At 47.4% G+C, this 56,688-nt stretch carries 56 protein-coding genes, 1 tRNA gene and 2 pseudogenes (2 of these 59 cut by a window edge); 33 read left to right on the top strand and 26 right to left on the bottom strand.

Annotation, left to right across the window (positions count from 1 at the left end; genetic code table 11):
- Positions 1–517, bottom strand: the 5' portion of a protein-coding gene (ssuE, locus tag ACOTYB_RS04895) for an NADPH-dependent FMN reductase (protein ID WP_003858180.1). 59 nt of this gene lie to the left of the window's left edge; only the first 517 of its 576 coding nucleotides appear in the window; it begins with the start codon at positions 515–517; the stop codon falls past the left edge of the window.
- A 249-nt stretch (positions 518–766) separates the two neighbouring features.
- Here ssuE and pyrD point away from each other — a divergent pair, with 249 nt between their 5' ends.
- Together pyrD and zapC are read left to right on the top strand one after the other, a co-directional pair.
- Entirely contained in the window at positions 767–1,777 is a 1,011-nt protein-coding gene (gene pyrD / locus ACOTYB_RS04890; RefSeq protein WP_015570907.1) for a quinone-dependent dihydroorotate dehydrogenase, read from the top strand.
- Positions 1,778–1,943: 166 nt separating this feature from the next.
- A complete protein-coding gene (gene zapC / locus ACOTYB_RS04885) occupies positions 1,944–2,486 on the top strand; it encodes a cell division protein ZapC (RefSeq protein WP_003858176.1) in 543 nt (180 codons plus the stop codon).
- Here the strand turns inward: zapC and ACOTYB_RS04880 are convergent.
- Positions 2,483–3,592, bottom strand: a complete 1,110-nt coding sequence (locus tag ACOTYB_RS04880) for a YcbX family protein (RefSeq protein WP_003858174.1) — start codon at positions 3,590–3,592, stop codon at positions 2,483–2,485. The genes zapC and ACOTYB_RS04880 overlap by 4 nt on opposite strands.
- Before the next feature lie 98 nt (positions 3,593–3,690).
- Between ACOTYB_RS04880 and rlmKL the strand changes: the two genes are divergently transcribed.
- From rlmKL to rmf, 6 genes are all read left to right on the top strand, one after another.
- Positions 3,691–5,799, top strand: a complete 2,109-nt coding sequence (gene rlmKL / locus ACOTYB_RS04875; protein WP_003858171.1) for a bifunctional 23S rRNA (guanine(2069)-N(7))-methyltransferase RlmK/23S rRNA (guanine(2445)-N(2))-methyltransferase RlmL — start codon at positions 3,691–3,693, stop codon at positions 5,797–5,799.
- A gap of 12 nt (positions 5,800–5,811) precedes the next feature.
- Complete coding sequence (locus ACOTYB_RS04870) at positions 5,812–7,719, top strand: ABC transporter ATP-binding protein (RefSeq protein ID WP_104468809.1); 1,908 nt, start codon at positions 5,812–5,814, stop codon at positions 7,717–7,719.
- Between the two features lie 13 nt (positions 7,720–7,732).
- Entirely contained in the window at positions 7,733–8,986 is a 1,254-nt protein-coding gene (pqiA, locus tag ACOTYB_RS04865; RefSeq protein WP_063855464.1) for a membrane integrity-associated transporter subunit PqiA, read from the top strand.
- 4 nt (positions 8,987–8,990) lie between these two features.
- On the top strand, positions 8,991–10,631 hold the full coding sequence (gene pqiB, locus ACOTYB_RS04860) for an intermembrane transport protein PqiB (RefSeq protein WP_045331471.1): 1,641 nt from the start codon (positions 8,991–8,993) through the stop codon (positions 10,629–10,631).
- On the top strand, positions 10,628–11,194 hold the full coding sequence (gene pqiC / locus ACOTYB_RS04855) for a membrane integrity-associated transporter subunit PqiC (protein WP_017384809.1): 567 nt from the start codon (positions 10,628–10,630) through the stop codon (positions 11,192–11,194). Before pqiB ends, pqiC begins: the two co-directional genes overlap by 4 nt.
- Before the next feature lie 254 nt (positions 11,195–11,448).
- The gene (gene rmf, locus ACOTYB_RS04850; protein ID WP_003858162.1) at positions 11,449–11,616 is read left to right on the top strand and encodes a ribosome modulation factor; all 168 of its coding nucleotides are present in this window, start codon (positions 11,449–11,451) and stop codon (positions 11,614–11,616) included.
- Between the two features lie 71 nt (positions 11,617–11,687).
- On the opposite strand, the gene fabA is transcribed toward rmf, so the two are convergent.
- A complete protein-coding gene (gene fabA, locus ACOTYB_RS04845) occupies positions 11,688–12,206 on the bottom strand; it encodes a bifunctional 3-hydroxydecanoyl-ACP dehydratase/trans-2-decenoyl-ACP isomerase (RefSeq protein WP_000227926.1) in 519 nt (172 codons plus the stop codon).
- A gap of 68 nt (positions 12,207–12,274) precedes the next feature.
- Complete coding sequence (locus ACOTYB_RS04840; protein WP_409248793.1) at positions 12,275–14,035, bottom strand: AAA family ATPase; 1,761 nt, start codon at positions 14,033–14,035, stop codon at positions 12,275–12,277.
- Positions 14,036–14,221: 186 nt separating this feature from the next.
- Here ACOTYB_RS04840 and matP point away from each other — a divergent pair, with 186 nt between their 5' ends.
- Entirely contained in the window at positions 14,222–14,674 is a 453-nt protein-coding gene (gene matP / locus ACOTYB_RS04835; RefSeq protein ID WP_003858158.1) for a macrodomain Ter protein MatP, read from the top strand.
- Positions 14,675–14,739: 65 nt separating this feature from the next.
- On the opposite strand, the gene ompA is transcribed toward matP, so the two are convergent.
- Together ompA and sulA are read right to left on the bottom strand one after the other, a co-directional pair.
- Positions 14,740–15,792, bottom strand: coding sequence for a porin OmpA (gene ompA / locus ACOTYB_RS04830; RefSeq protein WP_003858156.1), 1,053 nt, complete (start codon positions 15,790–15,792; stop codon positions 14,740–14,742).
- A 356-nt stretch (positions 15,793–16,148) separates the two neighbouring features.
- The gene (gene sulA, locus ACOTYB_RS04825) at positions 16,149–16,658 is read right to left on the bottom strand and encodes an SOS-induced cell division inhibitor SulA (RefSeq protein ID WP_003858155.1); all 510 of its coding nucleotides are present in this window, start codon (positions 16,656–16,658) and stop codon (positions 16,149–16,151) included.
- 217 nt (positions 16,659–16,875) lie between these two features.
- Between sulA and ACOTYB_RS04820 the strand changes: the two genes are divergently transcribed.
- The gene (locus tag ACOTYB_RS04820) at positions 16,876–17,502 is read left to right on the top strand and encodes a TfoX/Sxy family DNA transformation protein (protein WP_023315767.1); all 627 of its coding nucleotides are present in this window, start codon (positions 16,876–16,878) and stop codon (positions 17,500–17,502) included.
- Here the strand turns inward: ACOTYB_RS04820 and yccS are convergent.
- Together yccS and ACOTYB_RS04810 are read right to left on the bottom strand one after the other, a co-directional pair.
- The gene (gene yccS / locus ACOTYB_RS04815; RefSeq protein WP_003858151.1) at positions 17,459–19,621 is read right to left on the bottom strand and encodes a YccS family putative transporter; all 2,163 of its coding nucleotides are present in this window, start codon (positions 19,619–19,621) and stop codon (positions 17,459–17,461) included. The genes ACOTYB_RS04820 and yccS overlap by 44 nt on opposite strands.
- Positions 19,622–19,639: 18 nt before the next feature.
- The gene (locus tag ACOTYB_RS04810; protein WP_003858149.1) at positions 19,640–20,086 is read right to left on the bottom strand and encodes a YccF domain-containing protein; all 447 of its coding nucleotides are present in this window, start codon (positions 20,084–20,086) and stop codon (positions 19,640–19,642) included.
- Between the two features lie 122 nt (positions 20,087–20,208).
- Between ACOTYB_RS04810 and helD the strand changes: the two genes are divergently transcribed.
- A complete protein-coding gene (helD, locus tag ACOTYB_RS04805; protein WP_126524718.1) occupies positions 20,209–22,263 on the top strand; it encodes a DNA helicase IV in 2,055 nt (684 codons plus the stop codon).
- Positions 22,264–22,316: 53 nt separating this feature from the next.
- Here helD and mgsA read toward each other — a convergent pair whose 3' ends face one another.
- The gene (gene mgsA / locus ACOTYB_RS04800; RefSeq protein ID WP_003858146.1) at positions 22,317–22,775 is read right to left on the bottom strand and encodes a methylglyoxal synthase; all 459 of its coding nucleotides are present in this window, start codon (positions 22,773–22,775) and stop codon (positions 22,317–22,319) included.
- An 80-nt stretch (positions 22,776–22,855) separates the two neighbouring features.
- A complete protein-coding gene (csgI, locus tag ACOTYB_RS04795; RefSeq protein WP_032608970.1) occupies positions 22,856–23,518 on the bottom strand; it encodes a curli synthesis inhibitor in 663 nt (220 codons plus the stop codon).
- Positions 23,519–23,689: 171 nt separating this feature from the next.
- On the opposite strand from csgI, the gene ACOTYB_RS04790 reads away from it, so the two are divergent.
- Positions 23,690–24,103, top strand: coding sequence for a CoA-binding protein (locus ACOTYB_RS04790; protein WP_003858138.1), 414 nt, complete (start codon positions 23,690–23,692; stop codon positions 24,101–24,103).
- Positions 24,104–24,135: 32 nt separating this feature from the next.
- Here ACOTYB_RS04790 and hspQ read toward each other — a convergent pair whose 3' ends face one another.
- Together hspQ and rlmI are read right to left on the bottom strand one after the other, a co-directional pair.
- Positions 24,136–24,453, bottom strand: coding sequence for a heat shock protein HspQ (hspQ, locus tag ACOTYB_RS04785; protein WP_003858136.1), 318 nt, complete (start codon positions 24,451–24,453; stop codon positions 24,136–24,138).
- Positions 24,454–24,513: 60 nt separating this feature from the next.
- Positions 24,514–25,704 (bottom strand): 23S rRNA (cytosine(1962)-C(5))-methyltransferase RlmI, encoded by a 1,191-nt coding sequence (rlmI, locus tag ACOTYB_RS04780; RefSeq protein WP_126524717.1) that lies wholly within the window; start codon positions 25,702–25,704, stop codon positions 24,514–24,516.
- Between the two features lie 93 nt (positions 25,705–25,797).
- Between rlmI and yccX the strand changes: the two genes are divergently transcribed.
- Entirely contained in the window at positions 25,798–26,079 is a 282-nt protein-coding gene (gene yccX / locus ACOTYB_RS04775; RefSeq protein WP_003858131.1) for an acylphosphatase, read from the top strand.
- On the opposite strand, the gene tusE is transcribed toward yccX, so the two are convergent.
- Positions 26,076–26,405: a sulfurtransferase TusE gene (tusE, locus tag ACOTYB_RS04770; protein ID WP_003858129.1), complete on the bottom strand. Its 330-nt coding sequence runs from the start codon at positions 26,403–26,405 to the stop codon at positions 26,076–26,078. The two genes, yccX and tusE, sit on opposite strands and share 4 nt — an antisense overlap.
- An 88-nt stretch (positions 26,406–26,493) precedes the next feature.
- Positions 26,494–27,153 (bottom strand): FtsH protease modulator YccA, encoded by a 660-nt coding sequence (yccA, locus tag ACOTYB_RS04765; protein WP_003858127.1) that lies wholly within the window; start codon positions 27,151–27,153, stop codon positions 26,494–26,496.
- Positions 27,154–27,423: 270 nt separating this feature from the next.
- Between yccA and ACOTYB_RS04760 the strand changes: the two genes are divergently transcribed.
- From ACOTYB_RS04760 to ACOTYB_RS04715, 10 genes are all read left to right on the top strand, one after another.
- Positions 27,424–29,052 (top strand): ABC transporter substrate-binding protein, encoded by a 1,629-nt coding sequence (locus ACOTYB_RS04760; RefSeq protein ID WP_023324418.1) that lies wholly within the window; start codon positions 27,424–27,426, stop codon positions 29,050–29,052.
- Between the two features lie 144 nt (positions 29,053–29,196).
- Positions 29,197–29,284: transfer RNA gene (locus ACOTYB_RS04755), tRNA-Ser, on the top strand.
- Positions 29,285–29,621: 337 nt separating this feature from the next.
- A complete protein-coding gene (locus ACOTYB_RS04750; RefSeq protein WP_032667114.1) occupies positions 29,622–30,464 on the top strand; it encodes a DUF6387 family protein in 843 nt (280 codons plus the stop codon).
- Between the two features lie 169 nt (positions 30,465–30,633).
- On the top strand, positions 30,634–30,846 hold the full coding sequence (locus tag ACOTYB_RS04745) for a helix-turn-helix transcriptional regulator (RefSeq protein ID WP_016243656.1): 213 nt from the start codon (positions 30,634–30,636) through the stop codon (positions 30,844–30,846).
- A gap of 19 nt (positions 30,847–30,865) precedes the next feature.
- On the top strand, positions 30,866–31,183 hold the full coding sequence (locus ACOTYB_RS04740; RefSeq protein ID WP_032667204.1) for a hypothetical protein: 318 nt from the start codon (positions 30,866–30,868) through the stop codon (positions 31,181–31,183).
- An 85-nt stretch (positions 31,184–31,268) separates the two neighbouring features.
- Positions 31,269–31,565 carry a hypothetical protein gene (locus ACOTYB_RS04735; RefSeq protein ID WP_016243654.1) on the top strand — a complete coding sequence of 99 codons (297 nt, stop codon included), beginning with the start codon at positions 31,269–31,271 and terminating at the stop codon, positions 31,563–31,565.
- Between the two features lie 50 nt (positions 31,566–31,615).
- Entirely contained in the window at positions 31,616–31,852 is a 237-nt protein-coding gene (locus ACOTYB_RS04730) for a hypothetical protein (protein ID WP_421765757.1), read from the top strand.
- A 54-nt stretch (positions 31,853–31,906) separates the two neighbouring features.
- On the top strand, positions 31,907–32,272 hold the full coding sequence (locus ACOTYB_RS04725; RefSeq protein ID WP_409248792.1) for a hypothetical protein: 366 nt from the start codon (positions 31,907–31,909) through the stop codon (positions 32,270–32,272).
- 61 nt (positions 32,273–32,333) lie between these two features.
- Positions 32,334–32,576, top strand: coding sequence for a DNA-binding protein (locus ACOTYB_RS04720; RefSeq protein ID WP_421765756.1), 243 nt, complete (start codon positions 32,334–32,336; stop codon positions 32,574–32,576).
- A gap of 269 nt (positions 32,577–32,845) precedes the next feature.
- The gene (locus ACOTYB_RS04715) at positions 32,846–33,196 is read left to right on the top strand and encodes a DUF6404 family protein (RefSeq protein WP_032667203.1); all 351 of its coding nucleotides are present in this window, start codon (positions 32,846–32,848) and stop codon (positions 33,194–33,196) included.
- A gap of 63 nt (positions 33,197–33,259) precedes the next feature.
- Here ACOTYB_RS04715 and ACOTYB_RS04710 read toward each other — a convergent pair whose 3' ends face one another.
- From ACOTYB_RS04710 to ACOTYB_RS04700, 3 genes are all read right to left on the bottom strand, one after another.
- Positions 33,260–33,664, bottom strand: a complete 405-nt coding sequence (locus tag ACOTYB_RS04710; RefSeq protein ID WP_032667110.1) for an H-NS family nucleoid-associated regulatory protein — start codon at positions 33,662–33,664, stop codon at positions 33,260–33,262.
- Positions 33,665–33,822: 158 nt separating this feature from the next.
- Positions 33,823–34,290 (bottom strand): DUF4756 family protein, encoded by a 468-nt coding sequence (locus tag ACOTYB_RS04705; RefSeq protein WP_032667109.1) that lies wholly within the window; start codon positions 34,288–34,290, stop codon positions 33,823–33,825.
- Between the two features lie 143 nt (positions 34,291–34,433).
- Entirely contained in the window at positions 34,434–35,168 is a 735-nt protein-coding gene (locus tag ACOTYB_RS04700; protein WP_032667108.1) for a DNA-binding protein, read from the bottom strand.
- An 881-nt stretch (positions 35,169–36,049) separates the two neighbouring features.
- Here ACOTYB_RS04700 and ACOTYB_RS04695 point away from each other — a divergent pair.
- The 4 genes from ACOTYB_RS04695 (at position 36,050) to ACOTYB_RS04680 (ending at position 38,307) form a co-directional block, all read left to right on the top strand.
- Positions 36,050–36,391 carry a hypothetical protein gene (locus tag ACOTYB_RS04695; protein ID WP_409248791.1) on the top strand — a complete coding sequence of 114 codons (342 nt, stop codon included), beginning with the start codon at positions 36,050–36,052 and terminating at the stop codon, positions 36,389–36,391.
- A 496-nt stretch (positions 36,392–36,887) separates the two neighbouring features.
- On the top strand, positions 36,888–37,454 hold the full coding sequence (locus ACOTYB_RS04690) for a hypothetical protein (RefSeq protein ID WP_060682413.1): 567 nt from the start codon (positions 36,888–36,890) through the stop codon (positions 37,452–37,454).
- A gap of 15 nt (positions 37,455–37,469) precedes the next feature.
- The gene (locus tag ACOTYB_RS04685) at positions 37,470–38,021 is read left to right on the top strand and encodes a lipoprotein (protein ID WP_103786792.1); all 552 of its coding nucleotides are present in this window, start codon (positions 37,470–37,472) and stop codon (positions 38,019–38,021) included.
- Between the two features lie 10 nt (positions 38,022–38,031).
- Complete coding sequence (locus ACOTYB_RS04680; protein ID WP_109885680.1) at positions 38,032–38,307, top strand: hypothetical protein; 276 nt, start codon at positions 38,032–38,034, stop codon at positions 38,305–38,307.
- Positions 38,308–38,420: 113 nt separating this feature from the next.
- Here ACOTYB_RS04680 and ACOTYB_RS04675 read toward each other — a convergent pair whose 3' ends face one another.
- Entirely contained in the window at positions 38,421–39,482 is a 1,062-nt protein-coding gene (locus tag ACOTYB_RS04675) for a hypothetical protein (RefSeq protein ID WP_109885681.1), read from the bottom strand.
- An 881-nt stretch (positions 39,483–40,363) separates the two neighbouring features.
- Here ACOTYB_RS04675 and ACOTYB_RS04670 point away from each other — a divergent pair.
- Positions 40,364–41,323 (top strand): hypothetical protein, encoded by a 960-nt coding sequence (locus ACOTYB_RS04670; RefSeq protein WP_219988342.1) that lies wholly within the window; start codon positions 40,364–40,366, stop codon positions 41,321–41,323.
- Between the two features lie 41 nt (positions 41,324–41,364).
- On the opposite strand, the gene mobQ is transcribed toward ACOTYB_RS04670, so the two are convergent.
- Complete coding sequence (gene mobQ, locus ACOTYB_RS04665) at positions 41,365–42,777, bottom strand: MobQ family relaxase (protein WP_409248790.1); 1,413 nt, start codon at positions 42,775–42,777, stop codon at positions 41,365–41,367.
- Between the two features lie 681 nt (positions 42,778–43,458).
- Here mobQ and ACOTYB_RS04660 point away from each other — a divergent pair.
- The 3 genes from ACOTYB_RS04660 to ACOTYB_RS04650 all read left to right on the top strand — a co-directional run bounded on the left by ACOTYB_RS04660 (position 43,459) and on the right by ACOTYB_RS04650 (position 44,593).
- Positions 43,459–43,791, top strand: a complete 333-nt coding sequence (locus tag ACOTYB_RS04660) for a DUF3892 domain-containing protein (protein ID WP_223229567.1) — start codon at positions 43,459–43,461, stop codon at positions 43,789–43,791.
- 200 nt (positions 43,792–43,991) lie between these two features.
- The gene (locus ACOTYB_RS04655; protein WP_049842670.1) at positions 43,992–44,243 is read left to right on the top strand and encodes a hypothetical protein; all 252 of its coding nucleotides are present in this window, start codon (positions 43,992–43,994) and stop codon (positions 44,241–44,243) included.
- A complete protein-coding gene (locus ACOTYB_RS04650) occupies positions 44,240–44,593 on the top strand; it encodes a conjugal transfer protein TraD (RefSeq protein ID WP_409248789.1) in 354 nt (117 codons plus the stop codon). The genes ACOTYB_RS04655 and ACOTYB_RS04650 overlap by 4 nt, the downstream gene beginning before the upstream one ends.
- Positions 44,594–44,720: 127 nt before the next feature.
- Here the strand turns inward: ACOTYB_RS04650 and ACOTYB_RS04645 are convergent, their stop codons facing one another.
- Complete coding sequence (locus tag ACOTYB_RS04645) at positions 44,721–45,119, bottom strand: H-NS family nucleoid-associated regulatory protein (protein WP_100280108.1); 399 nt, start codon at positions 45,117–45,119, stop codon at positions 44,721–44,723.
- A 182-nt stretch (positions 45,120–45,301) separates the two neighbouring features.
- Between ACOTYB_RS04645 and pilV the strand changes: the two are divergent.
- Positions 45,302–46,705: pseudogene (pilV, locus tag ACOTYB_RS04640) on the top strand (shufflon system plasmid conjugative transfer pilus tip adhesin PilV).
- 157 nt (positions 46,706–46,862) lie between these two features.
- On the opposite strand, the gene ACOTYB_RS04635 reads toward pilV, so the two are convergent.
- Together ACOTYB_RS04635 and ACOTYB_RS04630 are read right to left on the bottom strand one after the other, a co-directional pair.
- The gene (locus tag ACOTYB_RS04635; protein WP_409248788.1) at positions 46,863–49,823 is read right to left on the bottom strand and encodes a type III restriction-modification system endonuclease; all 2,961 of its coding nucleotides are present in this window, start codon (positions 49,821–49,823) and stop codon (positions 46,863–46,865) included.
- A gap of 9 nt (positions 49,824–49,832) precedes the next feature.
- Positions 49,833–51,809 (bottom strand): site-specific DNA-methyltransferase, encoded by a 1,977-nt coding sequence (locus tag ACOTYB_RS04630; RefSeq protein WP_421765755.1) that lies wholly within the window; start codon positions 51,807–51,809, stop codon positions 49,833–49,835.
- A 194-nt stretch (positions 51,810–52,003) separates the two neighbouring features.
- Between ACOTYB_RS04630 and ACOTYB_RS04625 the strand changes: the two genes are divergently transcribed.
- Positions 52,004–53,392: a SpnT protein gene (locus tag ACOTYB_RS04625; protein WP_409248786.1), complete on the top strand. Its 1,389-nt coding sequence runs from the start codon at positions 52,004–52,006 to the stop codon at positions 53,390–53,392.
- A gap of 46 nt (positions 53,393–53,438) precedes the next feature.
- Here ACOTYB_RS04625 and ACOTYB_RS04620 read toward each other — a convergent pair.
- The 4 genes and pseudogenes from ACOTYB_RS04620 to ACOTYB_RS04605 form a co-directional block, all read right to left on the bottom strand.
- A pseudogene (locus tag ACOTYB_RS04620) lies at positions 53,439–53,733 on the bottom strand (tyrosine-type recombinase/integrase); the annotation flags it as partial.
- 11 nt (positions 53,734–53,744) lie between these two features.
- The gene (locus tag ACOTYB_RS04615; RefSeq protein WP_219295718.1) at positions 53,745–54,968 is read right to left on the bottom strand and encodes a tyrosine-type recombinase/integrase; all 1,224 of its coding nucleotides are present in this window, start codon (positions 54,966–54,968) and stop codon (positions 53,745–53,747) included.
- A 239-nt stretch (positions 54,969–55,207) separates the two neighbouring features.
- Complete coding sequence (locus ACOTYB_RS04610; RefSeq protein ID WP_023315774.1) at positions 55,208–55,969, bottom strand: ABC transporter ATP-binding protein; 762 nt, start codon at positions 55,967–55,969, stop codon at positions 55,208–55,210.
- Positions 55,966–56,688: the 3' portion of a FecCD family ABC transporter permease gene (locus tag ACOTYB_RS04605; protein WP_220153715.1), read on the bottom strand. It continues 309 nt past the right edge of the window; the window shows 723 of its 1,032 coding nt (coding positions 310–1,032); its start codon lies off the right edge, out of view; it ends in the stop codon at positions 55,966–55,968. Before ACOTYB_RS04605 ends, ACOTYB_RS04610 begins: the two co-directional genes overlap by 4 nt.

Here is a 56,688-nt window from a genome sequence, read left to right as displayed (position 1 = left end):
TCAGGGCGTGCCAGAAGGTTTCAAGCGCGCTGTCGAGGCGGGTTTGCAGATTCGGCGTGAAATGCGGTTTATGCTGGTAGTCGATTACCTGTGAGTCGTCAGCGAAGACGCCATGCAGGATCTCCTGTGCTTTCAGCGCGTTCAGAACCGGCTTGAGGGCATAATCCACCGCCAGTAAATGGGCTACCGTACCGCCTGTGGCCAGCGGCAGGACGACCTTACCGTCCAGCGCACGTTCGGGCAGCAGATCGAGGAGCGTTTTCAGTGCGCCGGAAAAAGAAGCTTTATAAATCGGTGTCGCGACGACCAGCCCGTCAGCACTCTTAAGCTGTTCGATCAGGGTTTTCAGCGCCGGGCTGTCGAAACGGGCGTAGAGCAGATCTTCAGGCGCGAAATTGTGCAAATTCCAGTGACACACTTCGACATCCAGAGCATTAAGCTTTTCGCGAGCGTATTCCAGCAGTGCGCTGGAGCGAGAGGGGAAGCGGGGGCTTCCGGCCAGGGTAATGACGCGCATGGTTGCTCCTTATAACTAATTGTTTGCTTTTATCTAACATTCATAACAATTTTCAGGAGTGTGACATTGCGTGGTTATTCCACTAAATGATTTATCCTCAGGATGAATGCAGAAAAATGCATAAGAAGCGAACCGATAAGTAAACGATTGCGTTTTACGTGGCTTTTTTTGCCACAGGTCAATTCCCTTTCCGGGCGGGATCGCACATAATCCCCTCCCGGTTTGCACACCGGGAATCCAGGAGAGTTCATGTACTACCCCTTCGTTCGTAAAGCCCTTTTCCAGCTCGATCCTGAGCGCGCTCATGAATTTACATTTCAGCAGTTACGCCGTATTACAGGAACGCCTCTGGCCGCGCTGGTGCGTCAAAACGTGCCGGAAAAACCAGTTCAGTGCATGGGCCTGACTTTCAAAAATCCACTGGGCCTGGCGGCCGGTCTGGACAAAAATGGCGAATGCATTGATGCACTCGGTGCGATGGGCTTTGGCTCGATCGAAATCGGGACGGTAACGCCGCGTCCGCAGCCGGGAAATGACAAGCCACGTCTGTTTCGCCTGGTTGAAGCCGAAGGGCTGATCAACCGCATGGGCTTTAATAACCTTGGCGTCGATCATCTGGTTGAGAACGTTAAGAAAGCCCATTTTGATGGCGTGCTGGGTATAAATATTGGCAAAAATAAAGACACGCCGGTCGAGCAGGGTAAAGATGACTATCTGATTTGTATGGAAAAAGTCTATGCCTATGCCGGTTATATTGCGGTGAATATTTCCTCGCCTAACACCCCAGGGCTGCGTTCATTACAATATGGCGAAGCGCTCGACGATCTTCTTAGCGCCATTAAAAATAAACAAACGGCGCTACAGGCGATCCACCATAAATATGTTCCGGTCGCGGTTAAGATCGCCCCGGATCTTTCGGCAGAAGAATTGATCCAGGTTGCCGACAGTTTAGTTCGCCATAATATTGATGGTGTGATTGCGACCAATACGACACTCGATCGCTCTCTCGTTCAGGGAATGAAAAACTGTGACGAAGCGGGTGGATTAAGTGGCCGTCCGGTACAATTAAAAAGCACCGAAATTATTCGCGCACTCTCCGCGGAATTAAAAGGCCAGCTGCCGATTATTGGCGTGGGTGGCATTGACTCCGTCATCGCTGCACGTGAGAAGATGGCGGCAGGCGCATCGCTGGTGCAAATTTATTCCGGCTTTATTTTTAAAGGGCCGCCGCTGATTAAAGAAATCGTCACGCATATCTAATCTTTTCTCTTAATCAGACAACCAGGGCTTTATTTCCAGCCCTGGTTGTTTTATATTCCGTCATTGTTGCTTATTTAGACATTATAGTCTTTTATTACTAGTGTTATAAGCGAAGCGGCAAACAGGACATTTTTAGTACAGGACGTTTAGGGGACGGGAGAGAAACATGCGAATTAAACCTGACGATAACTGGCGCTGGTATTTTTGTGAAGAGCATGACCGTATGATGCTCGACTTAGCCAACGGCATGTTGTTTCGCTCTCGTTTTGCGCGCCGAATGTTAACGCCAGACGCGTTTGCTCCCTCAGGCTTTTGCGTTGACGATGCCGCGCTCTATTTCTCTTTTGAAGAAAAATGCCGCGATCTCGATCTCTCCAAAGAACAGCGCGCCGAACTGGTATTAAACGCGCTGGTGGCGATCCGTTTCCTGAAACCGCAAATGCCGAAAAGCTGGCATTTCCTTGCGCACGGCATGAGCTGGACCCCGGCTATCGGCGATGCGGCGAGCGTCAATCTGAGCGATACCGAAGAGGAGGTGAATTTGCTGGTGGTTGAACCCGGTGAAAACGCTGCGCTCTGTTTGCTGGCCCAACCCGGCGTGAACATTGCCGGGCGAGTTATGCAGTTAGGTGATGCCATCAAAGTGATGAACGACAGGCTGAAGCCACAGCTGCGCGTTGATTCCTTCAGCCTCGAACAGGCGGTTTAAGCTTCCAGCTGTACGGATGTTTTCGGGACACAGCTACAGCACAGGATCGTGCCGTCACCGCCAATCGCAGATTTCTTCAGGGCACTCACTTCACCATCGACCAGTTTAATGCGACAGCATCCGCAAATCCCCGCGCGACAGGAATACGGTACGCGGATACCCGCCTGTTCCAGTTGTTCCAGTAGCACCTGCTGATTGTTACCACGGATAACTTTGCCTTCCCAGTGAATATCCACCGCGGAAGCGACGTTGGTTACCACGTCAACCATCTCTTCTTCCTGACCTGCGCCATACACCCTGGCAGGCCCTCGGGTAAGGATCTCGATCTCGTCGCCCACGCGGATCACGCCGCTGGAGCGGGGGATCAGGTTCTGGCCGAAGTCGACATCACCTTTATCCTGCGCGGTGCGAAATGACTGCAAGGTTTTTAGCGGTTCACCGGAAGGATGCTTCTGGCCTTTCTCCGGGCTAATGGTGGTGAGAATACAGCGGCTGCACGGTTTCACCACGTCAAAAATAACGCTGCCGATGCGGATGACTTTCCAGGTATCTTCATCCCAGGCCTCCGCTCCGGTCACCACCAGATTCGGGCGAAACTGCTCCATCTGCACGCTGGCTTTGCAACGTTTTTGTAAATCTCGCAGCGAGGCCTCGCTGGTCAGCAGAAAGGGAAAACCATCCGCGAAGGAGAGGGGAACCGCATCGTGGCGCTTCACGCGACGGGTCAGCGCAGGCCCAACCCAGCGCAGCTGAACGTCACGGGAGAAAAAGCCGCTGAGCCACTGGTTAATGTTATCCGGCGCGATACGCGCGGTAAAATGATTGCCCCACACTTCCGTTGGCGCATCAAGCGGCGCAAAATCAGCAAAGCGGATCACGACGCTTGAACCGTCTGGCGCGGTCAAATGCAGCCCGTCATGAAGCGGGGAAGGCGTAAAGCGAACCATCTGCGGGAACTGACGTGCGGTGATAAACGTACCGTCAGGCTCGGTGACCATAAAAATACGATCGAAGGCGAATCCGCTCATATCGGCCAGCGCGTGAGTCACGCCGATACCGCGCATCGATTTCACCGGATGAATAAAAAGCCTGGATAACGTCGCCACTACACACTCCCGCTAAAGAAAATAAGCCTTCAACTTTATGACATACACGCCATATTAGCTATAATGCGCGACAATTTTCTATGAGTAAAAGTGACGATATGAATTCTCTGTTTGCCAGTACGGCCCGTGGGCTGGAAGAGCTGTTAAAAACTGAACTGGAAGCCCTGGGCGCGAAAGAGTGCCGGGTGGTTCAGGGTGGTGTCCATTTTGAGGGCGACACGCGGCTTATTTACCAGAGCCTGATGTGGAGCCGTCTGGCGTCGCGCATCATGCTGCCGATGAAAGAGTGCAAGGTCTACAGCGATCTTGATCTCTACACCGGCGTACAGATGATCGACTGGACAGAGATCTTCACCCCGGACGCCACCTTTGCGGTGCATTTCAACGGCGTCAACGATGAGATCCGCAACAGCCAGTACGGTGCCCTGCGCGTTAAGGATGCCATTGTGGACTGCTTCACGCGTCGTAATAAAGAACGTCCGAACGTTGACCGTGAAAACCCGGATCTGCGTATCAACGTCTGGCTGAACGGCGATACGGCCAGTATTTCCCTTGATCTGAGCGGCGCAGGCCTGCATCTGCGCGGTTATCGCGATCGCACCGGGATGGCGCCGATCAAAGAAACGCTGGCTGCCGCTATCGTGATGCGCTCCGGATGGCAGCCAGGTACGCCGCTGCTCGATCCGATGTGCGGTTCCGGTACGCTGCTGATTGAAGCCGCGATGCTGGCCACCGACCGTGCGCCAGGGCTGCACCGCGGCCACTGGGGCTTCAAAGGCTGGGCGCAGCACGATGAGGCCATCTGGAAAGAGGTCAAAGACGATGCGCAGACCCGCGCCCGTAAAGGGCTGGCGGAATACACCTCTCACTTTTACGGTTCGGACAGCGATGCACGGGTGATTGAACGTGCGCGCAGCAACGCCCGTCGTGCCGGTATCGGCGAGCTGGTCACCTTCGAGGTGAAAGACGTGGCGAACCTGACCAACCCGTTGCCAAAAGGCCCGTACGGTACGGTGATCAGCAACCCGCCGTATGGTGAGCGTCTGGACAGCGAGCCGGCGCTGATTGCACTGCACAGCCTGCTGGGCCGCAACATGAAAGCGCATTTCGGCGGCTGGAACCTCTCCCTGTTTAGCGCCTCGCCGGAGCTGCTGAGCTGCCTGCAATTGCGTGCCGATCGCCAGTTCAAGGCGAAAAACGGCCCGCTGGACTGCGTGCAGAAAAACTACCATCTGGCAGAGATAGCGGCGGATAGCAAACCGTCAGGCGTGGCGGAAGATTACGCCAACCGCCTGCGCAAAAACCTGAAGAAATTTGAGAAGTGGGCAAAGCAGGAAGGCATCGAATGTTATCGCCTGTACGACGCTGACCTGCCGGAATACAACGTGGCGGTTGACCGCTATGCGGACTGGGTAGTGGTTCAGGAATACGCCCCGCCGAAAACTATCGATGCGCAAAAAGCGCGTCAGCGTATGCTGGATGTGATTGCGGCCACCATCGCCGTACTCGGCATTTCGCCAAACAAGCTGGTGCTGAAAACCCGTGAGCGTCAGAAAGGCAAAAACCAGTATCAGAAGATGGGCGAGAAGGGTGACTTCATCGAAGTGGGCGAATATAACGCGCGCCTGTGGGTTAACCTGACCGACTACCTTGATACCGGTCTGTTCCTCGACCACCGTATCGCCCGCCGCATGCTGGGCCAGATGAGCAAGGGCAAAGACTTCCTGAACCTGTTCTCCTATACCGGTAGCGCCAGCGTTCATGCGGGGCTTGGCGGCGCGCGTAGCACCACCACGGTAGATATGTCACGAACTTATCTGGAGTGGGCAGAGCGCAACCTGCGTCTTAACGGCTTAACCGGTCGTCAGCATCGCCTGTTACAGGCCGACGTGCTGGGCTGGCTGCGCGATACCGACGAGCAGTTTGACCTGATCTTTATCGATCCGCCGACCTTCTCTAACTCCAAGCGTATGGAGGATAGCTTTGACGTTCAACGCGATCACCTGCGCCTGATGACCGACCTGAAGCGCCTGCTGCGTAAAGGCGGCACCATTATGTTCTCGAACAACAAGCGCGGATTCCGCATGGATCACGACGGCCTGGCCGAACTGGGACTGAAAGCACAAGAAATCAGCCAAAAAACGCTGTCTCAGGACTTTGCCCGTAACCGTCAAATCCACAACTGCTGGCTGATTTCCGCGGTCTGAAAGGAAAAATAAATGTCTTTAATTAGTATGCACGGCGCGTGGCTCTCTTTCAGCGACTCACCGCTTCTCGATAATGCAGAGCTGCATATCGAAGATAACGAGCGCGTCTGTCTGGTGGGCCGTAACGGCGCAGGTAAATCGACGCTGATGAAAATCCTCAACCGTGAGCAGGGGCTGGATGATGGCCGTATTGTTTACGAGCAGGATCTGATCGTCTCTCGTCTGCAACAGGATCCGCCGCGTAACGTCACCGGCAGCGTTTACGATTTTGTGGCCGAAGGGATTTCAGAGCAGGCGGAATACCTCAAGCGTTACCACGAGATTTCGCATCTGGTGATGACGGACCCGAGGGACAAGAATCTCAACGAGCTGGCAAAAGTGCAGGAGATGCTCGATCACCACGGTCTGTGGCAGCTGGAAAACCGCATTAATGAAGTGCTGGCCCAGCTTGGCCTGGAAGCGGATATGGAGCTGTCGGCGCTCTCCGGCGGCTGGCTGCGTAAAGCGGCGCTGGGCCGTGCCCTGGTGAGCGGGCCTAAGGTGCTGCTGCTGGACGAACCGACGAACCACCTGGATATCGAAGCGATTGACTGGCTGGAAGGGTTCCTGAAAACCTTTAACGGCACCATTATTTTCATCTCCCACGACCGTTCGTTCATCCGCAACATGGCCACGCGCATTGTCGATCTTGATCGCGGCAAGCTGGTGACTTACCCGGGCGATTACGATACCTATCTGCTGGAGAAAGAAGAGAACCTGCGCGTGGAAGAGCTGCAAAACGCCGAGTTCGACCGCAAGCTGGCCCAGGAAGAGGTCTGGATCCGTCAGGGCATTAAAGCGCGTCGTACCCGTAACGAAGGCCGCGTTCGCGCCCTGAAGGCGATGCGCCGCGAACGTAGCGAACGCCGTGAAGTCATGGGGAGCGCCAAAATGCAGGTGGAAGAGGCGTCACGCTCGGGCAAGATTGTCTTCGAAATGGAGAACGTGAATTATTCGGTTGACGGCAAAGTGCTGGTGAACGATTTCTCCGCTCAGGTTCAGCGCGGCGACAAAATTGCGCTGATCGGCCCGAACGGGTGCGGTAAAACCACGCTGCTGAAACTGATGCTCGGCCAGCTCCAGGCCGACAGCGGTCGTATCCACTGCGGTACCAAACTGGAAGTGGCGTACTTCGACCAGCACCGCGCAGAGCTGGATCCAGACCGTACGGTGATGGATAACCTCGCTGAGGGCAAACAGGAGGTCATGGTTAACGGCAAGCCGCGTCACGTGCTGGGCTACCTTCAGGACTTCCTGTTCCACCCGAAACGCGCCATGACGCCGGTGCGCGCGCTGTCCGGCGGTGAGCGTAACCGTCTTTTGCTGGCGCGTTTGTTCCTGAAACCCAGTAACTTATTGATTCTCGATGAACCGACTAACGATCTGGATGTCGAAACGCTGGAACTGCTGGAAGAGTTGATTGATGGTTATCAGGGAACCGTGATGCTGGTCAGCCACGATCGTCAGTTTGTCGATAACACCGTGACCGAGTGCTGGATCTTCGAAGGCGAAGGACGCATCGGGCAATATGTAGGCGGCTATCATGACGCGCGTGGACAGCAATCACAGTCGCTGGCGCAAAAACAGGCGAAGACCAAAAATGTCGCTGAACCTGTTGTTGCAAAAGCAGAAACTGTCAAAAAGTCTCCTGCTAAAATGAGTTATAACTTGCAGCGCGAGCTGGAGGGGCTGCCGCAGCGTCTGGAAGAGCTGGAAGCTGCACTGGAAGCACTGCAAATCCAGGTCGCTGATGCGTCATTCTTTACGCAGCCTCACGACTATACTCAGAAAGTATTGGCTGAACTCTCCCAGGCTGAACAGGCGCTGGAAGAGGCATTTGAGCGCTGGGAGTACCTTGAGTCTCTGAAAAACGGCGCATAAACAGGGATAATCTATGTGTGACCAGCACCATGCCGATCGGCATATATTATGCTCGCAATGCGATATGCTCGTGGCGTTGCCAGAGCTTGGTCACGGACATAAGGCTGCCTGCCCGCGCTGCGGCGCTACGCTGACGACCGAGTGGGACGCGCCAAGGCAGCGTCCTACGGCTTACGCGCTGGCAGCCCTGTTCATGTTACTGCTCTCCAATCTCTTCCCTTTTATCTCTATGAAAGTGGGTGGGATGGTAAGCCAGGTAAATTTACTGGAAATTCCTGGCGTGATGTTCTCGGAAGATTACGCCAGCCTTGGCACCTTCTTTCTTCTTTTCGTGCAGATCGTCCCGGCTTTTTGCCTGGTCGTCATTCTGCTATTGGTCAATCGCGTCAGGATGCCCACCGCCCTTAAAATCAAACTCGCGCGGATCCTGTTCCAGCTGAAAAGCTGGGGGATGGCGGAAATTTTTCTCGCGGGTATTCTGGTCAGCTTCGTGAAGCTGATGGCCTACGGCGATGTGGGGATTGGCAGCAGCTTTATTCCGTGGTGTCTGTACTGCGTGCTGCAACTGCGCGCGTTCCAGTGCGTGGACCGACGCTGGGCCTGGGACGATATTGCCCCGGCACCGACGCTCTCGCAGACGGTAAAGGTGGGCGTACCGGGTATCCGTCAGGGGCTGCGCTCCTGCTCGTGCTGCACCGCCGTGCTGCCCGCGGATGTCGAGGTGTGTCCGCGCTGTGAAACAAAAGGTCACGTCCGGCGCAAAAATAGCCTGCAATGGACCATGGCGCTGCTGGTGACCTCTGTCATGCTCTATCTGCCCGCCAATATCTTGCCGATCATGATCACCGATTTGCTCGGCGACAGAATGCCCTCGACCATACTGGCCGGGGTGATTTTGCTGTGGAGCGAGGGATCTTACCCTGTAGCAGGGGTCATATTCCTCGCCAGTATTATGGTTCCGACCTTAAAGATGATTGCCATTGCCTGGCTTTGCTGGGATGCAAAAGGGCACGGTAAGCGAGACAGCGAGCGCATGCATCTGATTTATGAGGTCGTGGAATTTGTTGGCCGCTGGTCGATGATTGACGTGTTCGTGATTGCGGTTCTCTCAGCGCTGGTGCGTATGGGTGGGCTGATGAGTATTTATCCCGCTATGGGAGCGCTGATGTTTGCGTTGGTCGTCATTATGACCATGTTTGCGGCCATGACCTTCGACCCTCGTTTATCGTGGGATCGTGAGCCCGATTCAAGCCATGAGGAAGAGTAAGAGCATGGAAAATAAGAGTGGAGAGGCTAAAGTGCAGAAGGTCAGAAACTGGTCGCCGGTGTGGATTTTCCCCATCGTGACCGCGCTGATCGGTGCATGGATCCTGTTTTATCATTACAGCCATCAGGGACCGGAAGTCACGCTAATTACCACCAATGCAGAGGGGATTGAGGGCGGAAAAACCACCATCAAGAGCCGCAGCGTGGATGTGGGTGTCGTGGAAAGCGCGACCCTGACGGATGATTTAACCCATGTTGAAATCAAGGCCCGCCTGAATGCTGGCATGGAAAAACTGCTCCATGAAGATTCTGTTTTTTGGGTAGTGAAACCGCAGGTTGGTAGAGAAGGGATCAGCGGCTTAGGGACGCTATTGTCCGGGGCTTATATTGAACTCCAGCCCGGCAACAAAGGCGCCCAGCCAGCAAACTATCAGCTGCTGGATTCACCGCCGCTTGCGCCACCGGATGCAAAAGGGATCCGCGTGATTCTGGACAGTAAAAAAGCGGGCCAGCTCTCGCCGGGCGATCCGGTGCTGTTCCGTGGGTATCGCGTCGGTTCGGTTGAAACAAGCACCTTCGATCCGCAAAAACGGACCATCAGCTATCAGCTATTTATCAACGCGCCTAATGACCGCCTGGTGACCAGCAACGTTCGCTTCTGGAAAGACAGCGGGATCGCGGTAGATCTCACCTCTGCGGGGATGCGCGTTGAGATGGGTTCACTCACCACGCTGTTTGGTGGGGGCGTCAGTTTTGACGTGCCGGAAGGTATAGATCTGGGACAACCGGTGGCGGAGAAAACCGCCTTCAGACTGTTTGACGATCAAAAAAGCATTCAGGATGCGCTCTATACCGATCACATCGACTACCTGATGTTCTTTAAGGACTCTGTACGCGGCTTGCAGCCAGGGGCGCCAGTTGAGTTCCGCGGTATTCGTCTGGGGACAGTGGGACAAGTGCCTTACTTTGTTCCGGGACTGAAGCAGATGCTTGATGATGATTATCGTATTCCGGTGCTGATCCGCATTGAGCCTGAGCGTTTGATTAACCAGATAGGCGAGGACCAGGATATTGGGGAGCATATCAGCGACCTGCTGAATCGCGGGCTGCGCGGCTCGCTGAAAACCGGCAACCTGGTCACAGGGGCGTTGTATGTCGATATGGACTTCTATCCAAAAGCGCCACCAATGACGGGTATCCGTGAATTTGGTGGCTACAAAATCATTCCTACGGTCAGCAGTGGCCTGGCGCAGATCCAACAGCGCCTGATGGAAACGCTGGATAAGATCAACAATCTGCCGCTGAATCCAATGCTTGAAGCTGCGACGGGATCACTGCATCAGAGCCAGGCAACGATGCTACGTCTGCAAACCACGCTGGATAATATCAACAAGATCACCGCTAACCAGTCCATGCAGCAGCTGCCGCAGGATATGCAGAAAACGTTGCGCGAACTGAATCGTAGTATGCAGGGCTTCCAGCCGGGCTCAGCGGCCTACAACAAGATGGTGGCGGATATGCAACGTCTTGATCAGGTTTTACGCGAGCTACAGCCCGTTCTGAAAACGCTCAATGAAAAGAGCAACGCACTGGTGTTTGAAGCGAAAGACAAAAAGGATCCTGAGCCTAAGAGGGCGAAACAATGAAAAAATGGCTAATCATCGCAGGCGCACTGGTATTAACGGCCTGTAGCTCTGGAAGCGATAACAAAAGCTACTACCAGCTGCCGTTAAGCGCCCAGTCCGGTGCGCAGAGCAGCACCTCGCAGGGCAGCCGTCTGCTGTGGGTTGAACAGGTTGCCGTGCCAGATTACCTGGCGGGCAACGGGGTGGTCTACCAGACCAGCGATGTGCAGTACGTAATCGCCAACAATAACCTGTGGGCCAGCCCGCTGGATCAGCAGCTACGCAATACGCTGGTGGCGAATCTGAGCAGCCAGCTCCCCGGTTGGGTCGTTGCCTCGCAGCCTCTGGGAAGCGATCAGGACACTCTGAATGTTAACGTGACGGGATTCCATGGCCGCTATGATGGTGCCGTTGTTATCAGCGGGGAGTGGCTGCTGAATCACCAGGGTCAGCTGATTAAGCGTCCTTTTCATCTTGAACTCAAGCAGCAGAAAGATGGCTATGACGAAATGGTGAAAGTACTTGCGCAGGGATGGGCACAGGAGTCGGCTGCTATCGCAAGAGAGATTTCCCGCCTGCCATAAGTAAAATTCATCGACGAAAGCCGCACTCAGCTTCTTGCTGATTGCGGCTTTTTTTTCGTTTTGCGTTCAGGTTGTTACTTGTCCCGCGTCACATTTTTTGTACAAACGATCTTCCATGTAGCTCACAAATATGACACCCGTATGAATTTTGAACGTTGACGCTGACGTCGATTCGGGGTATTCGTTAACTGTGCTTGCACATATTGCAACCACTGTTTTCTTTCCACCAGACAAAAGAATGAGGGAAACGAGGCATGAAGAGACAGAAACGAGATCGCCTGGAAAGGGCTCATCAACGTGGTTATCAGGCTGGCATCGCCGGACGTTCAAAAGAAATGTGTCCCTATCAGGCCCTGAATCAAAGGTCCCAATGGCTAGGGGGCTGGCGAGAAGCCATCGGAGACAGGGCAGTACTTGCTTGATACCGTCTCTTTAAAAAGAAACCTCCGCAATGCGGAGGTTTCGCCTTTCTGGATGGGGCTAAAAGCCGTTATCAGAAAGCGGAGGTATCCTGGAACAGACCCACTTTCAGGTCGTTCGCGGTATAGATCAGGCGACCATCTACCAGCACTTCACCGTCCGCCAGGCCCATAATCAGGCGGCGGTTAACGATGCGTTTGAAATGGATACGGTAGGTGACTTTCTTCGCGGTAGGCAGAACCTGACCGGTGAATTTCACTTCGCCTACGCCCAACGCACGGCCTTTGCCTTCACCGCCAAGCCAGCCCAGATAGAAGCCAACCAGCTGCCACATGGCATCGAGGCCCAGGCAGCCAGGCATTACCGGATCGCCAATAAAGTGGCAACCGAAGAACCACAGGTCCGGGTTGATATCGAGTTCTGCTTCTACGTAACCCTTATCAAAGTTGCCGCCGGTTTCGGTCATTTTCACGACACGGTCCATCATCAGCATATTTGGGGCTGGTAACTGCGGGCCTTTCGCGCCAAACAGTTCACCGCGACCAGAGGCAAGAAGGTCTTCTTTAGTATAGGATTCGCGTTTATCTACCATGTTCTCAGTAAGCCTTATTTTAGTGAAGGACGCAGGATAGCTAACACGTGTACGCTGAACAAGTCCGATCAGTTCGCACTAAACCAACTTAACCAGCGTAACGGCCACGGATAACGATGACGAGCATCCTGCTGTGTCGCCTGAGCTATACGTTCCTGAATGGTCTGCATCAGGGTTGTCTGGCCTTCGCCGTCCCAGACCAGGTTTGTCAGTAAGGGTAGTGCATCCTCAACCCCTTCGATGGCCCAGACGGTGAATTGTTCCTGCTCTACCGCATCCAGAATCGCCTGGCTCAGGCTCAAATGGCGAGCGTTAGGTGCCGGAATAATCACGCCCTGTTTGCCGTTTAAACCGCGCTGCTGGCAGATTGCGAAGAAGCCTTCGATTTTCTCATTCAGTCCGCCCACCGGTTGGGCACGGCCAAACTGATCCACGGACCCGGTAATCGCAATATTCTGGTTAATCGGCACGTCTGCAAGCGCGCTGATCACGGCACACAGCTCCGCCATTGAGGCGCTGTCGCCGTCGACTTCACTGTAGGACTGTTCAAAGGTCAACGAGGCAGAGAAGGGGATCTGCTGCTCGAGCTGAAGTTCAGACATCAGGAACGCCTGCATGATCATCATGCCTTTGGCATGAATGTTTCCGCCCAGTTCGGCCTTGCGTTCGATATCGGTAAATTCGCCGTCACCAATGTGTACGACACAGCTGATACGGGAAGGCTCACCAAAGGCGTGCGGGTGTCCGGGGAACTCGATGACGGACAAGGCGTTGATTTGCCCGATACGTTCGCCTTCGGTCTCCACCAGAATCTGTTCCAGCAGAATTTCATCCTGCATACGGTCAGCAAGATAACCTTCACGCCATTCACGCTGGGCCAGCATCTGGCTAAGCTGCTCACCGGTAAACGGACCGTTACCGCTGATAACCCCCACTTCACGCAGCTGTTTACCGATCCAGAGCGGGCAGAGCGGCAGGGTTTCCTGATCGCCAGTGTAGCGTACGGCCTCGCGGATTAAGCCCGGCCACGCATCCTCGGCAGGCGAGGGCAGTGCGAAACGTTCCGCCACGGCCATAACCCACTGACACCACTGCGCCATGTCATCGGCATCGGCGATCTGAATATTATCTTCAAATTCGCTATAGACAGCCTGCTCCGCGAGTTCTGGCTCCATTTCCTGGAAATCAGCCAGAGATTCACGGTCGCCCGTAAGCACGACGGTCAGCGACAGCGGCATAGACGGAATGGATACAGGCAGCGGACGCGAATCGTCGTAGCCTACCCAGTCAAAACGTTGCTGCGTCACCACCGTTTTCAGGCGCATCCACAGCAGAGGCTGAGCAAGCAGGGTGCGAAGGGAAATGAGCAACACGCCGCCATTCGCGCGGTGTACCAGCCCCGGTTGCAGTGACACATCGCCATTGAACTGACGAAGGCAGCCGAACAGCTGTTCTGCTTCCACCCAGTTGGCGGTGATCACCTCGCCTTTTGCAGCGAACTGTCCGTCTGCCTGCGTGGCAGGTTCGTACGTCACCTCACGTCCGGCAATATGATACTGGCCACCAAAAACGGCATTCGTTTTTGGCTGCAACTGGCGCATGGCATCACCGAGAAGCGTCAGATACTCGGCTTCTTCCGGGGCTTTGAGCAGCATGAAAGGAGATGTAGCCCATGGGGATGACATCTGCTCCAGCGCGTAATGCAAACGCGGTTGTGTATCGCTAAGTATGAATTCGTGTTCTTTTGTGAGGTCTGGCTGTGCAAACAGCTCCTGATAGCTCTCGGTATCCGGAACCAGGTCACGCCATGCAAGTTTCGTAATGGTCAAAGTTGATGTTTTTTAGTCAGAAGTAAAACCGTGGAGTATACCGTAAGCGGCGCACTCTGCCCAATCAGGATTCGGGTTTTCGTCATGCGGATCGCCTGCGGCGTTTCACAGGATATGATTTCTTTTCAGCAGATTGCCAAAAAACTGATATTCTGAACAGAGTTACACGGTAACACTGAGATCGCAATGAAATATCAACAACTGGAAAACCTCGAAAGCGGCTGGAAATGGAAGTACCTGGTCAAAAAGCACCGTGAAGGGGAGCTGATCACCTGCTACATCGAAGCCAGCGCGGCGCAAGAAGCTGTGGATATGTTGCTGACCCTCGAAAACGAACCGGTACTGGTCAACGGCTGGATTGAGAAACACATTAATCCGGCCCTGTTAAACCGGATGAAGCAAACTATCCGTGCTCGTCGTAAACGGCATTTCAATGCCGAGCATCAGCACACCCGTAAGAAATCCATCGACCTGGAGTTTATGGTCTGGCAGCGTCTGGCCGGGCTTGCGCAACGGCGCGGGAAAACCCTGTCGGAAACGGTGGTGCAGCTGATTGAAGATGCCGAGCACAAAGAGAAGTATGCCAGCCAGATGTCGACGCTGAAGAACGATCTACAGGCACTGTTAGGTAAAAAATAAGCGTTTTGCTTTTCTTCAGATAATAAAAAACCCCGCATGGCGGGGTTTTTTTATAAGACGATAACTTATGCCGCAGGCTGAGTTACAACGTCTTTGATACCTTTAACTTCGATCTCTACGCGACGATCTGGTGCCAGGCAGTCGATCAGTGCAGCGCGTGGTTTCACGTTGTCACAGGTAGAACCGGTAACTGGGTTAGATTCGCCCATACCACGTGGGGAGATCTTGTTAGCTGGGATACCTTTAGATACCAGGTAATCAACTACAGACTGAGCACGTTTCTCAGACAGACCCTGGTTGTAAGCGTCAGAACCGATACGGTCGGTGAAGCCCAGAACCACTACAGAACCGTCTTTAGGATCCAGGTTGCTCAGCTGGGTGTACAGCTGATCCAGTGCCTGCTGACCTTCTGGTTTCAGGGTAGCTTTGTTGAAGTTGAACAGAACGTCAGACTTCAGAGTGAAGTGCTTGGTCTGTACTTCTGGCGCTGGAGCCGGAGCTGGAGCTACGACTGGCGCATCTTCCTGCTGACCGAAACGGTAAGAAACACCAACGCTCAGCATGCCGTTGTCTGGACGAACGCCAACGGTAGCACCGTCACCGATGTTGTTAACCCACTGGTATTCCAGACGGGTAGCGATGTCACGGGTCATTGCCCACTCAACGCCACCAGCGAATACTGGGGAAACACCCGTGTCGTGGTCGTCACCAGCACGGCTGTTGCTGGAGTCTGCACGCCATACCATGCCGCCCAGACGGGTGTACACGTCCAGATCGTCAGTTACTGGGTAACCCAGTTTAGCGGTCAGCTGTACGCCCTGAGCTTTGAAAGCGCCATTGGTTTCGTTGCCTTTGTAAGGCATACGACCTAACCAGTCGTAACCCATTTCAAAGCCAACATACGGGTTAACCTGATAGCCACCGAACGCACCTGCACCAAGCTGGCTCTCATGAGTTGGGCCATCATTGTTGTTTGCGCTGTCGTACCAACCGGTGTCATGGAACTGAGACCAACCCAGTTTACCACCTGCATACCAGGTATTATCTTTCGGAGCGGCCTGCGCTACGGTAGCGAAGCCAGCCAGTGCCACTGCAATCGCGATAGCTGTCTTTTTCATTTTTTGCGCCTCGTTATCATCCAAAATTTGCCATGAATATCTCCATCGGAGGAATCACGGTTAAATCCTTCACCGGGGGGCGTGGTCAAATATAAACCTACCGATATCTTCGGCTTAGGCCGAGCACCCCTGGCGATGTAAAGTCTACAACGTAGCTGAAAACTTACAAGTGTGAAGTCCGTCAGGCATATGAAAAAAAAAGTTCCGTATACCTAATATTTAACAATTTTTGAACGAATTTTGTGCAGTAAAATTAACGAGAACCGCGTCAGACAAGACTTGCCGCAGTTTTGGCGCGTTGAACTTTTTTTGCATACTGTGGTCGAAAAAAATTCCAGGAAAACTCTTAAAATCACTCAATGGTACACATTCGAGTGAATTTTTAGCGCGGGATGTTGTCCTCTGCGGTAGGAATCTCCACGAACTGGCCGCATGATGAAACCCATCGCGTTACCTTCTTCAGCCGCTTCAGTCAGACGCAAATGTTCTTCTTGCGACAGATCCTCAGGCAACCACCCAATCACGACGCTATAGTTCCCGGTACGTAATGCCCGGACCATCGACTCGACCGTATCGCAAGGGGAGAGTTGATTAATCTGCATCACCTTCGCTAACGGCAGCCCAGCCGACTGAACCCATTCGCGACTTAATTTTTGCTGTGGCGTCAGCCAGAGCTGCCAGCGAGACTGTTGCCCGAGCTGCTGCAAAAGCGGCAGGAGTAAGAGTTGTGTCAACAGCGGCTGGTCTTCACGGTAAACCACTTCACTGATAAGCCCTGTCGATTCACGCCCGATAGAATTCTGCGCAGCATTGCCTGCGGCAGAAGTAGAAGGTGTTAAGTGATTTGCATAGCCTGAAGTGTACATAATCATTCCAGCCCTGTAGTTACTGTATGGATATACAGTAACCCCTGTATGCATAAAGATCAACCTCATTTTCGGAAAGCGACTCGCAAATTTCATCCATTCCTGGTGAACATGAAAAAATCATCTTGCCCAACGGCAATAAGTTGCCTATTTTCCTGCTAACGGATCCGTTAGTAAGAAATATCGTGGTTATTGTATGATTTTTAATGGAATTATCATGAAAAAGATATCTTATGAGCGGATTTATCAATCTCAAGAATACCTCTCTCCGCTGGGCGAAATTCATCATCGCGCCCTGTTTGGCGGTTATACCCTGGCCGTGGATGAAGCGGTGTTCGCGATGGTGTCTGACGGCGAGCTGTACCTTCGCGCCTGTGAGCAAAGTGCAAAATACTGTGTAAAAAACGCTTCCTCTTTTCTGACCCTGATGAAACGAGGACGCCCAGTGCTGCTTAATTACTACCGTGTGGACGAAGGTCTGTGGCAAAACAGGGAAAAACTGCTTCAGCTCTCCTCGTTTGCGCTCGATGCCGCCAGGAAAGAGCGCTACCAGCGCCATCAGCGTAACCGGCTTAAAGATCTGCCGAACCTGACCTTTCAGATTGAGGTCCTGCTTATGGAGGCGGGCATTACCAATGAAGAGACGCTACGACAGTTGGGGGCGAAGACGAGCTGGCTGAAAATGCGCTCGAAGAATAAAGCGCTGAGTATCCGGGTATTGTTCGCGCTTGAAGGCGCGATTGAAGGGTTACATGAAGCGGCACTCCCGGCGGATATTCGCCGGGAGCTTACGGAGTGGTTTAATGCGCTGCCTGAGTCGCAGGGCCATCATTCCGCCAGGTAGCGATCTGCTGTCGCAGCCGACAAATTTCCGGCAGCAAAGCGATAAGCAGGCCAATTTGCTGAAGGACCAGTGGAGCTTTGTTGTCGGTGCCTGGATCAAGGTGTGCGATACGTTGCACCAGTTCATCCAGTGCCTGGTGAACCCGTGGCTCATCCGCAGGTTGATGATGAAGCGCATCATCAACGTAGCAAACGGCGTCGTCCAGCAGCGCCAGGATGTCCGGATTCGTCAGTTTCTCTCGGTGGGCGCCAAGGGTAGAGATATAGCTGGTGAACGTGTGGTTCAGACACAGCAGGCGGAAGGCTGTCTCACGGATTTCTGCCGTAGCGCGCGGCTCAGTTGACATATTCGAGACAACGGAAGCCAGCTCTGCGTCAGTGTTATGCGCATCGCGACGGGCAATCCGATAGGCCAGACGGTTATCGCGACCCTGATGGTATTGCTCAAGAATAGCATCCAGGTAGCGGCAGTTGGCGTTCATTGCTCTGTCGGACACGCGCGGTAAATTTCGGAAACGCCAGTCAGGCCAGATAAAACTCACCGCCGCCCAGGCGATGGCGCAGCCGATTAGCGTGTCAATCACACGGGGGAGGGCCACCTCAAAGCCTTCACCCAGCAGATTGAAGCAGAGCAGCACCAGCAGCGTGATGAACATCGTGGCGTGGGCATACTGCACATTGCGGAAAGCGAAGAACAGTACACCGGTAATCACTATCAGGATCAGTTGCCCTTCTACGGATGGCACAAAGTAGAGCACCGGCAGCCCGATGGCGACCCCGACTAATGTCCCGACAATACGCAGCGCGAGCCGATGGCGGGTAGCGTTATAGTTCGGCTGGCAGACAAACAGGCTGGTCAGCAGGATCCAGTAACCGTGGTGCAATCCTGTTATCTGGATAAACGCGTAGCCGACGCACAGTACCAGCGACATCCTTACCGCATGGCGAAAGAGGGCGGATTCCGGCGTAAAATGACGACTCAGGCGCAGCCACATATCGCTGAAACCGTTGAGACTGTCGTCGGCAAGCTGGTTGTCAGCGTCATTGCCCGGCATCGCCATCGCCTGTTCAGACTCAATGGTGGCGAGCTGAGCATCAATGGCTCTCAGGTTGTTGAGCAGGAATCCCAGGGCTTTGAACTGTTCCGGTGATGTCCCACTGGCCTGAACGCGATCGAGCGCCGCATCCAGGTGGCTGAATGCGCGTTCAAAGCGCGGATCGTGCTGATAGGGCGTGCGCAGCAGTATTGAGCGCGCAAGTTGCTGGCAGGCCTGAGACTGCATCGACAGCAGGCGCTGGAAACGGAACATCACGTCGCTATAGCGGAATTTCTCGCGCAGGTCAGCGTACTGCACATGCGAGGAGCTGGCGCGCTCGTGAATATCCTGGGCGACAAAATAGTAGTGCAGTGTGCGCCGGGTACCGCGCTGACCGCGATCGCCGCGCAGACGGGTGAGCAGAGACGCTTTGGTCTGATTCAGCGTGGCGACCAGCTGGCCATTTGCCAGCGCCAGATCGTACAGGGGCGCCTGACTGTCCTCTTCAATATCCGGATCAAACAGCCGGGATTTCAGCTCCAGATAGTGGGCCAGCTGTTCGTAACTGCGGGCAATATTGTCCTGTAAGGCACGAACCGGAAAAATAAGATGCCCGGTTAAGGTCAGCAGGTTATACCAGATAGCACCCAACAGCAGCAGGACCGGTTGCTGATACCACTGCTCGTAAAGAGAGACGCCCAGCATGGTGTAAATGGCAATCAGCAGGGCGCCAAACGCGATAGTGGCGTAGCGCTGCCCGAGGCCGCCGAGCAAAATGAAGCCGCTGGTTGATACCGTCAGCCCTAAGGCAAACAGCCAGGGCCACGGGAAAAGCAGCTCAACGGAGGCGGAAGCAATAAAGAAGCAGACCAGCGTGATGACCAGATTACGCAAACGACCGGCCAGGCGGTCGTCGAGATCCGCCAGCGCACCGGCCACCACCCCAAGCGTGAGGGGGATGGTGAGCTTCACATCATTCAGCCACCACGGCAGAGCGACGGTGCCGCAGAGGGCGATAAAAATCCTGACGTTATACAGCCAGTTACTGTTCCATGTATAGCGACGAAGCAGGGGGCTTAGCATGAGAGCGGCCAGTCCTTATTACTGAAAACGACGACGGGCATTGGCTTCACGCGCGGCTTGCGCGACTTCGACCGGGACAACTCGGCGTCCTACCGGCCACAGGGCGATGGTGGCAATTTTGAAATTAGCGATGCCAACCGGAATGCCAATAATCGTAATGCACTGGGCGATGCCGGCGAAAATATGCATCAGACACAGCCACCAGCCAAAGAAGATCAGCCATAAAATATTCAGCAGCGTGCCGCCGGTATTCATCAGGGCATTTTTTCTTTCCGGCTCCAGCTCATCCACGTGCACGGCTTCATTTCCATAAGGAACGAGGGACAGTTTGGTGATTTCCCAGCAGGAGCGCGTCAGCGGAAGGGTGAAGATGAGCACAATGCTCACCAGGGTGGCAAAAAGCCAGGAAAGGGTGGTGGCAAAACCGCCAAGGACAAAATTCAACACATTCAGAACGGTACGCATAAACCCTCATTTCCTTCGATATGATTAACGCCCGGTGATTGTAACGTTTTTTTGGGCTGGAGCACCTTAAAACTGGCAGTTAAACTGTCTGACAAATTTTGACCTCGTGGATCCGGCAGGATATGGAACTGAAAGCAACTTCAATGGGCAAACGCCTGGCGCAGCACCCTTACGACAAGGTTGTCCTTCTCAATGCGGGAGTGAAAGTCTCCGGGGAACGCCACGAATACCTTATTCCGTTTAATCAGCTACTGGCCATTCATTGTAAACGAGGGCTGGTATGGGGGGAGCTGGAGTTCGTCTTGCCGTCAGACAAAGTGGTGCGGCTTCACGGGACCGAGTGGGCGGAAACCCAACGCTTCCACTACCATCTGAATACGCGCTGGCAACAGTGGAGCCAGGAGATGAGCGTGATAGCCGCACAGGTGCTGCAACAGGTGCTGGACGATATCGCGCTAAGCAATACGCAGCAGAAGTGGCTGACGCGCCAGCAAACCGCCGGGCTTCAGCAAAAAATTGCCCAGGCGCTGACGGCATTGCCTTTACCGGTGGCGCGGCTTGAGGAATTTGATAACTGCCGCGACGCGTGGCGGAAGTGTCAGGCCTGGCTGAACGATATCGAGAAAAGCCGTCTGGCGCATAACCAGGCCTGGACTGAGGCGATGCTTACGCAATATGCCGATTTTTTCAGTACGGTGGAATCATCGCCCCTCAATCCTGCCCAGGCGCGCGCCGTGGTGAATGGCGAGCAGTCTCTTTTAGTGCTGGCAGGCGCCGGGAGCGGCAAAACGTCGGTGCTGGTGGCGCGCGCGGGCTGGCTTCTGACAACGGGCGAGGCGGTTGCCGACCAGATTTTGCTGCTGGCCTTTGGCCGTAAGGCGGCGCAGGAGATGGATGAACGCATTCAGGCGCGTTTGCATACCCAGGATATCTCGGCGCGCACGTTCCACTCCCTCGCTTTACACATCATTCAACAGGGCAGCAAAAAAGTTCCTGTTGTCAGCAAACTGGAAAATGACGCTCAGGCTCGCCAGGCGCTGTTTATCAAGGCATGGCGTCAGCAGTGCAGTGAAAAAAAGGCGCAGGCGAAAGGCTGGCGTCAGTGGCTTGAAGAGGAACTCAACTGGGAGGTGCCGGAGGGCAGCTTCTGGCAGGATGAAAAGCTGGCGCGCCGGCTGGGCTCTCGTCTTGACCGGTGGGTAAGCCTGATGCGCATGCACGGCGGCTCTCAGACGGAGATGATAGAAAGCGCACCGGAGTCGATCCGCGCCGTGTTTTCTAAGCGGGTTAAGCTGATGGCGCCGATGCTGAAAGCGTGGAAAACCGCGCTGAAAGACGAAAACGCGGTCGATTTTTCGGGGCTGATCCATCAGGCCATTATCATTCTGGAGAAAGGGCGCTTCGTCAGCCCGTGGAAACACATTCTGGTGGATGAGTTTCAGGATATCTCGCCGCAGCGCGCTGCGCTGCTTTCGGCGCTGCGGGCGCAGAATAAACACACGTCGCTGTTTGCCGTGGGCGATGACTGGCAGGCTATCTACCGTTTCAGCGGGGCGCAACTATCCCTCACGACAGCCTTCCACCACTATTTTGGGGAAGGCGATCGCAGCGATCTGGACACCACCTACCGCTTCAACGCGCGGATTGGCGAAATAGCCAACCGTTTTATTCAGCAGAACCCGCATCAGCTGTCGAAACCGCTTAACAGCCTGAGGTCTGGGGATAAAAAGGCCGTCACGCTGCTGGCGGACGATCAGCTGGAACCGCTGCTGGATAAACTGAGCGGCTATGCGAAACCGGATGAACGAATTCTGGTGCTGGCGCGTTACCACCACCTCAAGCCGACGGCGCTGGAAAAAGCGGCGACGCGCTGGCCAAAACTACAGCTCGATTTCATGACCATTCATGCCAGTAAAGGGCAGCAGGCCGACTACGTGATTGTGGTGGGGCTAAAAGAGGGGAGCGACGGTTTCCCGGCGCCGGCGCGGGAATCCGTGATGGAAGAGGCGTTATTACCTGTTCCGGAAGATTTCCCGGATGCAGAGGAGCGGCGTTTACTGTACGTGGCGATAACCCGCGCGCGCCATCGCGTGTGGCTCTTGTTCAACAAAGAGGAGCCGTCGGTGTTTGTCGATATTTTGAAAAGTATTGACGTGCCGGTGGCGAGAAAGCCGTAACGCGCCGGGCAAATTCTGTAGGCCCGGTAAGCGCAGCGCCACCGGGCAAAAAACTACTTCAGTCTCTCCGCAAGATAACGCTGATAATCCGGGATCAAAATCTCCACCGGATCGTTAAACTGCGGCGATTCAATGATGAAATCTGCCGTTGAAAGATTGGTGGCTACCGGAATGTTCCACACCGTCGCCAGACGCAGCAGCGCTTTAACGTCCGGATCATGCGGAACCGCGTTCAGCGGATCCCAGAAGAAAATCAGAACGTCAATTTTACCTTCTGAAATCTGAGCGCCTACCTGCTGGTCACCCCCCATCGGGCCGCTCAGCATGGCATTCACTTCCAGACCGGTTTCGCGGTGGATCAGGTTGCCGGTTGTTCCCGTAGCAGAAAGGGCATGATGCTGTAAAAGAGGCTGATGGCGACGAACCCAGTTAAGCAGCATTTGTTTACAGTGATCGTGCGCAACCAGAGCAATGTGCTTGCGCGCCGGAAGTGTGCGTGTTGTCAGTTCCATAATCTTATCCGTGAGGTTACCTCGCTACACGATGACGGGAACTGACTGATGCTGCAAGAGAAAGGACAAAAAAATGTGGCTTACGACGAAGGTTGTTGTTTTGCCCATTGCAGAAAACGGGCGCGCGTGTCCGGATCGGCATTCTGGAACCAGAACTTGAGACGTTGCTCAGTAAGGGTCTGCGACTGAGGGGGGAGTACATCCAGCTCCGATACGCCCGAAAGCAGGGTACTGTCATCCGCCATCATGGTGGCGAACTGGGGCAGCGAGGCGCGCCTGCTGGCCCTGTTGTAGGTCTCGGTGTCCGCTTCATAGTCAGTTCCCTTTGGCCTTTTTGTCAGCGCCAGAATATCCAGCTTTACCGGGATGGGCATGGAATCCCCGTCCACCAGTTCAATGCGCGGCGAGGCATCAAATGCCAGTGACTCCTTTTCTGTCTCAAGGCGCGGGAGACGAAAATTGACCTGGCTGATACGCTGGGTATTAAAGCTGACCACCAGCGGAGGCGAAATGTACACCTGCTGTTCGTTGTCGGCGAAGCGAATGGTCTTTTCCACCCGAAAAACCAGCTGATGCGGGCCGTTATCCAGCTCGATGCTGTCTGCGCCCCGTAGCAGGGAACTGGAGACTTTTTTCCCGTCCAGCACCAGCAGGTCAATGTCGGTTGTGAGTCTGAGAGTAGTTGCGAAAACACAAACCGGCATGATTAACGCAACCACAGCCCAGGCAATGCCGGTTTTCATAGCAGACTCCTGTAGACAAACTACCCGGTAAGAATGTATCAAAATTTTTCGATAAACACGTTTACTAACATATAGACATATTCTGCCGTTTTGCCCTCATACTTCTGTATGGGATGCGTGGTTGAGATGTTCGCTTTGACGTACACTTTGAAAAAAACCAGGAGGCACAGCATGAAAGAGAACGACATTGTCGAGATTCTGACGACCACGCGCACTATCGCGCTGGTCGGCGCGAGCGATAAACCGGATCGCCCAAGCTATCGGGTCATGAAATACCTTCTGGACCAGGGATATCACGTGATCCCGGTCTCGCCGAAGGTGGCGGGGAAAACGCTGCTGGGTCAGCAGGGTTATGCGACGCTCGCGGACGTGCCGGAAAAGGTGGATATGGTGGACGTTTTTCGTAATTCAGAAGCGGCCTGGGGCGTGGCGCAGGAAGCGATCGCCATTGGCGCGAAAACGCTGTGGATGCAACTGGGCGTGATTAATGAGCAGGCGGCCGTGCTGGCACGCGATGCCGGGCTGAAAGTGGTGATGGATCGCTGTCCGGCAATCGATATTCCCCGTCTGGGGCTGGCAAAATAAAAAAAGCCCGTTTGACGGGCTTTTTTACACCTTTAGTTACGCAGTCTTGGTGCCTGTAACTGTTTGCGGATGGTCTGAGCAAGCTCGTCCATAGTGGGTTGTTCCGGATGCTCATCCTGTAGTTCACCACTCAGCTGCGCTTCGGCAAGATAGGTATGGACAGGCTGACCATCGTCGCCCTCCATAACCACATGATACCAGGGCGCGGCGCGAAGCTCTGCGTCAACGGCCAGATCGTCTGCTGACGGTTCATCAAGGGAATACTCCGGGTCGATATCCACGACCACACCCAAATATCCAAGCAAGGTGTGGCGGACCTGCTGGCCGATACCGAATTTGCTGGCAATCATAGTCACCTCCCGGGAAACATTACATACACACTATGTGCGGGCAATATTTCTCTTTTCAAGTTACATGACGCGACAGGCAAACCCTTTCAGATACAGCCCTTCCGGGTAGGTAGCGATCACCGGGTGATCGGCGGCCTGACGGAACTGCTCTATAAATTGTACATCACGACTCGCATCTATTGCGGCATCGGCGATGATTTTTTGGAATAAATCTGTCGTCATCAGGCCAGAGCAGGAGAACGTCAGCAGTAGGCCGCCCGGGTTCAGCAGCTGGATCGCCAGCATGTTAATGTCTTTATAGCCACGGCAAGCGCCCATCAGCTGGCTTTTATTTTCTACAAACTTCGGTGGGTCCATCACGATAACGTCAAATTTCTCGCCCTGGTCGCGGTATTTACGCAGCAGTTTGAACACGTCGTCGCGCACAAACTCCGCTTTGCTCAGATCCAGCTTGTTCAGCTCAACGTTCTGTTTCGCCACGTCCAGCGCTTCCTGTGAGGTGTCGACGCTCACAACCTGGGCACAGCCGCCCATCAGGGCAGAGACCGCAAAGCCGCCGGTATAAGAGAAGCAGTTCAGCACGCGCCTATCGGCAACGTACTGGCGCGTTGCCAGACGGCTGTCACGCTGGTCGAGGTAATAACCGGTCTTATGGCCGCCCTGGATATCCACCAGCAGCTTCATGCCATGCTCTTCAATAGGCAGCAGGGCAGGCGGCAGTTCGCCGGTGACCGGGCCCTGCGTCAGCTCCATGCCCTCTTTTTTACGTACCGCCACGTCGCTGCGGTCGTAAATGGCACATTCCGGGAACAGAGTTTGCAGGGCGCTAATCAGCGCGGCACGCTGGTATTCCGCCCCGGCGCTCAGCAGCTGCAACACCAGGAAATTGCCGAAGCGGTCGATGGTCACGCCCGGCAGCCCGTCGGACTCTCCGGCAATCAGACGATAGCTGTCCAGCCCGTCACGCTTTGCCAGCCACTCACGCCACTGCTGCGCCTGTTGCAGACGACGGACAAAGAAGTCGATATCGATGGCTTCTTCTTTATTGAACGTCCAGACGCGCGCGCGGATCTGAGATGCAGGCGAGTATGCGCCGCGTGCTAACCATTTCCCCTGATGGTCAACAATATCGATGGTTTCACCGAGGCTGGCTTTACCTTCCATGCGGGCAACCGCGCCGGAAAAGACCCAGGGATGACGGCGCAGTAATGACTTCTCGCGCCCTTTGGCTAACACTAAACGTACACTCATAATTTGCTATTCTGTCGATTCCAATGAAATGGCCGCCATTTTCCCGACTTCAGTGAGGAAATGCAACGCGCCAGTCGGATAAGGGGAAGGATGATGTCAAATGTTTGCACCATTGCCTGGGTCCATGGCCTTGTACAGGGCGTCGGATTCCGCTACAGCACCCAGCGCGAAGCCCTTCAGCTCGGGCTGACGGGGTATGCGCGTAACATGGATGATGGCAGCGTGGAGGTTGTGGCCTGCGGTGAGGCGGATCGGGTAGAGAAGCTGGTGGCGTGGCTGAAAGCGGGCGGACCGCGCAGCGCGCGGGTTGATAAGGTGCTAACGGAACCGCATCAACCCGGCCGGGAATACGCTGACTTCAGTATTCGCTATTAAATGCATTTTACCGGCTTTGGCAGGCCGGCGATTTTTGTCGCCTGTTTAGCCGGGCCTTTCGGAAACAGGCGATACAGATAACGGCTGTTGCCTTTCTCTTCGCCAAATTTATTCGCCATGGCTTTGACCAGCATGCGGATAGCTGGCGACGTGTTGAATTCAAGGTAAAATTCTCGCACGAAGCGCACCACTTCCCAGTGTTCCGGGGAGAGGGTAATTCCTTCGTTTTCCGCAATTTTCTCCGCCAGCGCTTCGCTCCACTGGCTGCTCTCTTTCAGATAACCGTCGTTATCGGTTTCGATCTCTTTGCCTTCAAAACTCAACATATTCATTCACGCGTTAGTCAAAAACCGCCTCAGTCTACCAAAAAAACAAAGCCCCGCATAAGCGGGGCCCTGTTCACAGCACGGTGAGTTAATCGCGGCTGGCGAAGCCCAGGATGCTCAGCAGGCTGACAAAAATGTTGTACAGCGACACATACAGGCTCACGGTGGCGCGGATATAGTTCGTCTCACCGCCGTGAATGATGTTGCTGGTTTCATACAGGATTGCGCCGGATGAAATCAGGATAAACACCGCGCTGATTGCCAGATGCAGCGCAGGCAATTGCAGGAAGATGTTCGCCAGCATACCGACCAGTACAATCACGATACCCGCCATCAGCATACCGCCAAGGAAGGACATGTCCTTACGGGTGGTCAGCACGTAGGCCGAGCAGCAGAAGAACACCAGCGCGGTACCGCCCAGCGCCATACCAATCACGTCGCCCATTCCGGCAGACAGATAGGCATTCAGGATTGGCCCCAGAATGTAGCCCAGGAAGCCGGTAAAGGCGAACGCGGAGAGAATCCCCACCGGTTTATCCGCGGTTTTGTAGGTCAGGAACATCAGACCGTACATACCCACCAGCGTCAGGATCAGGCCTGGAGAAGGCAGCATCAGTACGGTGCTGGCCGTTGCGGTGATCGCCGAAAACGCCAGCGTCAGGCTGAGCATGAAATAGGTATTGCGCAGCACCTTATGGGTGCTGAGTAGCGATGTGCGGTCGCGTGAAGAAGTAATTATACGATCCATGAGTCACTCTCTTATGACAGATGTAATTAGCGCAAAGAATAGGAAACGGCGCGGCAGACGCAAAGTGGTTTTACCCATCTTTACTCAGCCCCTTAGGGATTATGCTGGTTTTTTATTCTGGCAAAGCCTTTGTACTCAGAATGAAGTGCGGTTTGTAGGGCGTATTCAGATCAACCTCTTATAGGTCACTGAAAAATATTGCGTTATTTCCCTAAGGCCGCTAAGAGTTATTTCCGGATCGTCATAAAAACAGACAATAAGGCGAAGGAAATGAAACCGCAAACACGCACGCACTTTACACTCTCTTTGTTAACCGCAGGGATCCTGTGCGCCAGCACGGCAACCTGGGCGGCTAAGGTGCCGGCAGGAACCCAGCTGGCAGATAAGCAGGAACTGGTCAGGAACAACGGCAGTGAACCCGCCTCGCTCGACCCGCATAAAGTCGAAAGCGATGTCGAATTCAATATTATCAGCGATTTATTCGACGGGCTGGTCAGCGTCTCTCCGGCAGGTGAAATCCAGCCGCGCCTGGCGGAGAAATGGGAAAATAAAGACAACACCGTCTGGACGTTCCATCTGCGCCCGGGCATTACCTGGAGCGATGGAACCCCCATCACCGCGGAAGATATTGTCTGGAGCTGGCAGCGGCTGGTCGACCCGAAAACCGCCTCTCCGTATGCCAGCTATCCCGGTAGTATGCGTATCGTCAACGGCACTGATATCGCAGAAGGCAAAAAAGCGCCCGAGTCGCTGGGGGTGAAAGCCATCAATGACACCACGCTGGAAGTGACGCTCACGCAACCTAACGCCGCTTTCCTGGCGATGCTGGCTCACCCGTCTCTGGTGCCAATTGATAAAGTCCTGGTAGGCCGTTTCGGTGATAAGTGGACCAAACCGGAGCACTTCGTCAGCAGCGGGGCCTATAAACTGTCACAGTGGGTGGTTAACGAACGCATTGTGGCGGTGCGTAACCCAAAATATTGGGATAACGAACATACCGTCATTAACAAGGTGACCTATCTGCCCATTTCCTCTGAAGCTGCTGACGTTAACCGCTACAAAGCGGGCGAAATCGACATTGTCTACACGGTGCCCATCAACCAGTTTGCTCAGCTGAAGAAAACGCTGGGGAGCGAGCTGGATGTATCGCCGCAGCTTGCCACCTATTATTACGAATTCAACACCACCCGGCCGCCGTTCAACGACGCCCGCGTGCGCAAGGCGCTGAACCTGGCGCTGGATAAAGACATTATCGCCGATAAAGTATTAGGGCAGGGTCAGCGCCCGGCATGGCTCATCAGCCAGCCGGATATTGGCGGCGTCAAGCTCCAGAACCCGGATTACGCCAGCTGGCCGATGGATAAACGCATTGCCGAGGCGAAAAAGCTGCTGGCCGAAGCCGGATTTAACGACAGCCATCCGCTCAGCTTTAATCTTCTCTATAACACCTCGGAATCGCACCAGCGTATTGCCATTGCCGCCAGCTCAATGTGGAAGAAGAACCTCGGCGTGGAGGCGAAGCTGCAAAATCAGGAGTGGAAAACCATGCTTGATACCATGCACACCCATAACTTTGACGCGGTACGCTACGCCTGGATTGCCGATTACGACGATGCGGCAACCTTCCTGAACAACTTTCGTACCGGGGATAGCCAAAACACCACTCAGTACAGCAATCCGGACTACGATCGGGCACTGGTGAACGCGGCGAAATCGAAAACGGCGGAGGAGCGCGGTAAATTCTACCAGCAGGCAGAAGATCTGCTGGGACGCGATGTCCCGGCGATCCCTGTTTATCATTACGTGCGCACGCACCTGGTGAAACCGTGGGTAGGGGGCTTCACGCCAGACAAGCTCGGGTACTACTACACCAAAGATATGTACATCAAAAAGCACTAACGATCCGCGGTGGATATTATGCTGTCAAAACGGCCAATCTGTCGTCTATTCAACCGATTAAACGCATTTTGGCTATTTTTAAAGCGAACGAATGCGCGCACTCTTTACAGCGCGCGGTGAGGTGTTTATAGTTCGCCTCACTTAGGAAGCGTGGCCGAGCGGTTGAAGGCACCGGTCTTGAAAACCGGCGACCCGAAAGGGTTCTAGAGTTCGAATCTCTACGCTTCCGCCAATTTCTTAACAGAATCAATAACTTAAGAGTTAGTTTTGATTTTGTACTGCATAAAGTATTGCATCAAAAGCCCGTGTAAACGGGCTTTTTTTGTATCTAAAATTCCTGTTTTTCATCAAAAAACTTATCCAGTCTTCATCCCTTCCTGTACAACAAAACCCTTTAAAAGCAGAAATACGATAGCAGGGAGCCTCCGGAAATTTAGTAATCGACGGATGATTTCACACCAATCTTAAGAACCTACCAGCAATAAGCTCAGCTGACCTACGCCATTACTGGACAACCTGTTGTTCTGTCAGTTAAAACAACTAAAAATGGTAAAACGGACAGCACAGTAATGAAACGAAGTGAACTCAGGAAACTATTGGAAGAATGGTTTGATGTAGAGCGGTATGAAGCGATAAAGGAACTCACCCTTCAGCAATTCTATGTTGAGGTTGAGCGGCGTATCTTGGCTTACAAGATGTTGCTGAAACGGGATACATTACCGCCTCTGAACAGACTTTTATTAGATGATTACCGCTATAAGATCCTCAGAGGTGAAATTTTTTTTAGCGGCGACACGTCCACGCAAGGACATGGGCTTGCCAGAACTTACGCAGTGGTCCCCGTAACCCGGAGCAACGCACAATTATATGCGAAAAGTTTAACTCTGATTGGAACCCATCCTGAAACATCCCAAAGAAGTCAGTCTGAATATATGTCGGAGTACCTGAAGGAATCCGGCATCAAAAGTCTGTCCTCAATTACTGTCGATATCTTCCTGCAAGAGGCTTCAACCGAAGATATCATCGAACACCTGAAGGTGCTCATTCCCCAATGGAAAAAACAGCTAAAAATGAACGATCCGGCTGTTCGGAAGTATCGTTTTGGTAAAAGCACGTTGAGAAAAATCATCGACTATCGACTCATCCCTATGATGGATCTCATTTTTTGGGGGGCAGATAATAATGATACCAAAATCTCACTGTCGCTGATGTCATCGCTGCTTCATGAGAACAGCGAGAAGGATAGGGATGAGGGAATGCTTAAGGTGACTGACTATCCGCTGGCTATGGCGTTGCTGACAGATGAGAACTATCTGAAATCGTTTGAAGATTACATGATGGAAAACAATGTATTAAAAGACACAAAAATTGTAGATCACGTCAAAGACGAGAAGAAGAAAGAAGATAAGTAAAAAAGGGTTACGTTCGCCCTGAGCGAACGTGATCACATCCATCCTCAACCATTTTTTTTCTGTTCACCTACCCCCATTTTTTTCGAAAAAGTCTTTTGCCAACATCCCTAAAACGCCATAAGCGAATTAGCTATTATTGTCCTCGTCGAAACAACAGAGGAAAAAACAAATGAGAAATGAAATCGCAGGTAAAAGATTAATCCGTGTTCCTGAAGTTCTTAGAAGAGTCGGATTTAGTCGAACCACAATGTATGAGCTTATTAAGGAAGGCCGATTCCCGGATAAGGTAATCATAGGGGCAAGATCTGTAGCCTTTGTGGAAAGTGAGATTGATGCTTGGATTGAAAATACTATTTCAGATTCACGCAAAAATAATAAATAACATAAAAGAGGAAGCGAAAATGAAAGTGCAAAAAATAGAAATAAATGTTAGCAATGATGATACAAAATACTTTGTTCTGAAAAGCGGGGAAGACTATGACTACTATTTGCGATGTATGCATGAGTATATGGGGGAAAGATTCTATCATAACCTTGAAGACGATGGTTATATGGAGGGTGTTTTAAAATCAATAATAGAGAATGGTAAGAAAGATTTTAATGAGTTCTTGAAAAAACATAAATATAAAGCATCGATTAAAAACGTATATTTTGATGAAGTGCTTGTCAACCTGAGGCAGATACATCATGTGATGAGTCACTATATTTTATATACATAATCGCTGTCGTCATCTATTCGGCCCCGCAAGGGGCTAATATAAAACGAAATGAATAAAATAAGCATTTAATTATGAGGATATAAGTATGTCTAAAGAAACTGTTATTGAAAATAAATCAACAGAACTGTTTTATGATCTTGCTTGTAGATCGTTTACAGCAAGCTGGAATCTGTTCATGGAAGTGAATGGTGATGGAGATGCCAATGACTATCTGGATGATCCGGATTTTATGAGTCCATTTATTATTTATGTGATTGACCATATTCAGAATAACTTTGAGAGATTTACCACGCAAGAAGGAAACTGTGGTGATATTAATCAGGTCAACTTTGAACAAGTAGCAGCCTTACTGGTAGGGTATTCAGAAAACTTTAGAAAGTAAGAACTAATCTTGCCCCGGAAGGGGCTAACTATAAACAAAAGGAAAAACAGATGAATAATGATATGACAGTAATCGTAAGTATGTTATGTGAAAAAACACCTAAAGTGATGAGCCTTATCCAAGAGAGCTTGGATATATTTATCGCATTAAGAGGTAGCTCTGTCGAAGAAATCATGAATGATAAGACCTTGTTAGATGATTTAAATCGTTATGTAAATGAGACACTGTATGATGAGATGGATGTGGAATATGGTTCTGTAATCATCAAAATAGTATCTAATAAATAGTATTAATACCTTCTCGATATGTATCTAATGTTTAACTTAATAAAAGGAATCAGTATGAAAGAGATTATTTTAAATGAAAGTAATAAAATGGTAGTAGATTTTATCACAAATGTATTACAGGGGTATTGCGAAACGATCTATAGTATCTCTGAAAAACAGCCTGAAACAGCCATGAATATTTTAACAGGGGAAATGTTATCAGAGATACTTTATGATGTTTTGATTGCCTGTGAAGTTGAAGACTATGTTAAAAGTGGAAGAGGCAAAGATGTATCTGAGATCAACATGGATAAGTTAAAGGAAACGATTTTATACTGGCATAAAGAGCATATCATTGAACTTGTACTGAAAAACATAAAACCGGATGATGCAGAGGAGCATATTTACTGGAAGTTAAAAATGACTGTGAGTCAGTATTGAAAATGGCAATATTCCCTCGTACAGAGGGAAATAATCCTGTAATGAAACGGAGATAACCAATATGATTGATGAATTCCATGTTATGTATATGTATAAAAAAATCCAAGCTGAAGCTGCAACGACAGATATGAAAACACTGGAGCAGCTTTTGAAGAAGTTCCGCCAAGTCGTTGCGGAGCGCCGGGAAAAATACTATCTGGAGATTGGTGAGAAAAAGGCACAAAATTTGAGGGCCAAGAGATTACAACAGTTGCTTGAGAAAATGGGGCGTGACCGTGTATCGCCGGAAAGTTTATTCAAATAATGATAGCCCGGACACGAAATGTGGACGAACATACCGGGTAAACTGATAACAGCAATTGTAATAACTCGACTGGTGAAGGTATTGTTAGTTTGTCTAAAGCATACAGGGGTGTTGAACTGATGTGATAGTTGCCATCTGACAAAGTAGTGCCTGAAAGCCTTTCTACTTCCTCAGTGGAGAGAACTGAGTGAGGTTTTGGGCAGACCATTCCATTGCTAAGCTGGCTTTTCATGCTGAGATGGGTTCTGATGAAATTAGAGAGGACTTGCATGGATTTTGAAGAGAAAAAAGAACGAGCCATTTCCATTATGAAAAGCAAGAAAATGTGGAGCAGTAACTATGCCCCCCCTCTGCTACGCCTTGCATGGAAAATGGGTATCAGGATACCTCCGTTGCCTTTCGCTCGATTCTGGCAAGTTGCTTTGTTAATGGGAATACCGATTGGCTCTGTCTGGGGTATACTGATGTGGTTTTTTACATGGAAGGAATCGGGGATGGATCCAACTGATGCTATTGCTAGAAGTTTGTTATTTGACGTTTGGATGGGGATTTCTATGGCGTTGTACCATTGGTGGAGAAGAGTAGCCAATAATCTTCCCGACTGGGATAGTCTTAGATGAATATTCGAATAATTTCCGGGCCAGCTATATTGAGAACAGTGAAGCCCGGATGCGCCGTATCAGTTAGATCGCGAAGTCTTCCAGTGTTTTACCGGCTTCAATAGCAGCAGTGATTGCTTTCGGAGTACGGCCCTGACCCGTCCAAGTCTGCTCATTACCGTTTTCATCTGTATATTTGTATTTGGCAGGGCGAGGAGTACGAGTCGATTTGGCTTTAGGCTGAGATGAACCAACCGCTGCAAGAAGTTCTGCTGGATCAATACCATCGTCTAACAGTTTTTGACGGAAGGCTTCCAGCTTAGCCTGACGTTCTTCTTGTTCTTTACGGATGGCACTTTCTTCCTCACGACGATCTTCAACGATTGCTGTTAACTTTTCCAGCATCTCTTCCAGAGTTGCCAGATCTGTTTCACGAGCATGTGCGCGAAGTGTACGAATATTGTTCAGTGCCTTGAGAGCTTCACTCATAGTATGTTATCCCGTATTTTAAAATAGATGATTAGTAAAAAAATGTATCCGGTGCTGTTGAAAAATCAAAAACATACAGTTAGTAGATAATATAGTAAAAATTACCGCTTGAGCAATCTAATACATCCCATTTTACACGAAATAACATAGTGTCATTTTTAAAGAGACATTTTTCTACGTTTTTGGCTTGATGAATCGAACTCTGACGAGATTTGAGAGAGTTGCTGAAGACTTTGTTCAACGGAGCGTTGGAATTCCATAGCGGCTTCTGTACGCTGCTTTATGACTAAGGCAATTATTTCTTCATCGCTTTTCTCAAGGAGATTTCTCCTGTAGAGACTATACGTTTCGAGCTTATCAATGTTTTTAGAAGCAAAAGCGGAGGCTTGGTTAACAGGGTTAAGCTCATCAAGAAATTTATCAAGAAGAGATTCCTTTTTTCTGTTCAAACGACGTAGTTCGGTATGTGCTGATTTGAATTTTTGCGCTTTAATGAAAGGAATACTATCAGCACGAAGTTTGCGATATTCTTTTTTGTATTCTTCAATAGAAATGTGATTTTTTAGTTCTTCGACTGTCTTTAAATATTGTATTAAATCATTGTTATCTGTTTTTACGTTTCTCATGAGAATACCTCGTTAATAAATAGTGGATATATTTATATGTTAAGGTATATAGAGAAAGTGTCAAATTAATGAGGGGTTAAATATTTTATTCCTGCCTTCGTTGCATAAAAGTATTAAGGATGTTTTTTCCTTATTGTCCTGTTTTAGGATGCAACTTTTAAATAGGTATCGATATCAGCCACGTCTTTTCTTGCCGCCTCATTTTCTTTTGTTCTTTTATATACCTTGCGAGGTTTATCGATCTTGACACTGTTTTTAGCACTAGGAACAGCATTATTTTTCTTCTTCTTGCTAAAAACAAAGGCATCTGTGTAGATCTCTTTATTTTCAGTTTCCAAAGATAAGTTTCGTCTTTCTTTCTGTGAAAGATCTGCATAATGCTCTGGATATTGTTCAATATCAGCATTGAGGCTTTTTGCATTACTCAAATGCTCTTTACGTTTTTCATCAAGTTGATGACTCATACCCTTGGCAAAAATATTAGAGTTGATATACAGGTGTCCATGATGTTCAACGAGAATACCTTTTTGTTTTAGCTTTTTGAATATGTTTGACATATTACCGGATGCGATATTCAACGCTTTACAGAGTGATGACTGTGAGAGGTTGATTAGGTTTCCAAACTCCATATATTCTAAGATATAAGTCAACACGCGGAATTCATTCTTAGATATATCCAGATCAGAAAAAACACGAAAGTTTGAAGTAAAAGCAAAAACATAAGGCTGTGCAAATGAGATCGCTTTATCTTCTTCTGTTGCAATAACGGTGGTTGATTTTATATCTTTGTTTTGTAGCAAGTGTCTTGCGATATCAATCTTTTGCTCTGTGGTTAATGTTTCAAATAAGCGAAGTAGTTCAGTGTCATTAGTATTCATATTATTCTCTCTTATAGTTCTTATTATGCCTATTTAATACTATGCAGAAAAATGAAAGTCAATAGTTAAACTATAAATAAAATAGAACTTTTATTATTATGATGTTGCTATATGTTAAAAAAACTATGTTTAAACATAGATTCCGCTATGTTTAAACATAGGAGGGTTCTATGTTTAAACATAGGTGTCTGCTATGTTTAAACATAGGAAAAAAAGGTGTGAAGCCTTGATTTTATTGGGCTGGGATAGTGCTTATAATTAAATAATTAGTAAGAAGTTAAGAGAGTCCAGTTTTCCTTTTATCTTATGTGCAGAGCGTTTTACGTGAAAAAATGTGGTTTTCTTGGGGTGTTTTTTCAGCGAAGTGATTGTTTCGTGCAATCACGCAGCGCTGCTGATGTTTTATGAATACTATAATTGTTTTACTTTTAATTTAATGGCGGCTACGCCGCAATTCTTTATGGATAAATCCATCATTAACAGGGATGAACCCTGTTTCAGCAATGTGATTGTCTTGAACAATCACTAAGTGCTGCTTCTATGAATATAGTTTTCCTATGCGTTTAAGAGCAAATGCTATATGTTTTAGTGCTAATACTATTATGGTATATAAGATCATATATATCTTATTATGATTAAAAGAACAAAAATTGATCCTTTTGGCTTTTCCCTCAAACATAGCAAATACCATTGTCAAATCGTTAAATATATTTTACAGCGTTAGGGCGTAGCCGTGCGTCAGCACATGAGCGTTAGCTCATAAGAGAAATATCTTTTCAAAAGAATAAGAAAAAACAGGTAAAACGTTTATTATATGAGTTAAATTTGATTTTTACCGATTCGATATGGTATTAAATAATAAAAAAGAAGGAAAATAATGAATGAACAACATTAAGATTATTACGCTCTTTCATACAAATAAAAAAATACCATTTATGACTTGTATTGTTAAAAATGTTGAAGAAGATGAACAAGGAATAAAACTCACTTTACAAAATGGTGATAATATCCATGTCAAAGATTATGACTATTTCTTCTTATCAGAATCAGCAAATGAGTGTGATCAGGAACGAATGATTAATACATACAGAAGATTGATTTCTGAACTCAGCCAAGTTAGCGAAGAAACAATAGAGTCCTTAGTTCCGAAGATATCGAATAATATGAAAACCAATTTCCCGGCAAGTGGTGTTAGTGCTTTGGAAGATGATTTAAAAGTCTGAATGGTAGCTACCATTCCATATGAAACAGTATATTAAAACATGCGTTGCATACAGGTTTTTACAACACCATATCTGAAGATAGCTACATTACCTGAGATCTAACAATACCTGTCTGCGTAATGGTCGACAGGGTATTATCTGTTCCGACCTATACCTTTCTATCTCCATCCATGTGCAAACAGCTACTGACATGGCTCTTCGTGTACATTACACCTCTTATTGATCGATAAAAAAGATCAATAAACTACATTTGATAGATTTTAACTATCAAATTAGCGTCAATTGATCGGTGTTTTAATTGTTTATATCGATCGATTATAGATATATGATAGATTTGATCTATCAAATGATTTGAATTCGATCGATACAAACGATATGACGAACAGAAAAATAAATTGAATCCTATCAATTGATTAATGCTTTTTTACAGCCCAGAGAGACCAACCTATGGGTAGGGCTGTCTTTGACATAAAGTTTCCACACATTGGGGATAGATATGAAATTACGGATAGTGATGCCTCTACTGCTGTCTGCTGCCGCACTGACAGGATGCCAGCAGCTCAACGATGGTGTGAATACAGTTAATGGAGCAATCAGTTCTTCGTTGTCTTCAGTAGGTAAAGCGCTGGGGGGCACCGCCACCACTCAAAGCCTTGGCCCGGTATCGTCTGTATCTGGCCTTGGTGCTGTCTGCAAAGACTATGAAGAAAACGCAATGGCGGCAGAGAAACAGTGGACTGGCAAAAGGATCTCTATCACCAATGCCACTGTTCTGGAAGTTACGAAGGGCAGAAGTGCCAGCGATATGATGACGGGAATGCCCAAAACAGCCCCTAACTATTACCTGCTCTTTAAAACAGCCGATACAAGCTACTGCGGTGGCATGGTATGGCTGGATTACTACTCTGGTATTGATGATGCAGTTCTTACCTATAAGAAAGGCCAGAAAATCAGCGTCACCGGAACTGTAAATAATTTCGAAGTCCGTGGGTTCGCTACCGTCAACAACGCCGATATGGCAGTTCGTCTGGTTGTTCTGAGAAACGGCACAATCAATCATTAATTCTGGGATAACACTATGCGTAAATTTTTACTCGTGGCGGGTCTTGCTGCTCTTGTATCGGGATGCGGTGAAAAAGGCGACTTTGAGAAAGCGATCAACGGGAAAATATCACAGTCAAAGCTGTGCTACTCCCTGCAGGACAACGACATTGTATTCAACAAAGGTTTTCCGATTAAGGTTAACCGTGGCTACCGTTCTGCCGGATACAGTGCCAGTGATGAAATCCTGAAAGGACTTGCTGAACAAGGGCTGCTCACTGTTTCACAACAGGCAAATGGGTTTAGCAGTGTCGATGTTCTGGAAGTAACAGACAAAGGCCAAGCGGTTGAGTTTTGGGATCGTAAAGATGGTGCCTGTATTGGTCATCGTGCGGTTGCTGAGATAAAGGAATGGACTGAACCGGGAAACGGTAATCAGAAAATTGTTCGCGTGTCTTATACATGGAAGTTGGCGGATGTTCCTGCATGGGTGGACAAAAAAGCGTTCTCCAGCGTCAAGGGTATGAATGAACCTGAAGACGGCATGATTAATCTTGTTAAAACCAGCAATGGCTGGAAAGCGATCTAAGAGGTCTATTATGGAAAACAAAACTATCCAGTGTCCGTTTTGCCTGAAAGAGAGCCAGCGAGGTGTGCATGTTTGTACCGGCTGCATGGCGACTGTTTTATATGGGGCTTACCCCGGCTGGTATGCTGTTGTGGTTATCTTACTGACATTCGGCCTGTCTATCCTGATCGGAATGTCTACAGGCATAGCGGGGGCAACTATCAGCCTACCAATAATTGCTATTATCAGTTTTGTTGCTGGTAAGGTGATCTTCTCTGATAATGTTGTGTTTAGGCGAAGAATGTAATATTAAATCATAATTATTTAAACCACATCATTTTACAATGATGTGGTTTAAAATATGCTATCTTGCTGAGCTAATCATTATAATTCTAGCATTCATAATGATAGTTGTATTTATCAACGTGCAATATTCTGCTTATCAAGAAAAATAGCACGATTCATACCTGTGCGTTCAAAGATTGCAAGGTTAAGTAAGAACGCTTCAGACCGAACTGTATCGCAAGGAAGAAACAATGAAACAGGATCTCCTGAAATCGTTAACATAAAACAAAGATTATTAAGGAGATTTATCAATCTAAGGTAGTTTCCTTTTGTATAGTATTCCGTCATGAAGCCATGAAGTATACTGTGTCGATTTAAATTACTTATCCCTGTATCATTCTGTGTGTTTTGATAAAGGTGTTTTTCTATATAGTTTCTACCATTTAATGCAATCTGGTATCTTTCTTCAAATCCGGCGAAGAATTCTTTGGAACTAATACAAATAGGTTTCCAGTCATAATCACGGTAGACATAATCATTAATGTAGAACTTTAGCCATGCATCATAAATACTAAGTAAAAATTTAGTTCCCACATTTTCAGGTTCATCTAGCCCAAGTCTAATACCTAACGATCGAATAGTGCTTTCAATACAAGGTAGGAGAGTGGTTATTGCTGAACGATATAATCCGAGACAATATGTCTCTGTTGTTTCTCTTATCTGTACTAAACATTTTTCGAGAACGGGAAATTTTGAGTAGTGTTCTATAACTAAGAGTGAAAGCACTTCGGGAGGGAACATTGATGTGAGAGAACGTTCACCTGCCAGTATTTTCATCTCCCGACTTGGCGCTTTATTTATTTGACCACAGTTATGTGAAATAATACCGAGTGATACATAATTGGGAAGGATTATCTCAGCTTCATTTAATGTTTCACCCATGGCTTTTATAAGAGTATTCTTTGATCTATATACTTCAAGTTGTGGGATGAATGCCTTGTATTCTTTATAGTACACACAAAAGCCATGAAGGTTAGTCATACAGTTTGTAATGGTGGCTGGCTGAACAGAGAACTCACCACAACCTAATTGTTCATTCAGTATGGAGTTCAGGATTTCGATATTATCACACTTGTTATTCATTCTTTTAAAAGTGCGATATATTTTTCTGAATATATTATCGATGTCATTTTGCATTGCAAATTAACTTCCTTTAAAATTAATATAAAAACTACCACCATTCATCAGGATATACTAGCTGATAATCTCAAAAAAAGACATCCTTCTGTGTCTGGCTGGGTTTGTTTACGGGGTTTTGGTTGCTGCTAGTTTTGTTATGTGAGTCACCTCTGGTTGAGAGTTTATTCACTATAAGGGAAGCACATTATGTGATTATGGCAGGCGCTTCTTAGCATGTTAACGCTAAATCATCAGTGTCATTGAATGCGGCAGTTACTGGGTATTTATCATCACTTTATGGAGGCCGCAAGCTCCTTCTCCGGCAGCAAACATGAGCTGGTTAAAGTGTAGCGGTATTAGGCGGGGCAATTTAGTGTTATGATAGTCATCCCTCAGTCTGGTTGGAGATTTTTGATTTGACAATTGATCAGATCGTACAATCCGGGCTGGGTTCCCTCAAAGTGATCTACTATTCCGCGTAGCTATTTACTGATTTTATTTGAAAGAATATGAGACATTTTTTGACCGCTTTAGTATAATCATCCGCCATAGATGCATTTATCTTTTGATCATAAAAATTATGCACTAATGAATTTCTTGTTTCTAATCATTTTTGTATAATATTTAAGTTGGAGGCTTTCTCGTCAATATAATGTTCTAATGATGAATCATACATTTTTTATGTTAAATGAGAGTATGTCATAGAAACACAATCTAAGTCGGTTCTCATATAATATTGGGCGTTGCAGTCGCTATCTGATCGTTCAGCATTGAGAGTAAGGTTTGGATAGTGGATTAGTTAAATGGTAGTATGATATTATACCTATCTTGATTTAACGCTTGATTCATAATTACAAATTAGATAGCATTTGTTTTTGTTTGTAATAAGGTAATTAAAAATGGCGAGGAAGTTTGCTTTTAATACATTGTACATCATTGATATTTTGGGTGAAAATGATTTATATTTGCCAAAGGAAATAGAAATAAATACGAACAGAGGCTGTGAGATTTCATTAAATAATAACACTGCATCACAGCTTTTTAAATCTGTATCCTCGTTGAACTTACCTATTCCTGTTTATTTTGTCAAAATACATAATCGGCCGATGCTTCACTCTTTCTTTACAGATTTGGAAGTGGTTGTTAGAGAAAAGAGCTTAATTCCTATATTGCATTTTGAATGTCATGGCTCGTCAGAAGATGGCGTTTTTCTTCCAACGATTAAAAAATATGTATCGTGGTCGGAAATTAATGAATTTTTATTAAAAATCAATAAGCTCATCAACAATAATATCCTTGTGGCTATTGCGGGGTGTCAAAGTTATAAATTAATAGATAGTATTGAATACAGTAAGGGTAGTCCGTTTGGTTGTTATGTCGGAGCAAACAGCGTAACACATGATGGCATTATCAAAAGATTTAAGGATTTTTATCGACATATATTCTTATATAATGACTTTGAGGCTGCTTGTGAAATCTTGGGTAATGACTTTTCTGTTATCTTTTCATATGACATATGCATGCGTGAGGTATTACTTCCAATTGTATTGAATTATTTTGGGAAAGATAGAAAAGATTTAGTAGAATATACAGTTAACCAAATGATAGCTAATGGTCAACAAGGGCCTATAAGTTATATTAGAAAAATAGCGAAAAGTAGATTAAAAAATCTTGGTAAATACTATGAGGTTTCAGGTAAGAGGTTTTTGCATGGAAATAAGCCACTCCCTTTTTCTGAGTTGGAACGAATCGCTCTAACGCTTAAAGCAAGCCTAAATGATGAGGCAAAATTCAATGAGGAATTGAAAGCGGCAATCCAATTCAAAAAACAATTATTTATCGGCAAAGGAAATAAATAACCACTATTTTATAGACTATAATTTTAAGGAAAAAATAGAAATCATTTGTTTTTATCAAAATTTGAAGGTTTCAATGATGGATAATACCTGCTTTTTCCTGATAAAGATGGCTGGGAAGGTATAAAACCAGCATTGTTATTCATTGTATGTTGGTCACTGTTTGCTCGACTTGGGAAGCGCCTGATTTCATCCGGTGTTGGACTATAACTTTGACTGTTAAATCTGGCACGTCTTTCATACTCAGCGCGTGGCACATAGATACCCTGAACCTCATCGAAGACATAGTTTTCAGCAATACGCTTATCATGTTCAGCATCAACTGAAACAGGGGAAGGTTTTCTTCTGGCCCAGACGAATTTCTCTCTTATATATCCGGCTACCAGCAGCGTGAAACGTTTGAACACACCAGTCTGACGAGGTTCAACTGTCTTCCTCTTAACTTTAACAGGAGCGCGTTTATTCACTCTTGCAGTTGAAGAGGATTGGTTTTTCAGTGTAGTGCGTGTATGAGGTGCAGGGGCAACCAGAACAGGTTTTTGCGAGTCTGAAGATGAAGCTCTCCCGGTATTATCCGGGATAACAATTTCTTCAGGTTCAGCCAGTGCATGAACCCTAAAGCTGGCAACATCAACCACGATGTCTAATGGTAGATCTTTAAAGGTAAAGTAGGCTTCGTCAGCTTCTTTTTTCAGCTCATCACGTATCGCTTGCTCTGCAGCACGTTGTTCCTGAGCGGCAACAGTGCCCCAGCGGTCACGAGGAATATGAAGTATTGGATCGCGGTTTGTTTCAATAGCTTTAGCCAGCCAGATTGCTTTCTCTTCGTTTGTAGCAGCAGCTGTAGCCTGTTCAAGGGCTTCCTCATACTGAACCCTGATAGAACGGTGATCGATGTGTTCATCATGACCATACAGGTCAAGGAACCCATTACAGATGTCCTGCCAGCCTTTACGCCAGCTATCAAGGGTTTCAGGCTTGTCCCACTCACGGACCTTTTTACCAAAGCCGGTAGAAAGAACCTCACGGGTGGTTCCCATTATATGGATATGCGGGTTATGACCATTAATATCGTGAATAACAACATCGGCAATGATGCCTTGCTTGGTAAAGTGCTCAAGAACAAAAGCTGCAGTGAGTTCAATGTTCTGCTCTGGTGTTAGCTCAGCGGGGAGGGCAATCTTAAACTCTTTGGCAAGGCGGGCATCTTTTCTCTTCTCTGAGGCTTCGACAGCATTCCAGAGTGTTTCACTGTCAACAATCAGGGCAGGAGGGGTATGTTCAGGTGCAAAAATCTGCGCAAAGGCAAGGTCCTTTTTATGTGCTGTTTTGCGACCACAAACTTCACCCGTTCTGTTATCGAAGAAAACTTTACGGTGACGATATGCAGCAGAGTTAACCGAAGACTGACCTTCGCCTCTGCTGATGTTCTCCATTTTAAAACTGTATATCGCCATCCAAGTATTCCTCAATGCCAAATGCTGCTTTTCGTTTTACGTAAGGAAAACGCCGGGGTTGACGTTGACCTTGATTTTGTTTCCGAAGGAAACGGTTTTAGCCTGCGGCAGGCAACCGTCGGTAGACCCCACGGCATTAGAGCGAAGCGATAATGCGTAAGTGGGCATTGCTTTATTTTTTATCGCCATAAATGGCTCAAAAATAACGGCAATGTATAAGGCTTTCCTTTATTAATTAATACTAAATATATGAATGGCTGTAAAACAAACCGCCGAATTAAGCGGCGCAATCTGGATGAAAGGGCGAAGTGTTCCACGATATTACATAAATGGGGTTTTGATAGCGTCCGAAGGACAAAAAGAGTGTTAATTTATCCCGCCGTAAGGCGGGAAAAACTAAAACATAAATAAAATAGTTAAATTTAGAGATGACTTCTCCGTTATATAATTAACAGGTGAGGTTTAAAAACTAGGGTGAAAAACCGAAAGGTGAAATGAAAATCATATATAAACAAAAATAAGTAACGCGGAGAGTATCAGATATTTTAAGTTAGTAGTTGCTATCACTTGTGTTGCATAAATTACAAAGTGCGCGATTCAGGTTCTTGTTGACTGGAAATCGTGAGGATATGGCCTAAACTCAGTCTGCATCATTTCTTAAAGCAGTTTGATGCATTGGGAATGATGATCAGTTTATTAATTACATACAGCAATTATAATGAGGATAAAATGTCCGAACATCAAGTGTTATGTATCAATAAAAGCAATCGCCAGAGTGCTCATGAAAGGATAACTCATATTGGCGGTAAGAATGCTGATGGCACCAGATGGAAGCTCACACAGCAAGAGGCTATAAGCGGAATAGAATCTGGGAAATGGAGATTTTATGTTAATGCAGGAGGACATTCAGTGTGGGTGATTGTTGCTGTTAGCGCTTCTGGTAACAAATACTTAAAAACACAAAATGATGGCGAACAGCCTAATAACCTTTTGAGTCTTCCTGAGTGCGCATAAGTGTTAAAGAAAGGGCCTTTTGGCCCTTTCTTACTATTTACTGCGCTTACCATGATTACTTCTGAATGTAGTTAGTTATAGAGATAATTTTAAAGTCCATTAAAAGACTTGAAGATATATAAAAAATAATTTTTGTATACTATTGATTAATTTATTAATTATGCTAATTGGTGTTAAGGAAATAAAGGCAAGGAGGTTTTATGTATAAAAATAACGATGAAGCCATCGATCTTGAAGCAAAAAGATTACTTGATAATGGAATCTATACCGATCTGGAAAAAGCGTATAGTGAAGCAGAAAAGATAATCACAGAAATAAGAGTTGAGTTTAAAAAGAAACAGGAAAAGAAACAGTTCCGTTCCCGGATTAAATCAATCAAACGAGCACTTTCAGATGATGAGTTCAGAAGTAATATTCCTTATAATCATAGGCATCAGTGGAGAAAAGAATGAGTGAAGATGAAATAAAAAATACCTATCTAACTGGCAATATTTTTCAGAGTGATAGAAGTAGGCCTGAAATTAAGAAAACACTTGAGCAAAAAATAGCAGGAGCACAAAATAAGCTCAATTATCTTAAAGCAAAAGAAAAGAGGGATAACAAAAAAGAAAATACACGACAAAAAATAATTCTCGGTGCAGAGGTTGCCAAGGTTTTAAACTGTGATATAAATGAGGTAGATAAACAATTACTCTTTGGAATGTTGTTAGAAGTTCCATCTTTACATACACACGATATCGAACAGTATAAAGTAAATGGACAAATCTATATTGAAAGAGTTCTCAAAAAATTCAGACCATAAAATCATTTCACGTCCGAACAGCTCTCCGGCTTAAAACTTGTTTTAGGCTGGGGAGCTGTTGACCAAGCCTCAGAGGGCGCGGTAGTCAATTTTTACTGCCTTCCGTGGCAATAAATCACACCCCATTTCAGATGGCGAAATCTTCCAAAGTTTTACCACCTTCCAGTGAAGCAGCAATCGCTTTTGGTGTACGCCCCTGACCTGTCCATGTCTTTTCATCACCATTTTCATCAATGTATTTGTATTTAGCAGGACGAGGAGCACGAACAGCAGCCGGACGGGAAGATTTAGGATTAGCCAGCAGCTCTGATGGGTCAATACCATCTTCAAGCAGTTGTGCACGAAGCGCTTCAATTTTGGCCTGACGTTCAGCATTTTGTTGCAGTGCAAGTGATTCTTCTTGGCGTCGCTCTTCAACAATAGCAGTTAATTTTTCCAGCATCTCTTCTAAAGTAGCCAGATCTGTTTCTCGTGCCTGTGCGCGAAGGGTTCGGATGTTATTAAGTGTTTTAATAGCGTCAGTCATTATCTTTTATCCTGAATGTTTAAGGTCATGAGCAGGATAACATACAAAAGACGATAATGGATAAAATTACCCCGCCTAAAATTTATTGTTAAGTCTTTTTTATGGATTATATCTTAACCAACCTTGACCTCTTTTTTATTTTTGTTAATTGATATGTACGTGAAACAAAAAGGACGATGAAAATGAAAAAACAAAATAAAAAAGGGTTCTCATTACTTGAACTCATTTTGGTGCTGGGTGTTGGTAGTATGATGGCTTTTATGCGTTTTCAGGATATGAAAACTGAACAAGAAAATGTTATGGCTAAGGCTGTTGGTTAACAGATGAAGCAGATAGGTGAGGCGGTAAATGGCTATATCAATATCAGATATGACAAGCTTTCTACGCTGACGTCAAGCAGTAGTCAGTCAAGCGATCCGGGTCCCCGTACCTGTAATGGTTCAGGTTGTGAAATCACTTATCAGACACTCATTAATGAAGGGTTATTGCCAGTATCATATACCGGGGTAAATGCCCAGAAATCTTCTTATAAGATAATGTTAAAACGTTCAGGAGCTACTCCTAACTATGTGGTTAATGGCTTAATCACAACAACTTTACCTTGGAGTGAAAGCGGAAAACTTCGCTACGATTTATTAGGTAAAGCTATGCAGGAAGCGGGTATTGACAGTGGCATGACAAGAACAACATCAAATGCTTTCGGTTATGGTGGTCAATGGTCTGAAACCTCTGCTAATTTCAATAATATTACCTCCGCTGGACAGTTGGCTTTCCGTGTTGGGTTTAATAGTGCATTATATTCTGTTTATTTAAGACGAGATGGAACACTGCCAATGACAGGAAATCTTAACATGGGTGGTCAAAGTGTCTATAATGCTCAGGATATAACAGCAGCAGGAACGACAACAACAGGAATATTAGAAACTAATACTGCTACCGTTGGAGCAACATTAAACGTAGCAGGAGTTACTACATTAGCCTCTGATCTTAATGTATCAGGAAACGGACAAGTCAATGGGAACTTAAATTCTAACAAAACCCTATCAGGCGCAACTGTAACGTCTCGTTCTGAAACCTATACTCAAAACTGGTTTAGAACATTAGGAGATGGAGGAATTTATTTCCAAAAGTATGGTGGTGGTTGGAATATGGGAGATACAGCTACAATAAATGCGTATGGCGGTAAAAATGTTCAAACATCCGCTGGTTTCTATGGTGGATATATAAAATCAACAGGAAATATTGATGCTAATGGCAGAGTAAATGCTGGTGAATTTATTTATATAAATGGACAAGCGAATGTAGGATGGGGATGTTCACCTAATGGATTACAGGGAAGAACGCCAGAAGGGGCTATTTTATCTTGTGTTAATGGTGTGTGGAAAAGTAGTTCTGCAAGAATTGAGAGAACTCAATTTTTAGTTTCTAGTGGTAGTAATTATGGAGATATTTGTCAATCCAACATTAATAGTAATGGAATGGCAGCACAAGGTTGGGTCGCAAGTGGGTCTGATGCTTGTACTGAGGACGGGAATAATTGTTCAGTGGACAATGTTAGATGTTTTGCAATAAGAATTGTAAATTAAGAGATTAACTCTTACTTACTATAATTGAAAGAGTTTTGATAACAGGTCTCGACCTGAGCATGAAATAATCACTCACCACTATCTGGGGGTAAGGGCACGGAAATCGAGTTGGTTTAATTCAAAAAATAAAAAGAAAGGGCCGCTTGGCCCCCTTCTTTTATATGCTGCTCACAACCTCATTTAGATTGGTAGAGCGCATGTATCTAGCAGGATTATTCATCTGATCTTTGAGTGAGATAAAATGAGCATTACCACAAGTAATTTTCGCATCTTCTTCATTACCAAGACCAATGTGTTTACTTTTTGTTTCTACAACAAAGTAAATATGTTCTTCACCATTGTCTTCAATAACTAATGCCCAGTCAGGATTGTAAGTTCCTAGTGGTGTCGGGATTTTAAACCAACCGGGAAGCTTTACATAAAGCTTAACTTCATCCTGTTCTTCGAGTTCCTGAGCGAAACGGCTTTCGACTTCAGAATCTTTAGGAACGTATTCGTAAACTGACTTAGACGAGGTTTCAAAAAGATTACGGGCATATCCTGTTAGCTCTTTATCCATAAAGAGACTTTGCGCATACACCTCTCCTTTTAGTGGATAATATTTAATACCATCAACAATTGACAGGCGTTTGCAGTAGTTGATTCGGCCTATAGCTTCGCTGATAAATTGTTGCGGATTTTTGGCAAAATCAGCGAGTTTTCCACTCTCTTTAAGGATATGGCCTAAACTGCGTCTTGTTAGTCCAGTCTGTTCCTGCAGAACACCAAGAATATCAGGTAGTGGCTGCTCTGCAACATCTATTACAGAGCTTGTCGTTCCATTTGACTGAACTTCAACACCAAGACCTGACTGGCTTTGTTTTATGGTGGCTTTACTGAAACTGACCATTGCTTTTGCTACAGGCTGCATTTCAGAAAGTGATTTCGTACAGGATTTGATCAATGAATCTTCATCAAATGCCAGACGATACAATGTTTTTTGACTAATGCGTTGCCATAACGCTTCGAATTCCGGGCTGTTTAAAATCTCTTTCCGGTATTTGATAGTTTTACGCTCATCAGCATTGTTTATATTGAGTCGTCCTGCTGATTTACGCAGGATAGTTTCAATTTGTTCCTGTAGTGAGGCATACTTCTCACTAACAACAAAAGTGTTTTCGAATAATACTTCTTTCAGGGCTTTGGTGATTTTCCCGGTTTTTTCCAGATAACCTTCAGCATGTAGTTCAGACCATATCTCCTGTGAAGCGATGATACCTACAACTTGTGAGGAATCAGAGCATATCAGATGGGCAAACGCATCTTTTTCGATGATACCAAAATGGATGCCTGTTTCGTTCTCAATTTCACTCTGTAGTCGTTCAGCATAGGCTTCATAATTTTCACTGGCAACGACAGTCAGAATGTTAATGCTGTCATCACGTATACGCTCACCCTCTTGGTTAACGCACAGGCGAAGACCACGGCCTAAAGTCTGGCGGCGTTCTCGTTCACTTCCCATCTCTCGAAGGCTACAGATCTGGAATACATTGGGGTTATCCCAGCCTTCTTTCAATGCAGAGTGTGAAAAAATAAACCTTACCGGATTGGAGAAACTTAAAAGCTTCTCTTTATTTTTCATGATGAGATTATAACCACGTTCCGCATTTTCGCGGCCTGCATTATTGCTTTCGCTTGTTTCAGCCCATCCACCTTTTTTATCAATGGAGAAATAACCATCATGAACGTCTTTAGCATGTTCTGGATGAGAAGGGAGCAAATCTTTATATGCGGGGCTTTTGATCGCTTTTAGATATTCTTCTTCAAAGATACGAGCATATTCACCCGGTTCACGAAGTCCTTCTTCATTAGTCTGGCGATAGAAATCAACCTTATCAATGAAGAACAGGGTGAGAACCTTGATTTGCTGGGAATTCAGGCGAAGTTCTTTATCAAGATGTTCACGAATTGTACGCCTAATCATATGACGCTGGATGAGCATCGGGTCAATATCACCCACGACATCACCCACTTGCATATAGTAGGTATTAGAAGGCGTCTCCAGTGTCAGATAGCCTTCTTTGCCCGTGCGGATCTCACTTATCCTGTATCCCTGATAAATATCACGCCCCGTTTCGTCATCAAGTGTCATACCGTCATGCACGGTAATTTCAGAACGAGTTACATTCCCTTTTTTATCGGCTATATCAACAATAACAGTCGCGCTAATGCTATTCTTCTTACTGTTAATACTGACCAGTTTTACATAGGGACTATTGCTTGCATTTTGGACTTCAAGCCCGGCAACTTCGATTTGTTTCACCAGTTTCTGATTGTAAGCATCAATGGCATCGAGGCGATACACCATATGATGTTTATGCACATGTGTCGCTGAATAGCGTAAGGTGAACATGGGGTGCATAGCATCAAGTGCGGTTTTACCCGCACCGTTTAAGCCACCATCCACACTTTGCGGTTCGTCTACAATAATAATTGGACGCGTAGCACGTATCAGATCAATTGGCTTATCCAGATCGTCAACGGTTGTTTTTTCACTGGACTGATAGAGCTTATTAACGTCTTTTTTGTTAATCGCACCCACAGTCATTACCATGATCTGCATAACAGAACTGGTTGCAAAATTTCGAACATCTGCAGGTTTTGCCGAATCATACAGATAGTACTCGTATGGAACTCCCGCATAAAGGCTTTTGAAATGTTCCTCAGTAATTTGTAGTGTTTTATAAACGCCTTCCTTGATGGCAACGGAAGGAACTACGATGATAAATTTGCTCATGCCATATCGTTTATTCAACTCAAGCATGGTGCGAAGATAAACATACGTCTTACCTGTCCCTGTTTCCATCTCGACAGTAAAATCATGGCTGTCGAGTATAGGTGAGGGAGGAAGCTGATTTTTCAACTGAACATTGTTTAAGTTTTTCAGCAGAACATCATCTTCGGGTATCTGTGGGTTTACAGGCATTGAACCTGTTGCGCCTTCAAATGAGAGTGCACCCTGAGCTGGGGCCAGCACAGTCATTTCGCTTTCCCATTTCTCTTGCCCTTCAAACAAATCACAGACCGATGTTATGGCGTTTTGCTGATAGGTAAGGTCAGATTCAAAATGTAGTTTCATCTCATTCCCTTACAGGCTGTGCAAGTTTGTCAGGCCATGCTGTTCCAGAATGGCGCAAAGATTTGTTTTAGCAACGTTATTTTCAAATGCGTCATCAAGGAAATAGCAGACCGTATCTTTGCCAGCTTTTAAACTCTTATGCCAGTCAATGATCCCCTTGGTTAGTGCCTCAACAGAAGAGGCAGGGATTTGACGGGTAAAGCAGGTAAACAATTTGCCACCATCAACACAAGAAACAGTTAATTCATCAAACTGACGGGTTTCAACGTTTACACTCAGATCAATACCACGCTTAAGCATCAGTTCAGTCAGCAAGTCTTCTTCACTACGACCTTCAAGGATTGGGCTTACATAAGCATCAAGCTGTTGTGAAAGCGTTTCGGCGGAGGCTTCCCACGGACGGATATTAGATGTATCGAGTTTGAAAACACGAAAACCAACATCACCTTTCCATTCTGGATTTTCTTCACGAACTTTTTTACCTGCACGACGCAGGCGCTCTTTAGTAAGTTCGGCAACATTATGTTTTAAATTATTTTTTCTACAATATTCTACTGCCGTTTTTTGAGTTTCCTTTTCGGCTGACAGTGCTTCTGGAATTTGTACTAAAATATATTTACGGTGGCAGCGATCTTTCGCATTTTGTAACATGACTGCATGACCAGTTGGACCTGAGCCTGCAAAAAAGTCAAGAATAATATCGTCACCCTTAGCTATCATCTGAATAATGTAACTTATTAAATCAAGAGGTTTCGGATAACCGGCAAAGCAAGCTCCTATCTCAACAAGTTGTGCTGTTGCCTTTTGAGTACCACCAAATCCATTTAGAACGGAAACTACATGGCTTTGTGAATCGGAACGTTTTTTCACAACTTCAATAGTTCCAGTTTGACTTAGTACAAAACTGGTTTCTTGTCCTTTACTATCAATAATCGGATTGCAATTGTTTTTTATAAAATCCAAAAGTAGTTCTTTCGAACTCCATCCACTTTCGATAACTAAAGGCTTTGTTAATTTGTTATCACTAATTTCTGGATCTGAATGGTAAATAGGCCACGTATTCTTAGCACAGTTAACTCTTCCACTTGTAATATCACAAGGGAATCCAACAGGAAGTATTATCTTACTTGACGGGTTTTTAGGCCCATTCTTCACAATGGTATTTCTAATCTCTGGTTTAAATAATTTGCTCCCTTTTGGTATGTTAGGGTCTACTATAGGAGGATGTGGGAAATTAATTTCTTTTTTTGCATATAGTAATATATACTCATGACAATTTTTTATTTTGGCTTGATTATCAAAGTTGCCATCTGTACGCCAAACAAATTGGGCTAAGAAGTTTTCTTCGCCAAATATTTCATCCATAATAATTTTAAGCTTCGATGCTTCAATGTCATCTATTGAAACAAAAATAATGCCATTTTCACTCAATAAGTTTTTAGCAAGTTTTAAACGAGGATAGATCATATTCAACCAGTCTGTGTGATAACGCCCACTGGTTTCTGCGTTTGTGGTGATTCGTACCCCATCTTCTGTTTGTCCTGTCATTTCAAGATAATTTTTCATGTTATCTTGGAAGTTATCAGAATAAACAAAATCTTTCCCGGTGTTGTAAGGAGGATCGATATAAATAAGCTTAACTTTTCCGGCATAACTTTTTTGAAGAAGTTTTAACACTTCAAGGTTATCACCTTCGATCATGAGATTTTTGGTGTTATCCCAATCAACACTTTCATCTTTACATGGGCGTAAGGTTCCACGGGAAGGGGTAAGAGCAAGCTGACGAGCCTGACGCTTACCATGCCAGTTCAGGCCATAGCGTTCTTCTTTGTCGTCTACATTCTCACCCAAAAGCTGCTTTAAAACCTCAAAATCAACACTGTCTTCATTAAAAGCTTCAGGAAACAATGATTTAAGCTTGGTGATGTTATCAGCAGTGATATTCATTGATTGCAGTTCGGGCATTTCAGGCGAAAGTTTGTTCATTGACCATTCCACGTATCTGTATCAGGTTACTGTGTGATGGGGGATATTTTACGGTAAATAGTGCATTTCATCAATGAACAGCGTGCTACAGATTTCTTTTTAAATCATTATGTTAATGCTTTTATTGAATGTTCTGTCCTCGTGTTAGTACAATTAGCTTTTCTGCGTCTACCAAACATTATCAGGATGTGATGATGGCTAAACTGAACAAGAAACAACTTGCTTTACTCAAAGAAATACCTGCCGATCAACTCATGCAAATAATTTGTGATATTGCAGAGGATAATGGTCAGGCAAAATCCTTTCTTATTAATAAATATCTGTTAACTCCAGAAGAATCACTGAAAAAGGCTGAGGCTGAATACAAAAGGGTAATTAAAACAAAACGCTTTTATGATTATTATGAAGCAGCGATTTTTTTTGAGGGGCTATACAGGAATGTCATATTTCCACTTGAAAAGACGGTATCAACGCTGCCTGAAAAAACCGAGGCGTTTTGCCATGATTTACTGCTCTCATTTGATAAAGTCAGCGAAATTGCTGATACACCAGATGGATCATGGATGGACTATTATAATGGTGCTGTCGAAATATGGTTAAAATCCCTGTCCCTACAAAAAGACAAAAGCATTGATGTTATAGCGGATAAAATACTTTCCGTACTTAAAGGTGATGTATATTTTAACTTTGATATTTTTGATAAGTATAAAAAAGATCTGGGATACAATGTTATTCGTGCTTTAAGGGAAAGTCTTCTTAAGACAGGTGATGTTAATGATGCTGTTGAGTTAAGTCTGTATATCAGGGATGTTGATTTCATCAGGCAATGCTTTGAGAAAAGAAAACTGAATCATCCAGAATATATCATTAAGTTTGCTGAGTTGCTGGTTGATGAACTGTGTACTGAGGAGGCCATTCAGGTTCTCAATAAAATCAAAGAAGATAAATCAGTTGATCAGGCAGGGCTTCGTGATAAATGGACTGAGGTGTTGGCTCTGGCGTTGATTGAAGAAGGCGAGATTCAGCAGGCAAAAACAATTTGTATAGACGGATTTAAGAACAGGTGTGATGTTATTTTTTATAATATCTATAATCGGGTGGAGAAAAATAATGACTCACTGGATTTGTTCTCTGGCATAGCAAAGAAAAAAGGCTTTCCGTTTGTTATTCTTTTCTTGTCCGGGACAGATAGTTATGGAAAACTTGATTCTGAAGTCATGAATGCGAGTGAAAATGAAATCGCAGAGATGATGTCTTTATTACGCGGTTCTTTTGTTCGTACCTTATCGAGTGAGCTTTACAGGCATGGTTATGCATGTTCTGCAACTCTGCTCCGTAGAGTGCTGGCAGAGGACAGTATCAGTCGTTCTCAGAGTAAATACTACACCTATGCGGCATCTGATATGAAAAAAAGCATTGATTACAGTAAAGATATTGCATGGACTGAAAAAATCCCTTCAACAGAAGAGTATTTAAAATCTCTGTTTATTGAGCACAAAAGAAAATACGCACTCTGGGAAATAATGCTGGAAAAAATCGCTGGTTTAGCGATAGAGAAAGATTCAGTATCATATTCAGCATAGACTGTAATTAAGCATGAAGTTGAAAGGCCGCGAACGGCCTTTCCCTTTATTTATTTGTAGCAAACTCAAACGGCCTGACCATATCGTTGCTGTTAGCATCAAGGAAATCAGCCCACCACTGGAGCATCAGGCGGCGCTGCTCAAGATGCTGGGCTGTGTGGGTATAAGCAGCACGGATGCTGTTGCTTTCCTAATGGCTCATCTTGAAGCTCTACAGCGTCTTCTGACCACAAACCTGACTCAATTAAGGCACTACAGGCTAGTGTGCGGAAACCATGAGCGCAGATGTCCTGTGTAGTGTCATAGCCCATCTTACGCAGCGCTTTATTGATGGTGTTTTCAAACAGAGCAGTTAAACGGCAAAACAATATCGCGTCCAATCATCCATCAACGCCACACGCTTAGGCCATAACGTTCCGCGCTGATAAGCGGCCTCTGCTTTATCAGCTAGTTGATGGGCCAGTGCGTGTTCAATAACTTCACGTTGATGATCTGTAGTTTCACCAGCCCAGTCACGAAACGTGGAACGGAAGCCGTGTTGGGTTAAGCCTGAATGATTCATTCGCTTTAATACTGCCAGCAAAGACATATCAGATAGCTGTCCACCACGAGGGGCAGGGAACACAAGGTTATTGTCCTTAAAGCGGGGTAAAGCCTTTAACAAATCTACCGCAGCGTCAGACAGCGGTACACGATGTTCTTTACTGGCTTTCATTCTGCTGGCGGGAATGGTCCACGTTTTGTTCTTCAGATCAATTTCTGACCATTCAGCACCCCGGACTTCACCAGAACGGGCAACAGTCAGGATTGAAAACTCAAGTGCTCGTGCTGAAATGCCAGCTCGTTTCTGCAGTTCGGAGATAAAGAGTTTGATCTCACTATAGGGCAGGGCTGCATGATGTTTTTGTTGCTGAACCTTACTTGGCATTGGTAGCAGGGGCTTAAGCATACCTTTCCATGAAGCTGGGTTATCGCCCTCAAAGTATTCTTTCGCCTTGGCGTAATCAATAATGGCTTCTATGCGACCACGCAGGCGGCTGGCGGTTTCGTTTTTTGTTAACCAGATAGGTTCAAGTATTGCCACTACATCAGCTTTCGTGATTGAGCTGATAGGCTTTTCACCTACGACAGGGTAAGCGTAGGCCTCAAGCGTTGAACGCCATTGTGCGATGTGTTTCTGATTTTTAAGTTCCTTGGCCTTAATTTCGATAACGTCTTCAGCGCATTCGGTAAATGTCTTTCTCTTATGAGCTAGCTTTTCTTGTTCTGCTCTGGCGGCGTGTTTTTCTTCAAGTGGATTAACACCATTACGGACTTGCTTACGTAACTCACGGGCCTTATCACGGGCATCTGCTAAGGAGACTTCAGGGTAGGCACCAAGTCCCATGTTCAAACGTCTGGGGACCGTCCTTCCCAATCCGTTTACTCTGACTCCCATTGCAATACAGAGTATCCATGAACGGGACTGACCCCGGACCCGGAGATATAAACCGTCAACTCCACCAACAGCATAAGAGCCTTCAGTTTTTAGCTTGGCAACAGCCAGTCCGGTGAGTTCTTTGGCTTTCTTTGGCATATGTTAAATCCTGTCATACAAACCGCCATGCATAAGGTACTGCATAAAATGTCAGATTTTTTCGGATGGTGCAAGACGTCCTCGAACAATCGATTCTGACAACATATTGTTTATTAATGGTAAAAATGGACGATTTCTGACATTTTCGTACATTAATTTGGCGGACTACGCTTCCGCCAAATTCGAAACTCCTGCGATAGCAATATCGCAGGAGTTTTTGCTTTTGCGCCAGTCTTCCGTCATGCCACCATGTTGTAGCTTATCGTGATCCCGGCGTCGGCCTTGCAGACCTGAGCTTTTACGCACCAGGTGTCCTCGATGTTTGCCGGCGTCAGAACCGCTTCGGGCGCGCCCGTGGCGGCGATCTGCCCGGCCTTCAGGAGGATCAAACGCTGGCAATAATTGGCCGCAAGATTGAGATCGTGCAGTGCAACCACCACCGTAAGCGGCAGCTGTGAAACGAGCCGCATCAGCTCCAGCTGGTGCTGAATGTCCAGGTGGTTTGTCGGTTCATCGAGCAACAGCACCTGCGGCTGTTGGGCCAGCGCGCGGGCTATCTGGCTTCGCTGGCGCTCTCCGCCAGACAAAGAGTGCCATCGCCGCTGGCGTAAGCGGCATAACTGCATCAGGCCAATCGCCTGCTCAACCGCAGCCTCATCGTCGCGCGAGGTTTTCTGGAATGTTTTCCGGTAGGGCGTACGCCCCAGTCTGACAATGTCCTCAACGGTCAGTTCTCCGTCGACCTCAGCATGTTGCGGGACAAACGCCATGTGCTGCGCGCGTTTTTTCAGCGGCATCATGCCGAGCGTTGTGCCATTAAGCGCCACGCGTTCGCCGAGTCGTGGAAACAGCCCGGCGAGACAGCGCAGCAGCGTCGACTTGCCCGAGCCGTTTGGCCCTAACAGGCCGATAATCTGCCCGGATGGCAGGTCGAGATCGATACCCTTAAGCACCGTCTGCGCTTGTCGGGTTACGGTTAACCCGGCCACAGTAATATTCATGGATGCTCCTTTCGGTTTTGATCAAGCAACGCCACAAAGACGGGGGCGCCCACCAGCGCAGTCACCACCCCGATGGGCAGAACCTGGTGCACAATCAGCGTGCGTGAGACGATATCGGCGAGGATCATAAAGTGGGCGCCGATAAGAAACGTCAGCGGGATCGAGCGACGATGGCCCGGCCCGCATAGCATGCGCGTCACATGGGGAATGACCAGCCCGACAAACCCCACTGCGCCGGTGGCGCTCACCAGCGTTGCGGTAACAATGGCACAGGTCAGCAATAAGACAATACGCACGGCGGTAACCGGGATCCCCAGCGTGGTGGAGACCTCATCCCCGAAGGTGAAGGTGTCCAGCGCCCGTGAAAAGAGCAATACCACCAGTAAACCCGCCAGCGTAACGGCCAGCGCCAGCAGCGCGTCAGGCCAGCGCACGCCGCTCAGACTTCCCAGCAGCCAGAACATGACGCTACGGGACTGCTCGGCATTGGCGGACGTGCTGACGACGTACGCGGTCATGGCGTTGAAGAGCTGGGTGCCCGCAATGCCAGCCAGCAAAATGCGCGACGGGCTTTCACTCATCCCGTTTGTTATCACCATGATGAGCGCAAAGGCGGCGCACGAGCCGACAAACGCACCGCTGCTCACGCCAATCACGCTCCCCCCGATGCCGAGAAGCATCACGCAGACGGCCCCCAGCGATGCGCCCGCGGAAATCCC

It is taken from the genome of Enterobacter cloacae complex sp. IR5450 (genome assembly GCF_049238665.1).
GTDB lineage: Bacteria > Pseudomonadota > Gammaproteobacteria > Enterobacterales > Enterobacteriaceae > Enterobacter > Enterobacter hormaechei_C.
Note: the sequence above shows the minus strand (reverse complement) of the source record. Positions and strands in the feature narration are given on the sequence as shown.

Coding starts and splice junctions, on each gene's coding strand:
- yccX (WP_003858131.1), top strand. CDS start 25,798: ATGTCAAATGTTTGCACCATTGCCTGGGTCCATGGCCTTGTACAGGGC.
- ACOTYB_RS04645 (WP_100280108.1), bottom strand. CDS start 45,119: ATGACTGACGCTATTAAAACACTTAATAACATCCGAACCCTTCGCGCA.
- ACOTYB_RS04650 (WP_409248789.1), top strand. CDS start 44,240: ATGAGTGAAGATGAAATAAAAAATACCTATCTAACTGGCAATATTTTT.
- ACOTYB_RS04670 (WP_219988342.1), top strand. CDS start 40,364: ATGGCGAGGAAGTTTGCTTTTAATACATTGTACATCATTGATATTTTG.
- ACOTYB_RS04710 (WP_032667110.1), bottom strand. CDS start 33,664: ATGAGTGAAGCTCTCAAGGCACTGAACAATATTCGTACACTTCGCGCA.
- ACOTYB_RS04725 (WP_409248792.1), top strand. CDS start 31,907: ATGAAAGAGATTATTTTAAATGAAAGTAATAAAATGGTAGTAGATTTT.
- ACOTYB_RS04695 (WP_409248791.1), top strand. CDS start 36,050: ATGAACAACATTAAGATTATTACGCTCTTTCATACAAATAAAAAAATA.
- mobQ (WP_409248790.1), bottom strand. CDS start 42,777: ATGGCGATATACAGTTTTAAAATGGAGAACATCAGCAGAGGCGAAGGT.
- ACOTYB_RS04715 (WP_032667203.1), top strand. CDS start 32,846: ATGGATTTTGAAGAGAAAAAAGAACGAGCCATTTCCATTATGAAAAGC.
- matP (WP_003858158.1), top strand. CDS start 14,222: ATGAAATATCAACAACTGGAAAACCTCGAAAGCGGCTGGAAATGGAAG.
- mgsA (WP_003858146.1), bottom strand. CDS start 22,775: ATGGAACTGACAACACGCACACTTCCGGCGCGCAAGCACATTGCTCTG.
- ACOTYB_RS04735 (WP_016243654.1), top strand. CDS start 31,269: ATGTCTAAAGAAACTGTTATTGAAAATAAATCAACAGAACTGTTTTAT.
- ACOTYB_RS04790 (WP_003858138.1), top strand. CDS start 23,690: ATGAAAGAGAACGACATTGTCGAGATTCTGACGACCACGCGCACTATC.
- sulA (WP_003858155.1), bottom strand. CDS start 16,658: ATGTACACTTCAGGCTATGCAAATCACTTAACACCTTCTACTTCTGCC.
- zapC (WP_003858176.1), top strand. CDS start 1,944: ATGCGAATTAAACCTGACGATAACTGGCGCTGGTATTTTTGTGAAGAG.
- ACOTYB_RS04810 (WP_003858149.1), bottom strand. CDS start 20,086: ATGCGTACCGTTCTGAATGTGTTGAATTTTGTCCTTGGCGGTTTTGCC.
- ACOTYB_RS04610 (WP_023315774.1), bottom strand. CDS start 55,969: ATGAATATTACTGTGGCCGGGTTAACCGTAACCCGACAAGCGCAGACG.
- ACOTYB_RS04615 (WP_219295718.1), bottom strand. CDS start 54,968: ATGCCAAAGAAAGCCAAAGAACTCACCGGACTGGCTGTTGCCAAGCTA.
- ACOTYB_RS04700 (WP_032667108.1), bottom strand. CDS start 35,168: ATGAATACTAATGACACTGAACTACTTCGCTTATTTGAAACATTAACC.
- ACOTYB_RS04655 (WP_049842670.1), top strand. CDS start 43,992: ATGTATAAAAATAACGATGAAGCCATCGATCTTGAAGCAAAAAGATTA.
- rlmI (WP_126524717.1), bottom strand. CDS start 25,704: ATGAGTGTACGTTTAGTGTTAGCCAAAGGGCGCGAGAAGTCATTACTG.
- rlmKL (WP_003858171.1), top strand. CDS start 3,691: ATGAATTCTCTGTTTGCCAGTACGGCCCGTGGGCTGGAAGAGCTGTTA.
- ACOTYB_RS04630 (WP_421765755.1), bottom strand. CDS start 51,809: ATGAACAAACTTTCGCCTGAAATGCCCGAACTGCAATCAATGAATATC.
- pqiC (WP_017384809.1), top strand. CDS start 10,628: ATGAAAAAATGGCTAATCATCGCAGGCGCACTGGTATTAACGGCCTGT.
- helD (WP_126524718.1), top strand. CDS start 20,209: ATGGAACTGAAAGCAACTTCAATGGGCAAACGCCTGGCGCAGCACCCT.
- ACOTYB_RS04680 (WP_109885680.1), top strand. CDS start 38,032: ATGGAAAACAAAACTATCCAGTGTCCGTTTTGCCTGAAAGAGAGCCAG.
- ACOTYB_RS04720 (WP_421765756.1), top strand. CDS start 32,334: ATGATTGATGAATTCCATGTTATGTATATGTATAAAAAAATCCAAGCT.
- ACOTYB_RS04635 (WP_409248788.1), bottom strand. CDS start 49,823: ATGAAACTACATTTTGAATCTGACCTTACCTATCAGCAAAACGCCATA.
- ACOTYB_RS04870 (WP_104468809.1), top strand. CDS start 5,812: ATGTCTTTAATTAGTATGCACGGCGCGTGGCTCTCTTTCAGCGACTCA.
- rmf (WP_003858162.1), top strand. CDS start 11,449: ATGAAGAGACAGAAACGAGATCGCCTGGAAAGGGCTCATCAACGTGGT.
- ACOTYB_RS04750 (WP_032667114.1), top strand. CDS start 29,622: ATGAAACGAAGTGAACTCAGGAAACTATTGGAAGAATGGTTTGATGTA.
- pqiB (WP_045331471.1), top strand. CDS start 8,991: ATGGAAAATAAGAGTGGAGAGGCTAAAGTGCAGAAGGTCAGAAACTGG.
- ACOTYB_RS04820 (WP_023315767.1), top strand. CDS start 16,876: ATGAAAAAGATATCTTATGAGCGGATTTATCAATCTCAAGAATACCTC.
- ACOTYB_RS04685 (WP_103786792.1), top strand. CDS start 37,470: ATGCGTAAATTTTTACTCGTGGCGGGTCTTGCTGCTCTTGTATCGGGA.
- ACOTYB_RS04675 (WP_109885681.1), bottom strand. CDS start 39,482: ATGCAAAATGACATCGATAATATATTCAGAAAAATATATCGCACTTTT.
- ACOTYB_RS04625 (WP_409248786.1), top strand. CDS start 52,004: ATGGCTAAACTGAACAAGAAACAACTTGCTTTACTCAAAGAAATACCT.
- pqiA (WP_063855464.1), top strand. CDS start 7,733: ATGTGTGACCAGCACCATGCCGATCGGCATATATTATGCTCGCAATGC.
- ACOTYB_RS04660 (WP_223229567.1), top strand. CDS start 43,459: ATGATGATCAGTTTATTAATTACATACAGCAATTATAATGAGGATAAA.
- ACOTYB_RS04730 (WP_421765757.1), top strand. CDS start 31,616: ATGAATAATGATATGACAGTAATCGTAAGTATGTTATGTGAAAAAACA.
- ACOTYB_RS04690 (WP_060682413.1), top strand. CDS start 36,888: ATGAAATTACGGATAGTGATGCCTCTACTGCTGTCTGCTGCCGCACTG.
- yccA (WP_003858127.1), bottom strand. CDS start 27,153: ATGGATCGTATAATTACTTCTTCACGCGACCGCACATCGCTACTCAGC.
- csgI (WP_032608970.1), bottom strand. CDS start 23,518: ATGAAAACCGGCATTGCCTGGGCTGTGGTTGCGTTAATCATGCCGGTT.
- ACOTYB_RS04760 (WP_023324418.1), top strand. CDS start 27,424: ATGAAACCGCAAACACGCACGCACTTTACACTCTCTTTGTTAACCGCA.
- ACOTYB_RS04705 (WP_032667109.1), bottom strand. CDS start 34,290: ATGAGAAACGTAAAAACAGATAACAATGATTTAATACAATATTTAAAG.
- hspQ (WP_003858136.1), bottom strand. CDS start 24,453: ATGATTGCCAGCAAATTCGGTATCGGCCAGCAGGTCCGCCACACCTTG.
- ACOTYB_RS04740 (WP_032667204.1), top strand. CDS start 30,866: ATGAAAGTGCAAAAAATAGAAATAAATGTTAGCAATGATGATACAAAA.
- pyrD (WP_015570907.1), top strand. CDS start 767: ATGTACTACCCCTTCGTTCGTAAAGCCCTTTTCCAGCTCGATCCTGAG.
- tusE (WP_003858129.1), bottom strand. CDS start 26,405: ATGTTGAGTTTTGAAGGCAAAGAGATCGAAACCGATAACGACGGTTAT.
- fabA (WP_000227926.1), bottom strand. CDS start 12,206: ATGGTAGATAAACGCGAATCCTATACTAAAGAAGACCTTCTTGCCTCT.
- yccS (WP_003858151.1), bottom strand. CDS start 19,621: ATGCTAAGCCCCCTGCTTCGTCGCTATACATGGAACAGTAACTGGCTG.
- ACOTYB_RS04745 (WP_016243656.1), top strand. CDS start 30,634: ATGAGAAATGAAATCGCAGGTAAAAGATTAATCCGTGTTCCTGAAGTT.
- ompA (WP_003858156.1), bottom strand. CDS start 15,792: ATGAAAAAGACAGCTATCGCGATTGCAGTGGCACTGGCTGGCTTCGCT.